Origin of the sequence: Nostoc sp. CALU 1950, from assembly GCF_051172895.1 — a bacterium.
Lineage (GTDB): Bacteria > Cyanobacteriota > Cyanobacteriia > Cyanobacteriales > Nostocaceae > Nostoc > Nostoc edaphicum_A.
Genome location: NZ_JBDNJQ010000043.1, coordinates 1 through 49,872, shown reverse-complemented (window position 1 = coordinate 49,872; position 49,872 = coordinate 1). Strand labels below are relative to the sequence as shown.

Genomic DNA, 49,872 nt, shown 5'->3' with positions numbered 1-49,872 from the left:
GTTGAGCCTTTTAGCCTGAACGTTGAGCCTTTTAGCCTGGACGTTGAGCCTTTTAGCCTGAACGTTGAGCCTTTTAGCCTGAACGTTGAGCCTTTTAGCCTGGACGTTGAGCCTTTTAGCCTGAACGTTGAGCCTTTTAGCCTGAACGTTGAGCCTTTTAACCTGAACGTTGAGCCTTTAACCAATGACAAATGACCAATGACAAATTAAGTAATATTCATAGCTTGCAATACAGGGAAAGGGTTTTTTAGAGGATAGTAAATAACGCTAAGAGTGTCGGGGATTAGTTGTAAGTACTGTGGTGAAGTGTCCAAGACGTGAGTCAGCATATTTTCGATGATGGAGGGACAAGCAACTACTAATCCGGTTGTGGGACGGCTTAAATCTATTTCATTTGATGGCACTACGGCGCGTTTAGATAAAAGGTTTTGCTGCCAGATGGCGGGAAAATCTTGGCGCAGTACTTGAAGTTGCACGGCTGTTGGATGATATTTCAGCAGTTGCTCGGCGTTTTGTTGGGAACTATCCAAATCACTGCTGAGACTAAAATCTATTGGTACTGTCTGAAGACGTTCAGCTAATTGATGAATTAAATGTGGCGCTGTGCCTGTGGCTGGGACTACAAGTAGACGCAGACCTTGTTTGCCGTTTTTCAGCTTGGGGATGACTTCACTGAGATGGGTGGTAATATTCATTGCCTCCAGTTGCCCTTGCTGTTCACCAGGTGTAGGAAAATTCAGGATGCTAATACCGCAGTTTGATTGCTGGAGGACATTGTATTGCTGACATTTCATTGCGATCGCAGTACTAATTAATGCCCGAATTGTGCCACTGTGGCTGACAATTAGAATAGTCTTGCCAACATGGCGCGGTAAAATTTCTTGCCAGAATTGTTGGGCGCGATCGTACAAATCTAGTACCGGGAAGCATTGTTGCACAGATGTGGCAACTGCTACGCCACCTCTTCTTAACTCCCTTGCTGGCTGCGGTTCTGCCATCTGAAACTCATGGGGTCGCTCGTTCCAGCAGCGATAATCTGCTGCAAAGTGTTCTTGTACGTATTTGTATGTCAGCCCTTGCCATTGGGGAATATCGATTTCTTTGAGATGGGAAGATGTGAAGATTCTCTTTTTCTCTTCTACTTCCATCCCCTCAAGAATCTCAACTGTAGTTTCCTGGACACGCCGGAGAGGACTTGTATAAATTGCATCTAATTCCGTTCCTCTCAGAGCAATACCAGTTTGGTAAGCATCGCTGTGTCCCTTCTCAGTCAACACTGAATCATCGCAACTTCCTTGATAACGCTTTTGGGCATTGTAAGTACTCTGACCGTGACGCACTAAAATTACGCGGGTTATGGGGATTGGGCATGGGGCATTGGGCATGGGGCATTGGGCATTGGGAGTATAGGAAGCTTTTTTATAATCTCTCCACACTCCCTTATCCCCCTCATCTCCCTCATCCCCCAGTCTCCACTCCCCACTCCCCAGTCCCCGATCATTTTTCAACTGCATACACATCATCCTCCTGGGAATTTATCGCTGATTTCAATGCATACATTGCGCTGTAATGTCCACCTAAGCGCAGCAATTCTTTGTGTGTACCTTGCTCTAAAATCTTTCCGTCTTCGATGTAGAGAATTAAATCGGCTTGTTCAACGGCTCTAAGATTATGAGAAACTACAAAGGTAGTGCATTTCTGAGTCAAGCGATCGAGTGCTTCATTGACGGCGTGTTCATTTTCGTTGTCTAAGCCAGTGGTCGGCTCATCTAAAATTACAATCGCAGCTTGACGAATGGCAGCACGAGCAATAGAAATTCTCTGCCGTTGTCCTCCCGAAAGTGTCGCTCCTCTTTCACCCAAAATAGTTTCGTAGCCTTCGGGTAGCGCCATGATAAAATCGTGGGCATTTGCCAGACGCCCAGCTTGTTCAATTGCTTGGTCTGAAGCCCCTAAAAAACCGTAGGCGATATTATCTTTGACACTTGCGGCAAATAAAACGCTCTCTTGTAACACCACGCTAATTTGCTGGCGGATAGATTGCACCTTGTATTCGCGCAGGTCGTGACCATCAACTAATATTCGCCCTTCTAATGGGTCATAAAGTCGTAACAACAAACTTACTAAGGTGGATTTTCCGCCACCAGATGCCCCCACCAAGGCGACGCGCTGACCAGGCTGCACTTCAAAGTTGACGTTGTGTAAAATTCTCTTGGTCGGTTCGTAGGCAAAGGTGACATTTTCAAAACGCACACCTCCCAACAAAGGCGGTGCATCCATTGCTCCCCGCGAATCGCGGATTTCGGGTACTGTATCCAGCACATCTAAGATACGCTCGCCGGAAGCGGTAGCTTTAGCGATTTGCCCGGTGTATTTGGCAAGTTGCCGCATCGGTTTAAAAGCAATCCTGAGATAGTTGACAAATACCAGCAAATCCCCTGGTGTGATTGCCTTTGCCAATACTAGCTGCACACCCCGCCATAAAACTAAAGCAGTGGCAATGCCTACTAGCAGTTCCACCATGCGTTCTAAACCGGCTGCCAGTTTTTGCGCCTTGGCACTCTCTTTTAAACTTTGGCGATTATGACCGGAAAAGGTACTCTCCAGCATATTTTGCAGAGAAAGTGCTTGAACAACTTTGATTGCTCCGATGGATTCCGCCGCTGTTGCCGCCATTGCCCCTTCCCGTTGACGTTGCGATCGCACTACTTGCCGAATGCGTTTTGTCAAGCGCGTGGTGAAGAAAATAAATAAGGGAAACACGGCGACGGCAATCAGCGCTAGTTCCCAATGCAGCCAGAACATGACACAAATCATCCCCAATAAGGTGAGGGAATGGGCAATTAGGGGTAATACTGCCATCACCGTCACCTCCCGCAGTCGTTCAATATCGGAGGTAACGCGGGTAATTAAATCGCCAGTTTTGGCTTTGTGGTGAAATGATAAAGATAGATTTTGGAGATGACTGTAAAGGTTAGAACGAATCTCAGTTAATACATTACTAGCTGCCAGTGCCATGCCCACCACACTAAAGTAAGCAGCAGTAGCCCGAAGTAAAGCGATCGCAACTAACCCTAACGTCAAGCCTGTTAATAGGGCAAACGAGCTAAGTCCTGAAAGTAGAGGAATACCCAAAGACTGAGGCTGAAAACCAGCTACAAGGATGTAGTCAAAAATGAACTTTAGCGGCCAGGGTTCCAGCAGATGCAAGAAAATCTCAGCCATCAGTGCCACAAAAGAGACAATCAGTAGCGCCTTTTGTTTGCTCAACTGGGGCGAAAACTGCTGCAAAATCCTTACAATTCCTGGTAACGCAGCCCTTAGACTTTTAGGATCTCTAGCCGCCATTATTACTTGTCTCCCTTTAGGGATTGACGCAAAAGATAAGGATACAAGGAGATGGGGGAATAAGGGGATTCTTCACCATGAATACTTCTTATCCTCTTCTGTTGACTTTGAGTATAGCGATCGCTAATGTAGTGATTTAATTTTCTTTCAAGAGCGATCGCTATTTTCTCCAGCCACAGAGGATTTTGCCCAAAGGTGAGACGACTTAGCAACGGTTTTAAAAATCCCTGATGGCGACGATGCCCCATCCGCTTATAGCGTTTCTTAAAATACTTGTCATTCATTGTCAAATTCCACTTTGCACAAAAGTGTTCTAAACTGGCAATTTCCCAAGCATTACTCCAGCGCAACATAAAGAATGCTAGTTCTGACAATTCAAACTTTAGTCCTGGTACATAAGTAACTACCGAAGTCGGTTCACAGTAAAATGTACCTCCTGCCTCAGCCACTTTTAGACAAAAATCGATGTGTTCTCGCGTACTCAGGAATCCCTCATCTAACAGCCCGATTTGCCCAAAAATCTCGGTGCGAACTAACATACAGTGAAACTCGGCAAACTCACATTGTGTACGATGAAGTTGATCCTGTACCTCAGCAACTTTCCGATTTACAAAGTAATGTTTTTCATGCACCCGTCGCTTGATTGCAGTTTCCTGTATCTCCACAACAATATGAGCTTCACCACCTGCCAAATGTACTGTTTCCCCCAAAGGCTGACCAATGCAAGTAAGGGGACAGACTACAGTTGCGTTTGTTTCTTTGGCGCATTCGAGTAAGGAGTTAAGCCAGCCTGGACTGACAATTACATCGTTGTCAACAAATACTAAATACTCGCTATTAACTTGTTGTAAACCCAAGTTGCGGGCTTGGTTAGGTGAAAGGTAGTGTTCTGTGCGGATTAATTGGAATCCTTTTTCTAGCGCTTGTTCTTGGAGGTAGCGCTGGATATGCCGAGGTGAATTGCCATCTATATAAACTAGGGAGAAAGGTAGTTGAGTGTGTTCGTAAATGCTTTCTAGTGATTCGCGGGTGTAACTGAATCGCTCACGCTGGGAAACAATTATAGTGATTTGTGGTTTATTCATGGTTAAAATCTAGAGTTTCTGCGTACTATACGCTGTGTGCAAATTTCTCTCAAACCTAACCCCCAACCCCTTCCCTACAAAGGAAGGGGAGCAAGAATCAAAGCCTCTCTCCCTGTGGGGCTACGGTGTACACGCATCTTTATACACAATGCAAAACATAGTAAGATCCCCCTAAATCCCCCTTAAAAAGGGGGACTTTGAGAATTTTTTGCCCCCCTTTTTAAGGGGGGTTGGGGGGATCAAAAGGCTGTGGGGGAGAGGAATGAAAGTGGGGTTCTAAAAATAAGTTGCACATCGCGTTAATGCTGTAATTTTTATAAGTGGATGCAACAAAGGCGCGGGTTGATGCAACAAAGGTGCAGGTCATTGTTAGAAAGAGACTACACGAAAGATATTTCGCCTAACAAAGCTGGATCAGATATTCTTAAGACTCGTTCGTAAACATTCATCCAGTTTTGATATTCTACTGATGGGGCAAGCTGTTGAGTTACTTTTGTCTTGGCTTTTGCACCCAACTTTTGCCGTAGTTCTGGTTGAGTTGCCAGATATCGGATTGCAGCAATTAATTCTTCGGTACTGCCGGGGTTGATAAGCAAACCGTCTACACCATCTTCTATGATTTCTGCGATCGCATCTACACGAGTGCCAATTATTGCTCGACTCGCTAGCATCGCTTCTAAAAGGGTATTGGGACAACCCTCATTTAGAGAGGGAATCGCAACAATATCTAAATGGGGGAGATAAGCTAAAGCTTCTTGGCGACTGGTAATTCCAGTGATGCGGAGGCGATGACCAATTTCACTTTGCTGGATTTGTTGCTGCCAATATTCTTGTTCTTTATCAACAAAATCACCTATTAATAAGAGTGTTAAATCTAACTCTTTACCCAACTCGGCACAGGCATCAAGGAGAAATTCAATCCCCTTTTTATCTCGAAACCTCCCCGATGAACCGATAACAATACCTGGTAATTCCTTAACTAAAGATGGAGTGGGGAATTCCTCAAAATCGATAGGTGCGATGGAATTCCAGAAAGCTGATGATTTTAACTTCACACTGGGAGTAATAACACTAGCTCTTTTGAGCAAGTCACGGCTGACAAATGTCACCCAATCAGAATTCTCTAAAATCCATGCTATCTGAGCATGATTCTTAGGATTAAAAATATGTTTGTGCAAGTCGCTACCGCGAACACTATTGATTACCGGAACATCATTTTCTCTGGCTAAAAGTGTCGTTACATAACCTGCTTCATTTAGAAAGAAGGCGTGAAACAAGTCAAAGTTATGCTTTTGATGCAGACATTTGAGTTGAAAGTAAACATCACTAAAAAAATCTTGGATTTCTGTTGTTTGAGTCCGAACGGCTGACTTAATGCGATGTACAAACACACCATCTTGAAGCGTTGATGTGCAACTTGCTCGTCTGCGACTTCCATCAGAAACTAGTCGTTGTTTAGAGCGAAAAACGGCAATATGAACTTCATAGCCGCTATCATTTAGCATCTTGGCAATCCGATGCACTGATTCACCAACTCCGCCAATATCGGGTGGATATTCGAGTGTAGTAATACAAATTTTTGTTTTAACCATGATTTGATTTTTCTGTGAATTTATCAAACAGAATTCATAATTCTGTCTTCTGACTCCTTCTCATGCAACTTTTTGCTTGAATGCTAGAGCTTTTAAGACAGTTGCAGTTTTTTCAACTCCATTAGAATCAAAGCTAATTTTATTAGGTTTTTCTTTCAGGTAATGAATAATATTAATAGCTAAGTAATCTGGTTTCAAATCATTAGGATTGATAAATTTGACGATTCCTAAATTGCTTAACTTTTCGGCTCTAATAGTTTGTTCTCGATCCTGATTGCCTGTAAAGGGAAGAATCATGGCTCGTACACCTGTAGTTAGAACATTCATTGTGGTGTTATAGCCAGACATATTTATCGAAAGGTCTGCTTTTTTCATGTAATTTAGCAAATAAGGAGTATAGCGTCGAATGTGGATATTCTTGCTAAATTTTGCCATTGCTTGCAGTTCCTTAAATTTGGAATCGGGGATGAATGGCCCGGTAAAAACCTGAATATTGTGTGGCAATGATTTCTCTAAGAAAGGGGCTGTGTTCACTACACATTCAAGCAATTCATGACCAAATCTCCCACCGCCTACGCTAACTAAAATCAGAGGTTTATCTGATTTAATAATTTCTCGATCTTCATCAGTAAGCGCAGGATTTGTCGGTGGCTCTTGCACAACATATCCGGTGTAATATACTTGACATTTGAGGTCATGGACTCTAGAAAACGTTTCTTCTAGTGGTACTAATTCTGGGTCGCCGTGAACCAGCAACATATCAAAATATTTGTTGATTAATTTACATACTTTTTCTTCGTGCTTTGCCTGTTTCTCTGGTTTAGCAACTACAATATCTCGCAAACTAGAAACGACTTTAGTTGAGTCTCCATTTGATTTTGCTCTTTCTAATAAGGGAATTAATTCAAAAGAGAAGCGTCTTCTCCCAAAGGGGAATAACTCAACTATTAAAATATCAGGCTGGAATTGGTCAAATATTTCCAAAAGTCGATTTTTTCTGATTTCCTTGACTTCGCTGAGACTAAAAGCATCATCTACTACTTGCAGTTCTGTAAATTCTGCGTCAGTTTTAATTGCCGGTAGGTTGATGACTTCGACACCAGCAGGAATTTCAAATCCTTGAATTATTTCACCGCCATTAATAAAACAAATTTGAAAGTCTTGGGTTAAACCGCGGACAATTTCTCGGCTGCGAACTAGATGCCCCATACCTAAAATATGTTGGCAATAGAACATAATACGTTTCATGATACTTTCACCTCTTTCAACAATTTTGGATTTTACATTTTTGATTTTGAATTGTCAAAGAGTTGCTGGTAATTCCGTTGAGTACTCCATCTGTCGCAATCATTGTTATGAGTTTGTATAAAACAAACAAAGCAAAAGAAAAAGTGAATTAGGACTTGTCTACTTTTTAATTAAACAGTTTTGGCAATCATCATTAATTCTGGTAATTGTTCCGGGGATTTGTAACAAAATGAACTCACGCTCTTTTTTTTTGTGAGTAAGGCAGAAATGTATTGGCTAATTTTGGGCAATCCATCCAGATTAATTGTGGAAAAGGAAATCTGCGGAGTTTGGAGTTGTTGTAACAGCGATCGCAGTAATATATCTGGAGTCAGATCATTTGGATGAATCGCTGCCAAAATCCCCAACTTTGACAAGTGTTCTGCACGGATGCACTGTTCTCGTGATGGCTTAATTCTGGGTACTACTACAGCTGGCTTACCTGCTGAGAGAATCTCGCAAGTTGTGTTGTAGCCTCCCATTGCTACTACGGCATCTGCGGCGGCGATGTAACTCATCAAATCATCGGTAAATTCGCCTATCAGCACTTGGGGATATGCTGCTGCTTTCCGTTGCAGTGCAGCTTGGTGTTCTAAGGGCATTTCTGGGCCACATATAATTAAACTTCGGAATTTATAGGAATCTGGCAACAATACCAAACTCGATAAATATGTGTCAATTAACCTGTAACCATCTTCGCCACCACCTGGCGTAACTAAAATAAATTGTTCTTCTGGACTTAATCGCAACTCGCTGCGGATGAGATTTGGACTTTTACGCCCCAATTCTGTGCGGATGTAACCACAAAACTGTACCTTCTCGGCAACCATTGGCGGTAGTTGATATTCTTGGCGAATGTCGAAAATTTCGGGAGTGCCAACGACAAGCACGCGATCGTAAAATCTATGTATTGCTTCGTTGTTACCGTGCTTTTGCCATTCTGGAATCGTCACATCTGGATGATCCAAAATGTCGCGCAGCAGGAGAATTAGGGAAGTTTCTGTCAACTTTGTTTTTAGATATTCGATAGCCGCTTTTAATTCATTACGGATACCATAAGGCTTTTTGTCTACTAGAAATATATCAGGTTTAAAATTAGCGATCGCAGATAAAATTAACTCTGAGCGGAATTTCACTGTTTCATCAATTTCTGTCCCTAGATACTTGACAGACATTTCACCAGATGTTCCCCGATTTAAGCAGGGTAGTTTAATATAATCGAGTCTTTTCGGGAGACGAAAGCTGTGCAGCATCGGCGAACCAGAAATCACCAGAATAGAAAGTTCTGGAATCGAATCAAGTAAGTGGGTGCATATTGCCAGCATTCTGCGAATATTACCAAGACCGAAGCCATCGTGGGAATATACCATCAGTCTCATGGTTAAATGTCCCTAAGTTATTCAGTGAATGGATGCCGAACTAATTAAGAGCTTCCCAAGCTTACATGAGTCTTTTATGAAACTTCTATGAGAAAATTCTCATCATTCTTTTGTCAAAATTGAAGAATAATTCTGACTTCTGCATACTTCTTCAATTCCGATTGCGTAATGGCAGTATAAGTCAATTCTGGGTGTGGAAATGCGATCGCTCAAATTCCCCAGTTTTTTGTAACAATCGTGTAATAGATTTGACAAAAAAGGTGAGAAAGTTTTAGTTTGGAAGCAGCGTATGTCGTTCATCGACACCACTCGCCCGAACCTTGAAAACCGCATAAATTGGTTGACTGGTGTCGATTGCTTGCACAGCAAAGCTTTCAAGCTGTGAAATGCATTGGTTATTGACAATTATTCGGGAGTTATTGACACTAAAAAAAGTGGTGTCGATTAGGGGGTCTGAAACCCGCTCCTGGTAAGGTTTCCAAAAGTGAACTCTTTACGATCACATCGCCCCGAAAGGGGATGGAAACAAAAAATCAAAAAAAGTCTTTTATAAGACGAGGTTCTACTTTACGATCACATCGCCCCGAAAGGGGATGGAAACGCCTGTGCTGCAGCCGTTGCGCCTTCTGCAGCTTTTTTCTTTACGATCACATCGCCCCGAAAGGGGATGGAAACTTTTAATGGTTAATGACTTCCCTACATTGCCATTCATTCTTTACGATCACATCGCCCCGAAAGGGGATGGAAACGATGGGATGATTTTTAGGTGTGTTTATTTAAGTGGTTGACCTTTACGATCGCATCGCCCCGAAAGGGGATGGAAACTTAAGAATGTTTTTTACATTAGTAACTACTTCGTTATAATTCTTTCCGATCGCATTACCCCGCAAGGGGATAAAAACAAAGACTCACCATGCGATCGCACCAACGTAGCTATCAACCACCTAAAACGGCAGTATATAAGCTAAGGTAAAATTTATGGCTATGGTAATGTAAGATGATTATCTGGATGATGTCTGGTTAATATCCATAACCAAAACAAAATCTAAATTACTAAAGCTGAGATTTGGGAAACTCCGGTGAAATTCCGGGACTGTGCCGCAGCTGTGATGGGATCACCCAAGTCAGAATGCCAACTCTCAGGATGTCCTCAAGACACACTCACCGTCTACTCCCTGCGTTGCACGGGGAAGGAGTTCTAAATTTGCTTTCTGGATTTGCCACTTGTCCTGGCCTGTTTTATCCTACTCCCGCCGCAGATGGTATATTATCTCGCATTAGAATACCAGGTGGAATTATTAGTAGTCAGCAGTGCCGTGCGATCGCAGATATAGCAGAACAACACGGTGGCGGCTATATAGATGTGACTAATCGAGCTAATCTGCAAGTCCGTGAAATCCGCACCGGGATAAATGCTGAGGTTTTGAAGTACCTACAAGATATGGGATTGGGTTCTGGCAATACTGTTGTAGACCAAATCCGCAATATTATGACCAGTCCAACTGCTGGTATTGATCCCCAGGAATTAATCGACACTCGCCCTTTTGTCCAAAGTTGGGATGATTATATTGCTGCACATCCGGCGCTTTCGGGACTGTCGGCAAAATTTAGCGTTTGCTTTGACGGTGGTGGGATAATTCGGGTGTGCGATCGCTTGAATGATATCGCCTTTGCTGCTGTCTTAGTTGACGATCATGTTTACTTTCGCCTCTATCTCAGTGTCGGCGAGAAGGGTCAACCGCCCAGCGATACGGGAATTTTGTTACCACCAGAGGAATGTTTGCCCGTCTTGGCAGCTTTGGCGGATGTCTATCTAGCTCATAGTAATACTACAAGTAAGCGGCGGCTACGTCTGAGAGAGTTACTCAATACTTTGGGTTGTGAAAATTATCTCCAGGAAGTTCAACAGTGTTTACCTTTCCCGCTTTTATGCAGTGAAAAAAGAAAAGACCTAACCCCCCGACCCCCTTCCCTGCAAGGGAAGGGGGAGAAATTCTCCCCTCTCCTACAAGGAGAGGGGTTGGGGGAGAGGTCAGATATGAAATATCAGCATATTGGTATCCATCCCCAACGTCAGCAAGGCTTATTTTACATTGGTGTCGTCTTGCCCCTTGGCCGATTGGAGAGTAGACAGATGCGGGGTTTAGCAGATTTAGCAGCAAAATATGGCAGTGAAACTCTCAGGCTAACCCCTTGGCAAAATTTGCTTCTTACAGATATTCCTCAGCAATGGGTTGGCGATGTCCAAAATGAAATTGCTTTTTTAGGATTAGATTCCTCTGTAACCAACATCAAGAGTGCATTAGTTGCCTGTTCTGGTAAAAAGGGTTGCGCCTCTTCGGCTACAGATACAAAAAGTCATGCGTTGGCTTTAGCGGAGTATCTTAAAACTCGCGTTCCTCTCGATTGTCCAGTTAATATCCACTTCACTGGCTGCGAAAAATCCTGTGCCCAGCATGGCAAGAGTGATATTACTCTCCTCGGCGTCAGCATTGAGGCTGACAATAAAACTGTAGAGGGCTATCACGTTTATGTTGGTGACAGCAAACAGAAATTCGGACGTGAACTATATCAATATGTAACTTTTGCCGAACTACCTGCATTAATAGAGCGGATGCTATATGTATATAAAATTCAACGTTTAAATTCTGATGAGTCCTTTGGGAAATTTGCGAATCGATATGCACTGACACAATTACAGCAATTATTTAACAAAACAGAATTCTTCTTCAATTTAGAGAAGTTGGCAATCTGAGCCTTTCGTTTTTTATACCTCAATCCAAAATCCAAAATTTAAAATCCAAAATTTAATGCCCGACTATATCCGAGATGCCAACGAAATTTACCGTAATTCCTTTGCAATCATCCGGTCAGAAGCGAACCTAGATGTGTTGCCCCCAGATGTAGCAAAAGTTGCTGTACGTCTCATCCATGCCTGTGGAATGACGGATATTGTCACTGACTTGGGATATTCACCAACAGCAGTACAATCCGCAAGGGCAGCACTAGCCGCAGGAGCGCCAATACTGTGCGATTGCCGGATGGTTGCCGATGGCGTTACCAGGCGGCGGTTGTCTGCAAACAATCAAGTTATCTGTACCCTCAACGAGCCAGAAGTGCCAGAACTTGCCCAGCGCATGGGTACTACAAGGTCGGCAGCAGCTCTAGAATTATGGCGATCGCACCTGGAAGGATCAGTAATCGCAATTGGCAATGCGCCCACAGCACTTTTCCGACTATTAGAAATGCTTGATGAAGGAGCGCCGAAACCTGCGATTATCTTGGGCTTTCCAGTGGGGTTTGTCGGTGCAGCAGAATCGAAAGCCGCACTGGCAGCAGATAGCAGGAATGTACCATTTTTAACCTTACACGGTCGGCGCGGTGGAAGTGCGATCGCGGCAGCAGCAGTTAACGCCCTGGCAACGGAGGAAGAATGAATATGCAACCCAAAGGTCGTCTCTATGGAATTGGTGTCGGCCCAGGCGATCCAGAACTATTAACCCTGAAGGCGCTGCGGTTATTACGTGCCGCTCCTGTGGTAGCTTATCAATCAGCCACAGATAAAGAAAGTATTGCCAGAGCGATCGTGGCGCAATATCTTCCTGGCAATCAAATCGAGGTGTTATTTCACCTCCCTCGCGCTTTGGAGCCAGAAAAGGCAAAGTCTATTTATGACAAAGAAATTGAACCAATCGCCAACCATTTAGCAGCAGGTCGAGATGTCGTAGTGCTATGCGAGGGTGATCCATTTTTCTATGGTTCGTTCATGTACCTGTTTACGCGGTTATGTGACCAGTACGAAACAGAAGTTGTCCCCGGAGTTTCTTCACTGATGGCTTGTCCAGTAGCCTTGGGTGTACCTTTTACCTACTACACCGATATCCTCACAGTTTTACCCGCCCCACTACCAGCAGAAGAACTGACTACACATCTGCTAATGACCGATGCAGCGGCAATTATGAAGCTAGGTCGCCACTTTACCAAAGTGCGGGATATCCTGCATAAATTAGGACTTGCATCACGAGCAAGATATATTGAGCGGGCATCAACATCACAGCAACGAATCATACCCCTGGATGAAGTTAATCCAGATGAAGTACCCTATTTTTCAATGATTGTGATTCCTACCAAGAATCGACTATAGTCCTCAATACAGTTTAGATAAGACCAAAACACTTGTAGAGACGGCGATTTACCGCGTCTCGAAAACCCAAAATTTTTGCCCGCCGCCCTTAACCCAAGCGTATTGCTATAGTCCTTTGTTGAACGAAAATCCAAAATAGAATAACCTCCTGGCAGATTGAACCAGGAGAGTTGAAAAAAAAATGGATTCATCTTTACAAACGTTGTAGCAGGCTCAAGCCGTGGGTATCAGTACCACAGGTATTGAAAAGGAAGTATTCATCAGCTAACTTTTGCACTTGTTCTGATTCCACTATGCTGGGTTGCCAGGGGCTAGGGTTATTGTAGGCGTAGAAACTTTCCACGCCATCGATACCCTTATCGGCCGCAGCTGGAATTAAGTCAAAATGCGATCGCTTGTAACGGGCTGGATGAGCCAGAACTGCCAACCCCCCGGCTTCATGAATAGCGGCAATCACGTTACTTGCCTGATATTCTTGGCCTGTAGTAGCCCTTCTTTGGAGATAGGGTTTCATACTAGGGTGTTCTGTCCCGAAAGCGTAAGCCAAAATATGAACTTCTATATCCAAAAGGTTGGCATTGATTTCCACGCCACTCCACAGGTGAGGAGTGCTTGCACCAGGATTATTCCACTTCCAGTCTTCTAACCAAGCCAGTGCAGCTTGATAGCCGATAATACCATGATGATCGGTGATGGCTAACCCTTTTAGGCCAATAGCGATCGCCTGCTCCATCAATCCACTCGGCTGCAACCTCCCATCCGAGTAGACAGTGTGCATGTGAAAGTTGAATAACCTTGGACAACTATGTGCATCAATGTTATGGAATATTTGCTTCAAAAGTTCTGTGGAAGCAGTAGTCCGGGCCAAATTTACAGCCATAACCCCCTCTGAATAAAATATATAAATTCTCAACACACTAAAATGCCACATCTACAGATGAGAAAGATCCAGCACTAAAAATTTAGTGTTGGCTGCTACTTTCTCTGCTTTCTCAGCAAATTTTTCAATATGTTAAGACTACGTTAGCAAATCTTAACCTCAGTGGTCATGGGTGTTTTGGACTACTTTAGTTTTAAGTAGTAATAAATAATGCATCCAAAATTTCATAAATACGCCTATAGCATCTGTGGTAAATGACTTAGATACTAGAGTCTTGGTAGAGTTATGATCTCTAATAAGCCTAAAATGCAATCCTATATTGTGTGTAAAAATATTACTTATAACAGTGATTCCACTGTTTTTATTTGACCAGTAATGACTTTAGCGTAGGCGTAGCCCAACCCAGGCATCGCATGATTCAGGAGGCAGGAGGCAGAAAACTTTAGTTCTGTCTTCTGAATCATGCCTTTCTTTGTAAGTCTACAAAGCTTCGAGAAAACTAGCGATGTCTACGACGGGCTATGCCTACGCTTGGGCTGTATTATACCCCTCGCGCAATCCCAAAAGAATCTCCCTTCAAAGTGACTCCAAGGGGTTCTATTACCACCTCGCGGCTAAGGGACGCCTCAACCCTTCCGGCAATCACAGCCGAAAGTTGATGTTCTGTTGCAAGCATGACAATTTTCTCTGCATCCTGCTCCGACTCTGTATAGAATGCAAATCCTGCACCGTAATTAAACACGGAAAGCATCGTCTCGGCTCCGCCTTCAAGATGACCCTCGACAAACGTAAATATCTCCGGCACTGGGAGCATTGTTTCAATGACATACCGAAGCGGCTTCACCGACCGCATCAGCTTTTGCCAGCCATGACCAGTAATATTTTCCATCGCCGTGGGGCGAATTCCCTCGCCAAGTACTGCTTGTACAAGGGGCGTGTAAAGATACGACGCAGCATTCATCGCTTCCCAGAACTCCTGCCCACTTGGAAGTTTTGTTCTATAGCCATCAGGGAGCGACTCGGCGAGCTTTCGCAGTGGGGTAAAGCCGTTTTCATGGGGGCCCGAACTCTCGACCAGAACAATGGTATTTCCGGCATCCAGACGCGAACTATCAATGGGAGCGACACCAGCCGGCATAACCCCAAAAACCGAGCCGGCGATGTCGAGCCGCCCTGGAATCATCTTAGTTTTTAGTTGAGGAGTTTCCCCAGACAGATAAACACACCCCACTCGTTTGCACCCCTCAACGACTCCATCCAGAAACCCATCAAGGAAAGCGGGGGTAAAGATCGTTTCAGGAGTACTCGACGGCAGATAAAGACCGAGAAGTATAGTCTGCATACCAGAAGTTGCAGCGTCGTTCGTCAGACACGAGATGATCTTGATCCCAATATTCCACCAGAATCGTCGAAGTTCTTCTTCACAGAGGTCATCAGGGCGGGTATCGTCTGCGGTGCCCAGACCTTCGGGGACAAGTGTCATAGAAAGTTCTCTAGCCCCCGCCTCCAGAAACGGAGCGAGGTTGAAGCTGAAAGCGTTAGCGCTTGCTCCCAGACCCGACGCGGGGACAATGCCGTAATTGCTTGCAAAGCCAAGTGTGCGTTTTGCAGCATCGATGAAGCGTCGTTTTGCGGCATCGAGAGTATCGTAATCGACTTGATCGAGAGCTTGAGCCATCAGGTTGCGTTTTAAGTTAGGAGTTAGGAGTTATAAGTTATACCAATTTAATGTGAAGTTGCACATATCTCGATCCCCCTAAATCCCCCTTAAAAAGGGGGACTTTGATAGATGTTTTTCCAGTTCCCCCCTTTTTAAGGGGGGCTAGGGAGGATCTAATTCTATGCAGCTTCATACAAAATTGGTATTAGGAGTTAAAAGTGAGGAGTTAGGAGTTAGGAAAACTCACAACTCACAACTCATAACTCCTCACTTTAAAATACCTCATCTTCAATACCGCGCCACCATTCCCCCAAATTCATCAAGTCTTGGTAAATATCTTCTAATTCTTTGGTGTAAACATCGTTTGTAAGGGTGGCTCGACGCTCTTGCAATTTCTTGAGGCGCAGTTGTACCAATACCCAAGGTTTAGAGATGCTATTCGTTGCTTCGATGTATTGCGCTAGTTCTTTGCTATCCATATTATCCATATATTTTATAAGAAGAATTCAGAACTCAGGAGTCAGAATTCAGTATGAATTCTGTACGAGTGGGTCGAAAAAAATTAGAATATTCTCGCCTTAAAACTCCATCCATAAAGGGATAGAGTATTCTGAATTCTGAATTCTGTATTCTGACTCCTGTTTTATTTTCATGTCACAACGAGGATTGGGGATTAAGTAAGAAAGATTTTCATGTGTTTTTTCATGTGTTTTGATGTACACAGTTCATAATCGCTACTTTTTAAGATAAAGGAGGATAAGGGATAAATTTTCTGCTCCCCCATCTCTCCTATCCTCTCAACGCCCAACCAAAAACAGCCACGATACTGGTACTTTGTCAAGCTAGTTTTCAGGGTTTGTAGCAAGCACTTTAGTGCTTAGAAAATAAGGACTAAAGTCCTTACTACGAACTTGCTTACCCATCAATTTAAACTTGACACACTACTGTCGTGACTGCTGACAAGGGTGTTAACTGATTATTTCTACTTTACATATCTGGCACAAGCCACGTAGCCGTATCGCAGCCAGGTCAAAACTGGCAATTAATTAAGCTTTAGCCAAGTTTTCAGCAGCAAAGTCCCAGTTGACCAAGTTTTCTAAGAAATTCTTGATGAACGCCGGACGGGCATTTCTATAGTCAATGTAGTAGGCGTGTTCCCAAACATCTAAGGTTAGGAGTGCCTTCTTACCATGAGCTAGAGGGTTTTCTGCATTGGGTGTTTTGATCACCTTCAGCGTACCACCATCATCGATGAGCCAAGACCATCCACTGCCAAATTGAGTTGCAGCCGCGTTAGAGAATTCTTCCTTGAATTTATCAAAGCTACCAAAATCTTTATCGATTTTGGCTGCGAGATCACCTGTGGGTGCGCCACCACCTTTTGGTTTCAAGGAATTCCAGAAGAAGGTGTGGTTCCAAACTTGGGCAGCATTGTTGAAGATTCCCGCTTTAGAGGAGTCTTGGAAGGAAGTTTTGATCACCTCTTCCAGAGACTTATCAGCAAGTTCTGTACCTTCAGTGAGCTTGTTGAGGTTGTCTACGTAAGCTTTGTGATGCTTGCCATAATGGTACTCGAAAGTTTCAGCTTTCATGCCATAAGGCTCTAAAGCATTAATGTCGAAGGGTAGTGGGGGCTGTACAAATGCCATGTGTCAAATCCTCTCTTTACCGGTTTCCAGTTAAAAGCTATTGCAGAAGCTTGGGAAATTAACAGCTTTTATTTTTGGTGGTTTTATGTCTTTAATGATGGAACATAAAACTTAACAACGTCATTCTACTACCAAAGTGAATACGAAAACAAAGTACTTCGGTGATAAGTCAAATCGCTAGGAATTCATGACTATAAATAAAAATGGCTAATATTTCATAGAAAAAAGCCAATTTAATTAGCATTTAGCAATTCAAGCTTTCATACTTCCACCTTTAGTAGGATTAATTGCGATGTGAAAAATCAGTCGTAAGCGAGATGAGTTAGTTATTTGAATAAATATAAAATCTATAATACAAATCTTGCATTTACAAGAAACATAGCCAATAGTCAAATTATCGATTTTGTTTTAAAATGCAGTTCTGAGGATGGTAAGTGAATAATCACTCACCCACCACCCTTTGAGACTAAAACACTAACCGCAAATAGCGGTCATTACTACTGAGATAAATGCTGCTGGTAATAATTAACGATTTGTGCTGTGACTTCAAAGGTGTTCAAACCGTCGGTTACAACTTCGATCGCATCGGCTGCTTTTTGCAAAGGAGAAACTTTGCGTGTACTATCTTTCCAGTCACGTTCGGCAATGTCGTGTTCCAGCTGCTCTAAACTCACTTCAGGCTGACCTTGTTTGTGAAAGTCTTGCTGGCGGCGACGGGCGCGTTCACTGACAGAAGCGGTTAAGAAGATTTTCACTTCGGCATCGGGGAAAACGTGAGTACCGATATCCCGACCTTCAGCTACTAAACCACCTCTTTTACCCCAGTTTTGCTGCTGTTTAACCAGTGCTTGACGGACAGCGCTTTGTGCCGCGATCGCAGATACAAGAGAAGTGACTTCAATGGTGCGAATTGCCTGGGTAACATCAGTACCGTCAATCCAAACCCGCACAGAAGATTCTAAATCCTGGTTAGGAGTAAGTTCGATTTTACACTGGTTAGTTAATTCAGCGATCGCACACTCATCATCAATCGCAATCCCCTTTTGCAATACTAACCAAGTGACAGCACGGTACATTGCTCCTGTATCTAAATACACTAAACCCAGGTTTGCTGCCACTTGCCGCGCCACAGTGGATTTCCCAGCCCCAGCTGGGCCATCAATGGCGATAATGGGTTGACGATCGCGCAATATGATATTGTCAATCAAACGTGTAGACCCAAGACGAGCTGCGATCGCCAACATTCCTTCCTCCTCAACTTTTTCTAAAGACATCAACGTAGTCGGTTCAACCAATTCAATATATTCCACTGAGAGCGTGCTGACCATTGCCACTTCTTGCTGTACCACTGCTATCAACTTGTCGCGATTGCGATCGCCCGCAATGAATGCGGCTTCAGCCCGTCGCAAGCCGCGATATAATACCGCTGCTTCCTCTTTTGCCGTTGCAGTCAAATATTGATTACGAGAACTGAAGGCAAGACCCGACCCTTCCCGCACTGTTGGACAAGCAACAATTTCTACTGGCAAATTTAAATCAGCTACTAAGCGTTTAATAATTGCCAATTGCTGACCATCCTTTTGACCAAAGTAGGCACGGTCAGGCTGTACCAAGTTGAAAAGTTTGGTCACAATCGTAGCGACACCTTGAAAGTGACCTTGCCGAGAACGACCACACAAGCCTGTTATCATAGCAGATGGGGGGATAACTTGTGTAACTTTTGATTCTTGTATACTCTTCTGGGGAACTGCCATATCTTCCGGAGTCGGTGCGAAAATGACATCTACCCCAGCTTGTTCGCAAAGTTGTTGGTCTTGCTCTAAAGTGCGGGGGTAGCGTTGAAAATCCTCATTGGGAGCAAATTGCAGAGGATTGACGAAAATACTCACAATCACCGTAGAATTTTCTTGCCGCGCCCGTTGGATTAAGCTTAAATGACCTTGATGTAAATTCCCCATCGTTGGCACCAGACCGACTGCCGTCTGATACCAGCCAGTCATCTCATCTAGTCTCAGATCCTCAGTAACCGCAATCAGCTTGTTTTCTGAGTAGCGTTTAGTTAAATAGCAGCGTAAAGCTGCGACTGTTGTCAGCAGGCGCACAAAAATACCCCTAGTTCTTATCGATCCCTCCCCCGTTAGTTTATATCTGAAACCGAGGGAAGAGATGATTGAACTAGGGGAATTAAGTGATACGGAACTTGAATTGGGCATTGGGCATTGGGCATTGGTAAAATCTATCTCTACTCCCTATTGCCTATTGCCTATTGCCTATTGCCTATTGCCTAATAATTATTTTCCCAAGACTTCAACTTGTACTGGTGCTATGCCACTGCCCATCATTCCCAAAACTCGAGCCGCGCCAGTAGACACGTCAATGATTCGACCCCGAATGAATGGGCCTCGGTCATTAATCCGCAGCACTACAGAACGACCATTACGGGTGTTGGTTACACGGACTTTTGTACCAAAGGGTAAGCTGCGATGAGCGGCAGTCATTCCTTCAGGGTTAAATCTCTGACCGCTAGCAGTGCGATTACCAGCAAAGTCATAGCCATAAAAAGAAGCTATACCTCTCAAAGTGGATCGCACCGAGCCGACGGCAATCTGTTGAGGCTGCTTTGGCATTGATATTAGTTGACGCACTGGCATATTCGCAATCTCTTTTAGGGGAGATGCATTACCTAATAGCCTCCGCAGGCGATTGGTTGCTTGCAATGCATCTTGCGCCAGATTGTTGGTGCTATCTGCTAGTCGCGTACCTTCGTTGATTTCGACCAATTCTTCGCCATTAATTTTGATTACATAGCGATCGCCATTTTGTTGGGCTGGGGCGCTTTTGTTTTGCGCTTGATTGCCAGTAGATTTTTCCCCTGCTTTCCAGCTTACGGTAATCTTACTCCCGTCCACATTTTCCCGATTCAACTGGTTTATCTTAGCTGCTATGACACCAGCTATCTGAACCGGGTCATTGTCGGCGGAACTAATCTGATTACTCACATCTGTGACGTTGCCAGAATTCAGTGCATTTGATGAATTGCTAGCAATAAGGGCGTACTCTTGTACGCCCCTAGTATTTCCAATTTCACCAACTTTTTTCGTTTCAAGATTCGTATTTGATACAGAACTCAAAAAGGTTAGAACAGGTATATCTTTGATAAAAAGGGTTGCCGCCTTACGTCCTTTAATGTCGTGAGGATGAATTTCTGTAATCACAGCGTCCAAGGTTTGTTTCCCTGCTCTGGATTGGTACTCTCCCACCTTAACCACATCAGGGGCGGGTGATTTTTGCGATGCTAGCGCATTTCCCTTGGTGGTTTGAGTGCAACCGACTGAGGGCATTCCCAAAACAGTCAGAAACAGGGTAACAATAGTCCACAAATGTCTTTGATTCATGCGTCCGTTTTTGAAAGCGACTGTAAGAACTTAAAGTTTTATAACTTGTGGGATTTTTCACTAATGAAAGTGATTTCCCTTTTGAAAAACTCGAACTCGTTCCGTTTTCACTTTGTTATTCTTAACTGCAACAGACTAACACGAACCTTTTAGCTTGGGGATCAGGGTTTTAGCGTAACTATCGGCCCCTTTCTCAAATTCCAATTCCAATTTGAAGGGTGAAACCTTTCTCAAATGCGGACTTTGGCTATGTAACGTTTTTTTCGACAAGTCAAAATTTTCTTAAAAAAACTTTACGTTTATTTCACGCTAAAGTGACGATACCCCATTCACATCGGTTCTAAAGGCTCGTAACTCTTCGTGTATTTTATATCACATCTTTTTTGAAGATTTCCTATAAGAACATAATATAACTTTAATTAAATAGCATCGGCATAAATGCTTAAAATCATTTATTTAATGAAATAATTAGATTTAACTATGAATAAGTGGTGATATGAGTTACACCTGAAATAACTATGTAAATTAGTTTGAGTTTAATATCTTGTTTCCAAGTTTTTTCTACTTACATTAATCATCACTTTTATTCTCCATAACTAGACTTAGATTGGCAACAAATATTACTTCTATATCTAGTATTGCTGAGTATAAAAAAAAGGAGGATACTCAACTTAATATTTTTCAGGATTAATGACTCAAAAGTTAAGAAAACTTCGCGATCGCTTGGGCAAAAGATTTTGTGTGTATTAAAAAATACAGGCTATCTTTTTTGTCCTCAGTAATCTGCTCAAGTATGATTTTTGAGAGCAAGCTGTTTTTGACAAAATCTTTGTAACTCTAGGGATGTACAGCTGCACCCCTACTATATATAGTGAGTATTTTGGAAATGCTATCAGCCTAATGACAAATCAAGGAGATTTAGAAATAGAACCATCGCCATTATTAGCTGTTCTCAACGAGTTGCATTCCCAGTACAAGTCACTGCGGGAGGGTGCAGTAGCGAAATACATTCCCGAACTGGCAAAAGCAAACCCGGACTCGTTCAGCATTTGTATTGTGACAGTAGATGGTCAGGTTTACAACGTTGGGGACTACGAGCAACTTTTTACGATTCAGTCAATTTCCAAGGTGTTTGCTTATGGACTGGCCTTAGAAGATCATGGACGGGATTATGTTTTGACTAGAGTTGGCGTGGAACCGACAGGGGATGCATTCAACGCGATTATTTTGGATGAGCAATCGAAGCGACCTTATAATCCAATGGTAAATGCTGGAGCGATCGCAACCACTAGCTTAATTAAAGGTTCCGGCCCCACCGAACGCCTCAACCGAGTGCTAGATATGTTTCGGCGATATATTGGCCGGGACGTATTCGTTGACATTTCAGTTTTTACCTCAGAACGGAGTACAGGCCATCGGAACCGCGCAATGGCGCATCTAATGCTTAACTTTGGCATGATTGACCGGAACATAGAAGAGGCGCTGGATCTTTATTTTCAGCAGTGTGCTGTGATGGTGAATTGTCAAGACTTAGCAGTGATGGCGGCCACCCTTGCTAACAGAGGTATTAATCCCATCACCAAAGAACGGGCGGTAGATAAGCGTTACATCAAAGATATTCTAAGTGTTATGTATACCTGTGGGATGTATAACTTTGCAGGTGAGTGGGCTTACAAAATTGGGTTTCCGGCGAAAAGCGGTGTTACTGGCGGGATTATGGCAGTTGTACCCAATAAGATGGGCATTGGAGTTTTTTCGCCGTTGCTGGATGTGCGTGGTAACAGTGTCCGGGGGGTAAAAGTGTGTGAAGAACTTTCCCAACGGTTAGGTTTACATCTATTTGATTGTTCAGGTGAAGAGTGAATTGGGGATTGGGGATTGGGGATTGGGTTATTTCTCTAGTTGCCTTATCCGCTTGTCTCCAATCCCCAATTCAGCGATCGCCAAGAGTTTACAATTCTTCTGCTTGGGGAAGTGGGAAGATTTCACCAGCCAAGTAAGCTGGAAAATGCTTTTGGAAGTATAACCAGGAAGTCATATCTTCTCCATCTATCAATTCTTTTGGGGCCTGTTTATATAGAGGAATACGGTTATTAATTTCATCTTGCAGCAGTGGGGGTAGTTCTGTTAAACCATTGACTTTACTACCGACAGCACTATAGATCAGTTGACCGGGGCGATCGCCCATTTTCATCCAGGGAAGCCATTGACCAATCCGATCCCAACTCAGTTTGAGTTGAGAAACTGAGGAAAGGGCTGGGTTGAATAAATCTGCGGTTGGCACTGTTAATTTAAACAATTCCGCTGCCTGATAAATTGGATTAGGGCTGTATTCGGCAAATTTGCGCTCGTCTGCTAGGGGATTGGGGTAATAGGGAAATATATCAAAAACAAAGGTTGTGCTGTCACCATCTACTTGTGCGGGGAAATTTCCCTCAAACTTTCCCTGTACTGGATTATTGGCAACGTGAATCACCGGAACTGTCTCGCCTGTCCAAGGATTTTCCCATTTGGATAAGACTTCATCTGTTTTTGGGTTGAGGTAGTAAGTTAGTTCCCTGGAAGTAAAATCCCAGCTACCTTCGGCTGTGGGAATACATCTGCTAACGCTCAATCCCAGCATCTTAAACAGAAGTTGTCTTTTTTCGCCGGGGATAAAGGCATAAATTTTACCTTTCCAAATCAGGAAAGTCGATTCGCTAGGGTCGAGGGAAGAACGAGTTTTAACCCAGTGCTGCGCTTCAAGTTCTTGGATTTGGGCAACCATCTAAAGCATCCTTAGTATTTGGATAACAAAAGAATAAGCTATCAGGATTCAAGTTGCATCTTTAGGATTTAGGGAGTGGGGCGGGGCTTACCCCACCCTAACCCTCTCCTTGCAAAGGGGAGGGAACTGGATTTCTTTTTCCCCCCTTTTTGTAAGGTAGCAACTTTAAAAGAAATCGCCGCGCAGGGATGGAGTTTAAACCCTGGACGTTATGTGGGTGTTGCGGAACGAGTAGTGGATGATTTTGTTTTTGCTGAGAAGTTGGAAGAGTTGAATGAAGAATTGGAAGTTTTGAATCTGGAAGCGAGGGAATTAGAGGAGAGAATTGCTGAGAATGTAGGGAAATTGTTAGAACAAAGTTAATGCATCCCTTCTTTTAGCTGAGGTAATAGTTATGAATATCACTTAAACCAGAAATCGAGCAATTCATTCAAGCGCTTGCTCAAGAATTGGGTGTTGAAGATAAAAGAGCGATCGCCAGCGCTAGCCAGTTACCCTTATACCCAAAATAAAAACCCCCTGGAAGGATAACCAAAGGGTAAACAAATACTGAAGAATATTTAGTTAAAAATAGGGGTTTTATAAAAGTTACAGTTACCCCTACTTAGTCAGATGTGCAAAATAACCCCATCAGGACTCCGGTATCCGGTTAAGTTAACCCTTTGAATATCAGTTTGGCTATCATTTACCCCAGTTTGTTTGTTTTTGATTGTCCTAAAAGGCTGAAAGCCTTAAGGCGGCACCCGGATTTGAACCGGGGGTGGAGGTTTTGCAGACCTTGAATAATAACATTTTTACAAGCCTTCCAAACTTTTTTACAAGTTTTTACCCCACTTTTACCCCACAATGGTGTTTGGCAGACAAATGTATGGGAATAGGATATTTAAAGGATAAGCTATTGCACATCTAGGCATCAGCCAGATTCTAATTTTGCCAATCTCACCGCTATTTGGCGACAACTGATAGAAGAACTGTTGATACTTGTTTACCGATAGTATATGTATTGTTGTAATACAACGTGAGTTCGACAGGTAGAAAGAGGCAAAAAGCTTGCTAGATATCAAGCGCGAGAAACTGCGTAGGTCTAGGCGATCACTAAGATTGATTTAGAATCAGCAAAAAAGTCACAAAAAACACTGAGATTAAAAATAACAAAGGAAAGCTAAGTATTGGCGATGTCTACAATTGTATCTCGGCTTGACATTACACAAATATTCTGTGATGTAGATTAGATGACTTTTGTAAGCAGTGGGAAAACTTATGGCAGCAAATACCACAACTACCGACAACGACAGGAGAACGTCGCAGTAAGTCGCGGATGTGTATATCAGAAGTAATGACAATAGTTATAGCCTTTCATGGCAGTGGTTATCGAACCTTTAAGGAATTTTATACATTACACGTACTACCTAGTTGGCGAGAGGCGTTTCCTAACTTAGTCAGCTATACCAGATTTGTGGAATTGATGTCTTGGAGCTTAATGCTGTTGTGCTGTTTTCTGCATACAAGAACGGGAGAAATTTTAGCTGCCATTGGCACTCCTGCTCAACCTGCTAAAACTCGCGGTAAATCACCAGGTCGCGCCCAAGGGCATCAGCCATCTCCCCGTCCCCCATTATCCCACTGTCAAAAAACACCCATCTAAAAAACCTAAAACCGAAAAATCGCTTAAGAAAGTTGACCTAACTGCTGCTTAGTTTCTACTTCTTTTTCAACAATTCAACTTAACTCAGCCTCTAAAAGAAGTTGAGTAACTTTCTCTTGCCTTCTATTCATTGCTGCTAAATGCCAATTAGTCCAAACTCAAGTCTTTAAATCACCATCCACTATCGTAAACCCCCACTTGGGAAACTTCGCCAGCAACTTTTTAATCATAATTTGCAAAGCCGGATCATCCCAACACTCAAGCAAGTACTCAAACCCAGGATTCTGCCCAGAATTTTCCGCCACTTTGAGTTTTTGCATATGCTCCGGCCGCACTTTAGATCGAGTAACAATAGCCTCTTGCGACCATTTTTCAGTACTGAGGACAGCTGCGGTGGAACTTTCACCTTTATTATTTGCTTTGTCTTCATCACGAGAAACTGAGTTTTCAACCTTCAACTCAGCAGAGGGACGACTCGGTTCTATTTTTTGTTCTGCGATCGCAGAACTTGAAGAAAATTCATTTTCGCCAACAGGCGCGGCGGAACAATCACCTTTATTACGATCTTTAGGCTCAACACCACAATCCTGGTTTTTAGCCAACAAGGAAGCAGATTCACCCTGTACAGCATCCACAAGCGCCAGCGATGTACAGTCAGTTGCCGTGGGCAAGTCTTCCTCTTTCTCTGACACGCCTTCAAACAAATGAGGCGACGCGACCCCCAAGGGAGCGATCGCCGTCTGCTCCTCACGCGAAATTCGTGTAAGCGTGTCAGAGAAACACCTAACAATCTCTTTTGAAGAGATTGTTAGGTGTTCCTGAGCAGTTCGTGAGGGTTCCTGAAACTCTTGCTCTGACTGGGTTTTATCTGAGATAGACGCTATGTATAAACAACGCATTTCTTCAGAGCCAGCATTCATCTCTGTATTTTCAGCATTTGATTCTTGTTTTATAGAATTTGGTTCCTGATTTTCAGCATTAGGTTTCTCCCAGAACTCCTTCATTCTGCTACCGTGCAAATTCCTCACCATCCAGGCGACTGTTTCGCGTCCATCTTGTATCGATTTGTCCGGTTTGAAAATAAATAACCCACTCTCGAAAAGAATTTTCTTTGCAGATATAAAAGTACTGTAACTTAGAGCAGTGGACAAAGGCATCCACCGAGAACCGTAAGGATCTGCCGTCCAACATTCTTGCCATAATTGTGTCACAGAGGGTCTTTGCTGGGAAGCCCACAGCATATCTTCAATTGGGATAATCACATGAAGCCTCTTGTATGGGGATTGCGGTTTACTAGCAGCAGCCTTTTTGGACTTGGGTCTTGTAATAGTTGCAGTCATTCTACAATCTCCTGTTTATGTTGGCGCACGGAATTTTCCCTACAGCAATTGCAGGGTTTCGTTTGATATTTATTTGTCCAAAAAGTTATAAGTACACTGAAAACCTATTGAGGTTGCCAGAACCGCAATTCATCTCGAAAGTACCTCTCAGTCTTCTTTGAGCGCTCTTTCCAACAATCCCAAGCAACTACTACTTCTTCTTCCAGATCCTCTACAACTTCTCCTCTTTCGATATACAAAGTCCGGTAAGGATCGGTATGGGCAACGATAGAACCAAGTCCAATTGTGTCCGGTTGCGAGGATGCATTCTGGAGTGCAGTGATTAAATCAGTCTCCTGGTTGGTCAATTCTGCCCAGTAGCCTGATTTAATCACCTCATATTCTTGGGCCACTGCCCAGTAGTCCTGCCAAGTACATCCGGATTTTGCAAGTACCTGCCGAATATCACTAACCGCCTGGGGTAGTATTTGCAATTGTTCAGCGCGGTAAGCGATCGCTTGCGTTGTTGGCTCACTCCCCAGGATTATTGCAGCAGCTTCGAGCGCTTGGTTGTTATTCATGGCACTGGCGAGATTTTTCAATGCCATGCCCATCAGCCTCAGACATTCCTGGGTATTTTCTTTGGGTGGAACAACAGCTAGCGATCGCAAATCAATAGTTTTTTCTAGTGCAAGCTTCACCTGCTTATTCAACGCTTTGCTTGCCTGCTGCGTCATGGTATTCCCCCACTGCTCTTGAGGGCGTTCCTGTACGGCGTTTTCCAAATCTTGAATGCGCTGCTTGAGTTGTTGATTCTCAACCTCCAACTGCCGTAGCGATTCCATCTCATCCAATCGTTGCTGCAACTGAATATTCTTCTCCTTCTGCTGCTTGTACAGGTTTTGAAGGGATTGGATTTGTTCTTTAGCTTGTTCTTCTGCTCTGGTCGACGCTTCTGTTTGCAAGCTAATCCTCAATTCCTGGGAAAGTCGCTCTAACTCTTGCTGATGCTGTTTTTTAATTTGGGCAATTGCTTCAGTATATTCTGGTGGATAAGTCTGCTCTTTGGGGAATGGGACACTCGCAGCATCTAGCTCCCCATTATTGATCAGCAACCTCTCACCATCAGGGAAAGTGACAATCTGCTGCAAAACGTTTGGAGCGTCTGCTTCAATGGCTCCCGAATCCCCATAACGAGGATACGATTGTGATGAAACAGTGACAAAATTACACAATTGCGTTTGACTTTTTTCCTTTTTAGTAGTGCGTTTAGTTGTTGGTGCGACTTGCTGCACTGCTTTGGCGAAGTCTGCGGCAGTGGGAAAGGGTTTTTCTTGGGCTGCGATCGCAACAGCTTGTTGTAGCTTGTCGGGAGTTTTGACCAGCCGGAGTAGGGGGCGGGTTTGAGAAGGTTTAGTGATTTTATCCCTCAAATCTTCAGGTAAAGTTTCAACCACTCGCTTTGCTGCAAATAAATCTTTGACTTTGCGATATCCCCCGTGTTTGGTCAACTCACTTTCGCAATACTCTTCAAAGCTAATGTATGCACCATTTTTGTAATAACTGTTATCTCGCATCAGCCTCAATTCATCGGATACCTGCCACTCAAATCGGTCTATGGCGGCGAAGGTTTCCTGAATGCTTGTGTTGAGAACAGCGTAATCAAGTCCTGATGTTTCGGAGCGGTCTAGTATCAGCATATCTTTCACCCACTGATGCAAAAGACTTGTTACAAACTGGAAGAACAAAAACAAGAGGGGTTTTGAATTATCAGGTATATGAAATTACTTTTTTAGCTTTCCGCAGTTTTTCTCCCTCCAAACTCATCAAATAACGCTCAATTGCTCTCTGATGAGCATTTGGATTATTTTGATTAGCAAGCCAATTCAAGCAAATCTCAAGATTATATCGAATGACCCTTGAATTGCCATTAGGTCTTATATAATGAATTCCTTCCAGCCAATCACCACGCTGTCGAATCGCTTTCAAAGTGTGAGGGCTGTACCCAAGCCGTTGCGCAAGGACGTGCTTATTGCAAAATATAAAACTCATAAAAGCTCCTTGACCTTTCACGGACATAATGTTTAATCCGAGTAGAAGAAGGGTTCGCAATGTTCTTCTAGCTCTCATAACACCGTTATTTCCTACCGCTAGTAACCAAAAGTTCGATATTTTTTAGGTGTCTTGGGTTTTATCGTAGAAGGTTAATTCTAAAGGAGTCTAGTTTTGTGCAACCTTTTTGTGCAACTGGACTTTTCGTAATGAGGCATATACAGATTAGCAATATTGAAATCACCCACATGGCAACAGTTCTGGTAATATCAATCGATCACCACCCACAATTCATCAAGTGGCATTGTGTAAAGTAATGTTAAATTATCATTGCCGAACAAAAGCTATTGAGTTTGCCAGACAGATTAATAGAATATGTATTAAACCTCTGTCTTAATCTTCAGATATGTGGTTTTAAGACTTTCTTTTTGTGTTTCTCGAAAATGACCAAACTCCTATCCTCTAATAAATAGCCTAACTGGAGGTTGTTGTTGCGAATTTCTCGGTGACAGCGTTTGAGGGTGGCTGTAAATTCTGCTAATTCCCGCCTACGGAACTGGTCATCTTGCTGACCATGGTACATAGCGTAGAAATACAGAGATTCCGCGACAGTACATAACTTATGATGTTGGTTAAACTGCACTTTTGATGGATCATCCAGATACTTGAGGAATTGGAATCCATACTCAATCCATTTGCGCTTACCTTGAGGTTTAATCTTTTCAATGACATCATCGCTGACATACTCAGTGATATTGATTAGACCTGAGCCGCGCATAGCCCGATACATTAAATCCCACTCAACAGCGCACCAAAATTCCTCAAACGAATCAAATTTTTCCTGAAACCGATCAAACTCTGGATAGAAATCTTGATAAAGAATTTCAGCCATTGCCCGACGTGCAAGAGAGGCTTCGGCATAGGAGCGATAGGGCGCTGCTTCGCTGGCAGCACATATGTTCTGTAGCTCTTTTCCGTTCATCAGAAAGGCTTGCCGCCAGTTGTTGGTTAGTTTGGCATATCGGTGCATCGCTTCCAGGAGAATTTTGCCGTTGCCCTGTTCAACTGTCTTAATATTTAAGTATCTCTCTTGAATGACGCGATCTGGCAAATCGTGCAAATAATTCAGTGCACTCAGGGTTGCTGATGATATGGGAGGTTGATTAATCGCTTTTTTCATTTTAAATTTATCCCAAATAACTGATGTCAATTAATGATTAATTACTAAAATTAAAAATTTTAATTTTACTATAATAATGAAAATAATTATACAATATCAAAATTTTAAATTCTCGTTCATAACAACCTTAGTTGACAAAACCCAGTAGATTTGAAAAGAAGTACATTAGGCAGGTAAAATTATAGAACTATAAGCTGTGTTTAAGTATTATTTACCATTATCTTATCCATACGAAGACTTATCTGATATTGAATTACAAACTTTAGTAGAGAGATTTTTTCAACCATCTAAAGCCTTACAGGAACTACCACTAATCGTGATTCCAGAATATCTGCTGTCCCTTTCTGTAGAGATGAAGCAGCAGCATCCATTCATTAAACAGGCAATACAGGAATGGCTTGAGTACGCAAGAAAAGATGATGAGTGTTTACGAATTGAGCGTCGATGGATTCCGCATACTCCTGTTTATATAGCCAATACATCCAAAGGGAAACAATTTTTCAAGATTGCTAAGGCAATTGGTGAGATCCCTGTGACTGCATCCGTTTTGCCTAAAAACCAAAACCAAGGCTATTGGCTAAAAACACTAAATTACTTCTGGCAAGCAAGAGGAGTAGTTTTAGCGCAGCAAATGCTTGGACTGATGGAAGATCCTCTGGAAAAAGGAGGTATTTTTAGTAATCGACTCCCACTCACTAGCCTCAATAACCTTAAACTGATTAGAGAGTTGGACATTGCTTGCTTCCAAGTCTTAGCAAGAGGTCAGCGAATTATCCAAGAATGGGCAGCACAGAATGAAATTACCTATCCGTTCAGTAAGCCTTTAGAACTTTTCGTTGAAATTCTCAAACAGGATTTTCTAGTTACATGGCAACTGGGTCCTTGTAACCGATCTTGGCAATGGATTCCAAAACAAAAACAACGAGACTATCTTGTTACTCGTGCTTACCTACTCAGAGAAGGAATTTGGCAAGAATCCTTGTTCGATAGCGCTTATGACTGTAAGAGAAAGCAAGAATACCTTGAGTATTTGCAAGGTGCAGGCTGGAATGGCTACTGGATATTGGCCATGCGATCGCAAATGCAAAGAACAGGTAAGTACAACAAGCATTTAGAACCCTATTTAGAAGCTTATCTAAATGCTTTCATTGAAAGTAAAGAACTTTTTGTAGATGAATTCGATTGGCGAAGTGGACAACCTTACAAAAAGCGAGTGAACGGGCAGCAGATCACAAATAGCCCTGGGCAGGTTCAAGGGATTATTGATCCTTTGGGATATATTCAGTGGTGCTGGACTTAATTTTTCTTTACAGCTTTAAATTCATTCGTTTTCTCTTCGATTAATTTGTTATCCCTAGTCAAGTCCATTTTGCATAAGGAAAACAAATTTATGTGTTACTCACTTTCCTCTAGACAGTTATCTGTTAGAACGATAATTCACTACTTGTTTTTTAAAGTGAATTATCTAACAACAATTATTCCATCATATAAAAACTTTATTTTTATCAAGATAAATAATATCTTTTCAATAAATTCTAATCTTTATCTTAGGGTTTTGTGCATATCCCATTCAAATAGGATATGCACAAAAAAGCTGGTAGAATTATCTAATAAACCACCTAATTCTACTATTAATACTGAAGAAGACATGGAACGATTAGATATTGGTTATGCTCGTGTCTCTTCCCGTGAACAAGCAGAGGATACAAATGCGTTAGAACAACAAATAGCTAGACTAAAGGATGCAGGAGCAAAGCATATTCTCACTGATATCGAGAAAGGTAAAAAGGATGATCGTACCCAGTATCAAGAATTGATACGACTTGTTGAAGCGGGTAAAATTCGGACGGTCTTTATTACCAGAATTGATCGCATTACTCGCTCTTTACCTACTCTGAGAAAAATTGTTGATGTGCTTCAAAAATATGATGTTAACCTGGTGATTCTTGATCAAAAAATGGATTTGAGTACCCCACAAGGAAAACTCATGCTTAATATGCTAGGGGTACTAGCTGAATGGGAAGTAGATTTACTTTCAGAACGGATTAAGCGAGGTAAAGAACACCAACGAAAACAAGTCTGGGCTAATGGTTCTTGTCCTTTCGGTCTAGTTGTTATTGATCGCCAATATTTTTTGGATCTCACTCCTTTTCTGTGTTTACTGACAGATCGACCTGAAAACTACCGGGATTTTTATAGTAACTCTATGGACGAGGAAGCAATCCAGCATTTGCCGCATCGAACAATAGCTGAAATCGCCAGAGATTGTATTGAGATTTTTCTTGAGGTAAGAGGTATTACTCCTGCGATCAAGAAAATTTTTGAGAAGTATGGTGTTTGTAAAACAAAAGCTAAGTCTAATGGAACAGACAAAGTTCTTCATTGGACTAAACGAGGTTTGTCAGTATGGCTTCAGAATCCAATTTTGGATGGACATACTTGCTATGGTAGGGATGAACGAACTGCTGATGGCAAAAGAAGGCTTAAACCTCGTGAAGAGTGGCAGATAATATACAATACTCATCCTGAACAGCGACTTCTCAGAGATGGAGAAGCTGAAGAAATTCAGCGAATCATTGCAGCAAATACTCAAATGTGCGCTGGGGCATTTGGAACTAAGCACCGTCAAGAAGAATATCGTCCCTATGCTTATCAAATAGGTTTAGTTTACTGTGGTGAGTGTGGTTCTCGGTGTATTCATAAAGGAGTTTACACCGCATCTAAGCAGTATAGGTACTATGCCTGTCGGCATTCTGGGATTGGTTGTAATAATTCCAAAAATGTAAAACAACCTGATATTGAGGAAGCTCTGATTACAGCATTACTGGAGAAATCTCATCATCTTAGTCAGGAGAATAATAAGACAACTGATGTAGTTCCCTTCAAAACTGAGCGTTTGCAAAAGCTAGAAGCACAACTCACTTTTTTAGAGCAGTTTCCTGGATTTAGCCCTGGTGCAGAGGAACTTAAGGCGGAACTACAACGCCAGATTGAAGAGGAAACCAATTTCTTTCAGTCCAAGCACCTTGAAGACAAGACTGTTGAGGAGATTATTCAAGTAGGTAATAACCTGGGAATTTGGCGATCGCTATCTAACAATGAGAAGGTTCAGATATATCGCCGCATAGTACATAGAATTTTCATCCGTGATGGTCGGATAGAATCCATCATTTTTCAAAACACCTCTTCTGTCACAGCGAAAAACCATGATGAATGTGCTTGAACTTCTTCGACTAAAACAGTTAAGGTTTGAAGTTGCTTCCCAACTAGTTTTGCAGGAGTGGCAACCTGAAGACTTGAGTAAAGCTAAATGCCCCAAATGCGATCGCAAAGGTTCTGCAACTTCCTACCAGAGTCAGGGAAACCGCGTTTGCTACTGTATTCGGTGCAACTACTACTTCAAAGAAATTCCTCCTGCTCGCACTTGCCAATGTACTATTCCTGGTCAGGATAAAGGGTGTCATGGCTGTCCCAACTTTGAGCGATTTATGGAACATATTAGCAAGCAACTTTTAGAACTTGAGCATTTGAATGTTGCACAGCTACAGGGTTTCTTACCTCACAAGGACTAACTATAAAAGAACTGATGGGAGTTGGCAATACAAACAGCGATCGCACTTTGCAGTTATCTTCTAAGATTTCTTCATTCTGCGTAGGCGCTAGCCCGTCGTAGACATCACACACAACATACACAAAATAATTTAAAAACTAAAAAAATGACTCCCTGCTAGGAGTCATCAATTGTTGACTTGCACGAAGTAATAGTGCCTATTGCACCACAATAGGTCTATTCAAAATGCTCATGACTTCACCAGGATTAGGACTAGGTAGTAAAGGACTCCAATCCCCAACATCTGCATAGCCAATAACCTGCAAGTAGTGGATTGTGCTAGTTACAGCTTTAGAAGAACCAATCAACAGATGTTTGAGTGGTTCTTTACCTTGCACAGTCTGAAACTCGCTTGGACTATTGACTGCTGCATTTGATTCTTCGACGCTGGATAAAAAGCTTTGAGTAATCATAATTCACCTAACAGAGGTGGGAATAAGCTATGACACACAATAAAGCTCATGTTGTCATGGTGACAACAATATAATGCACTGATGACAACTAATCATTACAGTTCGTGTCTTGTTTGCGCCGTCGTTTTCTTGCCCATATCTCTCTGAGGTGGGCAGGTTCATTTTCAAATTGAATCCACAGAGCATGAATTTCCGCTAGTCGACGTTTGTCAGATTCTGAGGGTTCTCGACGATGCTCACCTTGGGAAAACCAATGCGCTACCGTGCTTTTAGAACGACCACACAATTCGGCAAGTTCTTCGTAGTTGACAGCCCAATGCTTTAGGAACTCTTCAGGCTCCATTTTGATAGCAACCTTAGCTTTGTAAACCTCAAACAGTTCCCAGTGTCTGCGAGTGGGTGTTTTGGCTGCAATCATAGCGACAACTTTAATAATGCACGGGTGACAATATATAGAGCTATCATACCGGGAATAAGCGATCGCAAAATCCATTCCCTAAAAACTGGACGATGTATTGAAATTGTTGTAAAAACTAGCGATATCCCCTGAAAATGCTTGCTATTTAGTTGCTAATACAGAAACTGCGATCGCACGCAGATCATATTCTGGTATTTCTCCTTAGTGCGATCACACATCGCACACAACATAATTCTGCCTAAAATCAAAAAATATAAAAGAAGAATTGACGAATTGGTATGGTAAGTATGGGTTTATAAGAGAAGGTTACGTGCTAGTAAAAAAACCTCAATTATCAAATCAGTAATTTTTATTTAACCATCCTTATTGCTTTGCCAATCTTCAAATGCGGCGATTATAAAAGTAGCTACTGGATGATTGAGCAATTGTGATATAGCTTGTGTACTACCTGTTTTTAACGCACTAATGATTTTTCGATGTAGTTCAGAATTGTTTTCTATGCGCCTGATAGCTTCGGACGCTGCTGTCATTTTTTCAGTAGTAGTGTTAGTGGGGTAGGATTTGTCCAATTGTTCGAGTAATTATTGAATTTCTGCGGCAGCTTCAGCTAAATTTTTATCTATATTATTGTTTACAATATCTCCTGTGTAGTCGCGATCGCTCTCTGGCATTTCTCCTTGGTGCGATCGCACACAACATATTCTGCATTAAATCAAAAAAGGCGATCGCCCATTTTGTGTCCGAGGTGTCATCATCTCGCAGTTTCTGCTCAATTTGGTAGCTCACCGAGTGGTAGGTAACACACAAACTATCCTATGATGAGTAGATTTGCTAATCTGATGTCTGACTATGCCTGCTAACACTACTGACCTAGAAAAACGCCTATGGGAAATGGCAAACCCACCTTTTAATGTGGATAAGGTGGATAAAGAAAAAATCAAGGGAGATCCGCGTGTTACCAAATTTGGAATGCCCAAGGCAGATAATGGTAATTACCAGTGGATTCATTTTTTCTGGAGTGCATTAAATGCTAGAGGTAGAGCAGGATTTGTCATGGCGAATTCTGCCAGTGATGCGCGAGGTACAGAATTAGAGATTCGGCAGAAACTTATCCAATCCCATGCAGTGGATGTGATGATTGCTGTTGGTTCTAATTTTTTCGACACTGTTACTTTACCCTGTACCTTGTGGTTTTTGGATAAGGGGAAAGCAGATACTATCCGCAGAGATAAGGTATTATTTCTGGATGCTAGGCACATTTATCGTCAAATTGACCGCGCACATAGAGAGTTTAGTGCAGAACAGATTGAATTTTTGGCGAATATTGTCAGGTTGTACAGAGGTGAAGCAGTAGAGACTACCGATGGTAGCCAAGCATTGCTGGTGGAGAAATTCCCCCAAGGACAATATATTGATGTACCTGGACTTTGTAAGGTAGGAACTTTAGAAGAAATCGCCGCGCAGGGATGGAGTTTAAACCCAGGACGTTATGTAGGTGTTGCGGAACGAGTAGTGGATGATTTTGTTTTTGCTGAGAAGTTGGAAGAGTTGAATGAAGAATTGGAAGTTTTGAATCTGGAAGCGAGGGAATTAGAGGAGAGAATTGCAGAGAATGTGGCGAAATTGTTAGAACAAAGTTAATGCATCCATTCTTTTAGCTGAGGTAATAGTTATGAATATCACACTTAAACCAGAAATCGAGCAATTTATTCAAGCGCAACTTGCTACAGGTAGATATGCAAATGCTGAGGAAGTGATTAGTAAAGCATTGAAATTGCTGGAAGAATCGGATAAGGAGTATCAGGAATGGGTAGAAGAAACTCGGCAAAAAGTTGATGTTGCAATTGCAGAACTTGAGCGTGGTGAAGGTTTAGATGGTGAAACTGTAGTGATGCAAATACTTGACAGATTCCAAAAAGCGCGTGAGGGTCAAGAATGAGTAATTACATTATCTCACCATCTGCAAGTCGAGATTTAAACGAAATTGCTGATTATTTTCTCCCAAGAAATCTGGAAGCAGGAGAAAAACTATTTAGAGAATTTAATAAAAAGTGCCAAAATTTAGCCAACTTCCCCAGCATGGGACGTAGTTATGCTCATATTAAACCCTCATTGCGTGGTTTACCCCTATGTATTGGCCCGTTATCCTGGACAATTACCCTTATGCGTCCCAATTCCAATGCCTCTTGGGCTTCTTTTTCCATCATTTCGATATAAGACTTGCGGTTAACACCCCCAATCACCAAACCATAAACAAAGCTGATTATTGGTTGGAGAAATCCGATAATACTTAATCTGCGACCACGACGTTTTGTCTGCTCTAAGCGTTTTTGCTCACCTTTAAAGTAATAGGTATAACCCGGTTCGCTCCATACACAAAACCCTGATTCATCCAAATATTTTAGGTCTATGTCTCCCGCAGCAGCAGATAATTCCAATATATCTAGGTCTGCTTGCTTGGAAGCTCGTGCTATCGGGTCTTGGTTCCCTTTGTGACTCTTCCTTGCTCGCTTCCAATTGATCCCCTTTTTTTTAGTACCCGTCTTAATCTATCGGGACTCAGTTGCACGTTGCGCTCTGTATTTAACTTCTCTGATAATTGGGAACTATTGTATGTGCGTGGCTCAATTCTTAAGCATTCTTCCAAAAATACGATATCCTCTTCTTTCCATTTGGCTTTTAATCCACGACCAGGTAATTCCCAAAGACCCTCTAAACCCTGCTTTCTCCATTTGTGCAAAACATCTCTAACTGTTTGCTTATCCCAATCAAAGTGGGCTGCTATTTTTTCTACATACCAGCCATGTGCATTTAGCCTGACTACTTCTGCTCTATCTTTAACCTTCTGTGGTACCTCAAGATTTCTTAGATTTAACAGAGTTCGATCTTGCTCACCAGTTAAAAATACCCTTAAACGAGCGCCCATGTAGTAATTACCTTATATAAATACATTCTCCGTATTTACTTATCTTTACATAGTTTGGTTTTCTTATGCCCATCTACTTAAGTTCGCCCGTTGCTGTTGTGATCATGTTGTCACCTCCTGCTCTTAAGGGAGTGCTTTGGAAAACATGCTACAACGGAAGGAACCTCCGCAACGCAGTGTCTCCCAAAGACTGCACTTCTCTTTGCACGCGACTGGCTCCCCAATACCCAGTCTCCTCAATAATCGAAGCCTTCGCCAGGACCAGGGCCGACACCAGCTGGCGCTTTCGCCTGCTTGTCAGGTTTTTCTACCACAACACCCTCAGTGGTCAGCACCATACCACCAATAGATGCAGCATTCTGCAAAGCACTACGAGTCACCTTCGCTGGATCGACAATGCCCGCCTCGAACATATTCACAAATTTATTAGCAACGGCATCGTATCCCTCATCAAATGGCAGTTCACGGACGCGCTCCACAATCACCGCACCATTAGCACCAGCATTATCAGCAATGCGACGTAGTGGAGCATAAAGGGCGCGAGCCACAATCATAGTGCCCGTCAACTCTTCATCCTTCATTTGGCTCTTTGCCCATTCCTCAAGCTGGGGAGCAATGTGTGCTATTGTTGTACCGCCACCGGGCACAATTCCTTCTTAAACTGCGGCTTTGGTGGCATTAATTGCATCTTCTAGACGTAGCTTGCGGTCTTTGAGTTCAGTTTCGGTGGCAGCACCGACCTTAATCACCGCGACACCACCTGCCAGTTTCGCCAGCCGTTGTTGCAGTTTTTCCTTATCGTAGGAGGATTCAACTTCTTGGATTTGGCGACGAATTTGTTCGATGCGAGCTTTGACAGCTTCTTCGTTGCCTTCTGCCACGATGGTTGTGTCGTCTTTGGTAACGATCGCTCGCCGGGCTTTACCAAGCATTTCTAACCTAACATTTTCTAGCTTCAAGCCCGTATCTTCGCTAATCACCTGACCACCTGTGAGCGCCGCGATGTCTTCCAGCATGGCTTTACGTTGAGCGCCAAAGCCGGGAGCCTTCACCGCCGCGACTCGCAGCACACCGCGCAAATGGTTGACAACTAAAGTTGCCAAGGCTTCTTTTTCAATGTCATCCGCAATGATTAGTAGGGGTTTGCCCGTGCGAGCAATTTGCTCCAGAATCGGCACCAAATCTTGAACCATTGTAATCTTGCGATCGGTGATTAAAATGTGGGGTTCTTCCAGCACTGCCTCCATTCGCTCTGGATCAGTCACAAAGTAAGGCGAAACGTACCCTCTATCAAAGCGCATTCCTTCAGTGACTTCCAGTTCGGTCGTTGTGGATCTGCCTTCTTCCAGAGAGATCACACCTTCTTTGCCCACTCTTTCCATCGCCTCAGCCACAATCCGACCCACTTCGGGGTCATTACCCGCTGAAATGGTTGCAACCTGCTCAATGTCCCTAGAATCTTTAATTGGACGGGCGTGTTCTTTAATTTTTTCGATGACGAATTCCGTAGCTTTATCAATCCCCCGTTTCACCGTCAGGGGATCGGCACCAGCCGTAACGTTGCGTAGCCCTTCTTTAAGCATCGCGTGAGCCAGCACAATTGCAGTGGTGGTTCCGTCACCCGCGACATCGTTTGTCTTGGAGGCTGCTTGACGTAGCAAGGAAATCCCGGTATTCTCAGCGGGATCTTCTAGTTCAATTTCTTTGGCAATAGTTACTCCATCATTGACGATTTGAGGAGCGCCAAATTTTTTCTCCAAAACTATATTCCGCCCTTTGGGACCGAGGGTGACAGCGACGGCTTCGGTCAGAGCGTCAAAGCCTTTTTCCAATGTCCAACGGGCCGTGTCCTTGTACAGAATTGTCTTTACCATAGAAATGTTGTCCTTATGAATAACTAATTAGGATGTTTTCAGTAGTGCTGAATAGAGACGCAATAAATCGCGTCTGTACAAGAGTTAGGAGTTAGGAGTTTTATCTCCCCCTGCTCCCCCTGCTCCCCCTGCTTCCCCTGCTCCCCCTGCTTCCCCTGCTCCCCCTGCTTCCCCTGCTCCCCCTGCCTCCCCTGCTCTCTTTTCCCCAATACTCAGTCCCTTTGAAAGCTGCTTACTCCACGATCGCCAGGACATCTTTTTCAGACAACAACACGTATTCTTCGCTACCGAGTTTAATGTCGGTTCCGGCATATCTGGAATAGAGAACTCGCTCGCCAATTTTCACTTCCATTGGCTGACGAGATCCATCCTCATTACGCTTCCCCGGGCCGACTTGCACCACTTCTCCAATCTGTGGCTTTTCTTTGGCGGTGTCGGGCAATAAAATTCCCCCAGCAGTTTTTTCTTCCGCTTGCGCGACCTTAATAAAGATGCGTAGGCGTAGCCCGTCGCAGACATCACCCAATGGTTTTACTGTCGAAATACTCAGCGATACGGCTGCCATAGGCTATTCTCCTGTTGAGAAGGCAGGAGGCTGTAGGTAGGCTGTTGACTTTGTGCATTTTTCGGGAATTTTTGGGAAAATTATTCGTGTTATTTTTTGTTTGACCTAAACTGTCTGTTTCAGGCAGTTTAGATCAAAAACAGGCGACACATTTTTTGCATGAAGTCTTACGGGCTAAAGGGTACAGAGTCAACAGCCTAGGCTGTAGGTACATTAGTGAGTGGGCTTTAAACCCACAACTAAAGTTTTTGTCATCTTTCTTCTGTACCCCGCAGTATGTCTCCTACCTTTTTTGTCAAAAATATTGATTGGTACTGCTCAGTACTTATTACCTTAACCAAAAAATCTAAGGACTTTCTGAGGAAATCATGGAAGTTGCAAAACAGTTGTATGGCAAAAACCGGGCGTGCAAGAATTTCTGTTGAGGTTCAGCTTAATTGAGTACGATGGTGGGATGTACTGATAGTTGCAGATATCGGCTGAGTTGCAAAGCACTGCAAATGTGATTGGTTGTGAGATTTAGCTCACAGGCTAAAGGGTGCGGCTACTATTAACCGAACTGTATTGAAATAAAACCTCATTGGAGCGGACTGAAGAGAGCCGTCAGTACTAAGTTCAAGGTTATTAGCATCTGCTCAATTCAACCGTTAAACACTGAGGTTGTTTAATGTTCTCAAAGAGGATTTAAATCATGTCGGTAATCAGTATTTCTAAGTTCGAGCGCTTCTTCCGCACTGTGGCAGGTCTAGACGTGGACAAGAACGACCTTAAGCGTTACAGCGACTTCGTCAATCATAAAACCTACGATCTTCTCCTTCGTGGCCAGGCTACGGCGAAGGCAAACGGGCGCGACATCATCGAACCTTTTGATGTACCTATTACAAAGGGACTGGAGGAGAGAATTCACAACTTCAAGGAGATCAACGAGGAGATTGAGCTAAAGCCCATACTGGATTACATGACGACGCGGCCACTGCTCGACCTGGACTACAGTAAAGAGACCGAGGCACGGCTTCCAGACATCGTGGGTGGACTTAGTGTGGCACTTGCCCGCACCTTCAAGATCATCGATCCTGATCTCAAGAACCCCCAGACGATGCAGTGGGAGCGCGCCTTCAGCATTTTTGACTTGCTGCTGTAGACTCAGTAAATAGATGGAACGGCATCGAAAAATGGGCGGGGGCTACTTCCGCTTTTTTGTCAAATACCAAGATTAACAATGGTTAAGCGCCTAAATATGCCTTCTTGGGGACGGACTGCGATCGCCATTGAAGGCAAGCGTTAAGCTGTTTTAGGACTTACGCACGCTCTATGAATTCTCGGCGTTCTTCTCTTCGAGACGCGAAGCGCGATGGCGGTATGCCTCCGGCACGCTACGCGAACGATAAATTAAGCTTTGTGGCGATTTTTGCGTAAGTCCTGTGTTTGATTCCTGGTGGGGACGGTAGTTTAAGTTTGTTGACAAAATTTTGAGGAATAGCGCACATCCTAACTTGTTGCTGCTGATTTTTTTCCATTCCCGTTGCTGTCCACACTGGCAACAAATGACGGTTGCTGTGAACTGGAAGTTGACGACTCGCCTCGCAGTCCCTTGCGGCGCTGGTTCTTAGGAACTCCTCCCGCCATGCCGTACTCTACACTGCTTTGCCATATCGAGTCGCAACTCCCATCAGCATGTGCTCTGCCACATCTGCCAACTCTCGCTCTGTTTCTAGCATTTCACGGTAGTAGGACTAGCCCTTTCAAGGTGGTGAGATTTAGAACGAGAATTGGTTATTTCAACCTTCAAGAAGCCCAAAATCTGAGCGAAGGATTCAAGATGGTAGCACTGAAACAACGTATCTTCGTTGGCCACCTTGAAAGGGCTAGTCCTAATATATTTGACCCGATTAAGTACTTTGCTGCCCCAGAAAATCAAGACTTAGGAGTAGTCAAAGCCCTGCCAAAGCCAGTCTCCAAGCTTGATTTATCGCCTTTTCCTGCACCCTCTTGACAAATGTGCAATTACCTTAACCTCTCACTGATGCCCCTGCCTTCTCTAGTTGATCCCACTGTTGTGCAACGCCAAATTTTTCACCTTCTCTGTCGTTTAACTGCATAACCGTAAGGCACAGGCCAATTAGGTTCTTCATCCAAGCTACAACGGGCATAAATCGACCAGTATGGATTGCGGAGTAATTCTCGACCGATGAGAACCAAATCTGCACACCCACGAGTAATTATTTGGTCGGCATACTCAGCCTCATTTATCAGCCCCACAGCTCCTGTCATGATCCCAGCCTCTTCTCGGATTTTGGCAGCAAAAGGGACTTGATAGCCTTTCTCCACAGGAATTCTGGCATGGGGTACTAAACCTCCTGTTGAAACATCGATCAAATCAACGCCTAGAGTCTTTAGTTCACGGGACAATATGATTGATTGCTGGAGATCCCAACCTCCTTCTACCCAATCGGTAGCGGAGATGCGTACAAAAAGCGGCATCCCGTTGGGCAAAACATCTCGTACTCGCCTTACTACCTCCAGTAATAAACGCATTCGGTTCTCCAACGAACCGCCGTAACGATCTGTTCGGCGATTACTGAGTGGTGAAAGAAAAGAATGCAATAAGTATCCATGTGCTGCGTGGATTTCAATCATTTGAAAACCTACTTGCAGGGCACGCTGCGCTGCTGCAACGAACGCGAAGATCGCTTCTTGAATACCACGCTCATCGAGGGATATCGGTACAGGAGCGTTCTCTTGAAAAGGAATTGGGCTAGGTGCGACAGGCTGCCAACCTCCTTGTTCAGGTGTCAGTGGCGTACCGCCCAACCAAGGAACATTGCAACTTGCCTTCCTTCCAGCATGGGCTAATTGAATCCCTGTAACAGATCCCTGTTGGCGAAGGAAGCGCACAATGCGAGTTAGTGGCTCGATTTGCTCGTCGTCCCAAAGCCCAAGGTCGCCAAGTGTAATCCGTCCTTGGGGTGTTACGGCTGTCGCTTCAACCATAATCAGACCAGTTCCTCCCACAGCCCGACTCCCTAAGTGGACGAAGTGCCAATCGTTAGCAAATCCATTCTCTGCTGAGTATTGACACATTGGTGACATCGCCACGCGACTTGGCAAGGTGATATCTCGAATTATTAGTGGAGTAAACAAATCCACTTCGGGTATTTCCGAGTCGTGCAGACTCCTTGATTGACAGCCTTGATAACCTGAGGTTTTTAATTCGGTCTGGGCTGGAGATGATGACAAAGTTGTTATGTTCTGTGTAGTCATGATTTGACTTTTCGGTGCTTTATGAACTCACACTTAACGTTTGACTTTTAACTTTTTTTGGCAGACTGATAGGTGGAAACTGGTATTTATGAATCTTGATGATCGTGTTCTCAAAGGAGTCTCTGCTGATTTGCGATCGCCTACGGTGGGGCGTAGCCCATCGCATCTTTGTGAGCATATTCTCCCAAAATTCCCGCTTGTTGTGAATCAAGCTCACTGAACGCAGCAAAGCGACCATATAAGATTAAAACATCACCGGGACGGACATAGGTAGAACCTTGCGGTGCGCCAATGTATGACCCAGCCTACATTAGAGTGGCATGTTGGCTCCCACCCAGTTCCATAACATAGACATTGTTTGCTGAACTTGAACACTAACGCTAGTTGGTAAATCTAAGGAAAATCTGAGGAGATGCTGGGAGGCAGAAGGTAGGAGTTAGTCCAGGGGAAACGCATCTTATTTCCTAATAAAAACTAAAGAAGATTCAAAAATGACATAGATAATTGTCAGTAGACCGAAAAGTTTGGCGATGCCTGCGGCGGGCGTAGCCATCGCTAAAAAATAGTAGTTTATGATACCGTTTTTTCAGGAATGTACAACAGCCGATTTCGAGAAAACAAATATAAGTCGAACTTATAATAAAAGTGGTAAAACGACCAAAATCAGCCAGACGGTAAATAAATTTCGCAGGCTAGTCCATAGTTACGGTCTGTGGCTTGGCGTAAAAATTCAAGCATCTGTTTGAGGGTAAATAGATGAGAAAAAACTTGTCTGGTACTTCTTTTTAAACGGCTGACATAAAGCCAAATTTGATTATGCAGATGCAAAGAGCCGTTAAAAATCAGGTTGTATAAATTATAGCTATTGAAGCAGCTTAATAGTTACTTGAGACAGATGGTTATTTATTAAACAATTCAATAATATGACTTCAAAACAAATTTGATGTTATCCATGACTACAACCGTTACTCAAATGAAATGTGCTTGTCCATCTTGCCTATGCGTTGTTTCTGTGACTGATGCTGTCATCAAAGATGGTAAAGCTTACTGTGGAGAAGAATGTGCCAATAATCATCCCAATGGGCAAGGCTGTGGTCACACAGGCTGTGATTGTCAATCCAATTCGCAATTACCAATTCACAATTCGCAGTTACAATCAGTGGTAGCTTGAACTCACGACCTAGAAGCACCACTGAATTTTTGATTCAGTGGATAATTTTAATGCACTCACGCTCTTTCTGGGGTTCAAAAAGCGTGACAAGACATAGTGAACCGGACGCTCACCTAATGATTAAGTACACAATCATGAAGCAGAGCATCTTTTACTACTGATAGGTCAGTAGAAATGAAAACCGATAAATTTTATCAGGTCACTGTCGGGTTAGTTACAGCTTACAGTGGGGCAAAGTCTGAGTAAACTTCAGTGGGGAGACAACGCAAGATAATCATCAGTAAGTCAGCTTTAACTTGAGGCGTGGAGAAATCCACAATTCGCCGGAACTTGCTCATAGTAAGGACTGTAGCCACCTCAGCTATGTGATTTAAGGCATCTTCAGGCGATGATTCGGCTTCGTCAATCAGCGTCGGGAAGTATTCACGGGCAAACCACCTTTCCTCGTCGCTCAAGTCTGTGAGATTTTTATTACTACCGCTATGAAGACTATCTAATACTCACCGTTCGCGTAATCGAGAATGAATTTGATGAAATAGGGGATATGTGAAGAAGCAAGCTTTCCGAAAACAGGCACTCGCCAAGCCTTGTCCCAGCAAAAAACTTGTTGTGAAGTAACTTTAGGTGGTAAGAGTGAAAAATGGCACACATACCCCAACGAATAATTTCAGAACGAATCGATGATGTTGTTCTGCTGCTAGAGGTGATGAAAAAAATGGGACTGCCGGAAATTTAGTTCGGCGAAGGCTTCTATAATTGCGATTTGAGACATGGGAGAGATGCATTAATGAGTAAACTTGAAAACCAATACCAACTCTTCGAGTACAGTATAGGAAGATATCACGTCTCATTAGGATTATGCCAACCGCCGTCGGGGGGAATCATGCTATCCGCCAAAGGAGGCCCCCAGCTATGGGGTGCGTATTCGTAAACAGGGGTTGCTTGATCTAGGATAGGAGCGACAATTTGCCACTGTGCTTCCACCTCATCTTGGCGAGCAAACAACATGGAGTCGCCTTTCATGGCATCTTCAAAAAGCCGCTCGTAGGGATTCATCTCATTGCCATGCTCGACTTGAGCGACTAGTCCGACTTCGCTACCCACCATTCCGTCGCCTGGGGTTTTAGAGCGAATGCCGATCGCAGTCAGCACATTTGGACTAAGACGAAAGTAGAAATAATTTGCTAATCCAAAGGCACGCTCGCCAAAAACATCCTGCGGCGGACGCTTGAGCCTGACCACAACTTCAGTAGTTGTACTCGGTAAACATTTGCCTGCACGAATGTAAATCGGAACGCTAGCCCAGCGCCAAGTATCAATGTTGAGCTTAACCGCCGCGAAGGTTTCGACCTTGGAATCAGGAGCTACACCAGGTTCTTGGCGATAGCCCTTGTACTGCCCGCGCACTACATTTGAGGGTTCGATTGGATCTATGGATTTGAGCAATCGCGCTCTTTCATCTCGGATGGCTTCATGCTGCTCGTTGATGGGTGAGTCCATCATTAAACACGCCGTCACCTGAAGTAGATGATTTTGCACCACATCCCGAATAGCGCCTGTCTCTTCATAAAACTGTCCCCGTCCATCGATGCCAAATTTTTCAGCCATCGTGATTTGGATGCTGGCAATACTGACGCGATGCCAAATCGGTTCGAGTAATGAATTGGCGAAGCGAGTGTAGAGAAGGTTTTGGACTGGTTCTTTTCCCAAGTAATGGTCAATCCGAAAAATATGACTTTCGGGAAAGATAGAGTGCAAAATGCAGTTCAGTATTCTAGCCGATTCTAGATCGCGTCCAAAGGGTTTTTCTACCATAACGCGACCATTCTTTACACAACTTGATTGACCTAACCCTTCGACAACCGTCGCAAACAAACTGGCAGGAATGGCTAAGTAATACAGAGGAGCTTCAGCTATTTGGAGTACCTGGCATAATTTATCATAGGTGGCGCGATCGCTATAATCACCAAAAATATAGTAAAGTAATGAACACAGTTTCTGGAAAGCTGCCTCATCAACGCCTACCTGTTCCTCCAGGCTCTTACGCACATAAGATCGTAATTGTTCGATGCTCCAATCTCGCCTACCCACTCCAATAATCGGGATGTCAAAATGACCGCGCTGAATCATCGCCTGTAAGGCAGGAAAGATTTTTTTGTAACCTAAATCACTTGTGATCCCAAAAAATACCAGGGCATCGGAGAGTAAAGCTGCCATGATTAACCTCCATATCGACGCGGAGAGGGGAAGCAGGGGGCAGGGGGGCAGGGGAGCAGGGGAGCAGGGGAGCAGAGGGGAAGAAAGCTGATTAAAATCCCCGCGTCCCCGCGTCCCCGTGTCATTTTTCGAGATGCCCACCAAACTCGTAGCGCAACGCAGAGATGAGTTTATTTGCAAAGTCTGATTGACCGCGAGAGCTAAATCGTGTGTAGAGGGCTGTACTAAGGACGGGAACAGGAACTCCTTCTTCAATGGCTGCCATTAGTGTCCATCGACCTTCTCCAGAGTCAGATACGCGCCCCTCGAAGTTGGCTAAGTCGGGGTCTTTGAGAAGGGCGATCGCGATTAAATCAAGTAACCAAGAACTAATCACGCTCCCCCTGCGCCACACCTCTGCTATATCTGCGAGATTAAAGTCGTATTGGTAGAATTCCGGATTTCGCAAGGGAGCCGTTTCTGCATCGACTTGATGCAACTGTTTGCCAATATTGGCATGGTGAAGAATGTTCAACCCTTCGGCATAAGCTGCCATGATGCCGTATTCAATGCCGTTGTGAACCATTTTGACAAAGTGCCCTGCACCGTGAGAGCCACAATGCAAATAGCCCTGTTCAGCTGTTCCCCCCATTAACTCACGACCAGGGGTGTGCGGTGCAGCTGATACACCAGGAGCCAGCGCTGCAAAGATGGGGTTAAGATATTTCACCACCGCCAATGCGCCACCAATCATGAGACAGTAGCCGCGTTCTGCCCCCCAAATGCCACCGCTAGTTCCACAATCAATGTATTCAATTCCTTTGACTTTTAATTGATCTGCACGACGAATGTCATCAATGTAGTGAGAATTGCCACCATCAATGATAATGTCGTCAGCGTCTAGAAACGGCATGAGAGTGTGTAGGGTAGCATCTACTGTCGCTGCGGGTAGCATCAGCCAGACGGCGCGGGGTGGCGTGAGTGCTTCGATGAGTTCAACGAATGATGTTACACCACGGGCGATCGCTCCTTCCTGAACCAGCACCTCTGCTTTTTGTGGCTGACGAGTGTAGCCAATGACGCTATGTCCAGCCTGGGTTAGACGGTGTGCCATGTTAGCTCCCATTCGTCCTAGTCCTATCATTCCCAGTTCCATAACATGCCCTGTATTCAAGTGAGAAAAATTGGGAGTATCCATCCCGCAATAGCGCCAGTAGCGCAGACGGCTGTTAGAATCAGGAAAACCTCAGTTCGGCTAAACTCTATTAGCAACAAATGTTCGACAGACTGGTCTAATGCCACATCCAGAGTAAAAATGCCAATCCAGGATAGAGCGATCGCTATTGCCCAGCCCAATAATCCGCTTGATATCGATGCTCCAGTTAGAATCCATGCAAAACCGAATGTGAGAGATAACAATCCCGCCCAGACGGGAAAACCAGTGAGTATGCAGGCACGGACTGCGGCAATTGCCAAAATGAACATCGGTATTGCAATCGTCGAGAAATGGCGATCGAGCCAGAGAGTCCATCCCAATCCTCCATATCCCAGCATTAGCACCGTCAGCCAAACTAGACTATAGAGAAAATGTTTCCAATAAAATTCTTTTGATTCTGGTCGGTTATGGTCTTGTTCAAATGTAGTTACAATTTTGTTAACCATAGGTCTTATACCTCTCTACAAAGACGAATCAGTTAACCAAGCCTGAATCTAGGATTTGTCCAATTTTTCCCATTTCCTTATCTTCTTAACGAATCTGCCCTAACGTTAGTTGGCAAATCTAAGGAAAATCTGAGCAGATACTGATACTAAATTGCGTTTAGAAACACTTATCTCTGCTTTCACAAAAGCATTGGTCTTTAAACGTCCTCATTTTTTGCTTAGATTATCTCGCTACAATTCCCACGTTGATCTAGTAATTAGCTCATGCTGCAAGAGGAACCCTAGGGAGTGAGATCATGACTAAACCGATTCAAATTCTGTTACAGACAACAATTCCCACCAATGAAGATGATTGGTATATTGGGCGATTTTCTTTGCTAAAGGACTATTTAGCTTCGTTGAAAAGTGACATTGGGGAACCCCTGTACCAGGTAACAGCAAGGGATCGAGAAAATACTGCTGAAAAAAACGATCCAGTTTTAAGTACGCTGGATAATTCAGATTTTGATGAACTGTGGCTGTTTGCTGTGGATGTAGGGGATGGCATAACTCCAAAAGAGTGTCAGAGCATCAGTGCCTTCCGTCAGCGCGGCGGCGGTTTATTGGTCAGCCGTGACCATCAGGATGTAGGTTGTTCGGTTTGCAATCTTGGTGGTGTCGGCGCAGCCCATTACTTTCACAGTAAGAATCCCGATCCCGATCCCTCGCACCACTACCCTGATGACATCTACACTAAGTATATTTCCTGGCCCAACTTCCATTCTGGGTTAAATGGTGACTACGAGAAAATTACTCTCATAGAACCTATTCATGACTTACTCAAGAATCCTACATCACCTTCTGAGGAGATTGAATTCTTTCCGGCTCATCCCCATGAAGGAGCCGTAGGTGTGCCTGCAAACGAGAAGAATGCACGAGTAATTGCCTTGGGTACAAGCTCAGTCTCCGGTCGGGACTTCAACTTAGTAGTTGCTTTTGAAAGTACGCAGGATGAACAAGGAAATATTTTAGGACGTGCGATCGCTGAATCAAGCTTCCACCATTTCGCCGACTACAATTGGGATGTTGATATGGGCGCACCTAGCTTTGTAACCGAACCCCCTGGAGATGGGATGAAGCAAAACCCACAAGCCCTTGAACATATTAAAGCCTATGTGCGAAACTTAGCCCTCTGGCTGGCTCCTACCTCAAGTTAAAGGAAAGTCTCCCATCCTTAAAGACTATGAGAACCTATCCCACTATTCTCAAAATCCCTACTTCTGTTCGTAAAATGTGCTTGAAAACCTTGATTTTTCGTTTTAAGTTCTCAATTCACTTAAGCTTTGCAGCACAAATATTATTAGTGGGATAGGTTCGAGTAAACAGCCTTTATCATACCTTTTTCGATATGTCTTAATTACGAATTACGTTAGCGTAGCGGTAGCAAGTCCGCAAGCGTCATTACGAATTATAAATTAGTATAACTTCCTGCCTGAGGTCATTCTGCAATCCATCCGGTGGTATTGTCTCTATGCCTTCAGTTATCGAGAACTGGAAGAGATGATGCGAGAGACAATAATAGGCTTGGCTCTAGTTACGATTGGTGTAGTCATCTCTTGCCGGGGCTTGAAAACTATCTCTGACGATGCGTGGCGCGTTTTAGTAGTAGTCATCGGGCTGATCTGCATCATTTTGGGAGTTGCTATCAGTCATTGGATTGTCAAACTGTTGCTCTTCATACTTTTGCTGATGCTAAATGTTGATCCAAACGAAAGTTGATCAACATTTAGCATCAGCACAGCGCCTCGCTTTTCGGCTTCAGGTGGAAGGTGGAAGATGGAGTAATCGAACCCCTACAGTTGCCTATACCCTGGTTTTCAAGACCAGTTGCCGACCATTTAGCGGCATCTTCCATTTAACTTTGTCTGGTGAGAGGTTAAGGTAATGGCACATTTGTCAAGAGGGTGCAGCAAAAGGAGACAAATCTAGCGATTGAGGCTGGCTTTCGCAGCGTTTTACCTGTCCCTTTCCTTATCCCGAACTCAGGTTATGTTAATAATACATCTTTAAAAGTCCGTTGGGAGTACGGTGTCCTCCAACAATTCACAATCATACCATGAGCATTCAATATTCAATATTTAGATGCGTTCGCGCTGTTCTGCTTTTTGGGAGACGCTACGCGAACGCTGCGCTAACAGCAGTTACGCTCGTTCGCTTTTAGCGTCTCCCCTTCTCCCAAAGGGAGAGGCTAACGCCAAGGGAGAAGGCTCGCTAGCGTTGTGCTAACATCATTTCTGCTTCTGAAAACGCAACTGTTTTGTAAATTAGCTAAGTGTTTTTATATACAAATATTGTAACTACCAATTACTACTTTTGAAGTATCAATTTATTGAACAACTAAGACTATTGAAAGAG

At 43.5% G+C, this 49,872-nt stretch carries 45 protein-coding genes, 1 tRNA gene, 6 pseudogenes, 1 CRISPR repeat array and 1 riboswitch; of the genes and pseudogenes, 19 read left to right on the top strand and 33 right to left on the bottom strand.

Annotated features, from left to right (window positions below; translation table 11 throughout):
* A pseudogene (locus tag ABF638_RS14295) lies at positions 1-195 on the top strand (hypothetical protein); the annotation flags it as partial.
* Between the two features lie 11 nt (positions 196-206).
* Here the strand turns inward: ABF638_RS14295 and ABF638_RS14290 are convergent.
* The 6 genes from ABF638_RS14290 to ABF638_RS14265 all read right to left on the bottom strand — a co-directional run bounded on the left by ABF638_RS14290 (position 207) and on the right by ABF638_RS14265 (position 8,691).
* On the bottom strand, positions 207-1,514 hold the full coding sequence (locus ABF638_RS14290; protein WP_435023315.1) for a histidine phosphatase family protein: 1,308 nt from the start codon (positions 1,512-1,514) through the stop codon (positions 207-209).
* Complete coding sequence (locus tag ABF638_RS14285; RefSeq protein WP_435023314.1) at positions 1,498-3,348, bottom strand: ABC transporter ATP-binding protein; 1,851 nt, start codon at positions 3,346-3,348, stop codon at positions 1,498-1,500. Before ABF638_RS14285 ends, ABF638_RS14290 begins: the two co-directional genes overlap by 17 nt.
* A 2-nt stretch (positions 3,349-3,350) precedes the next feature.
* Entirely contained in the window at positions 3,351-4,433 is a 1,083-nt protein-coding gene (locus ABF638_RS14280; RefSeq protein ID WP_435023313.1) for a glycosyltransferase family 2 protein, read from the bottom strand.
* 380 nt (positions 4,434-4,813) lie between these two features.
* Positions 4,814-6,025: a glycosyltransferase gene (locus tag ABF638_RS14275; protein WP_435023312.1), complete on the bottom strand. Its 1,212-nt coding sequence runs from the start codon at positions 6,023-6,025 to the stop codon at positions 4,814-4,816.
* A 60-nt stretch (positions 6,026-6,085) separates the two neighbouring features.
* Positions 6,086-7,273 (bottom strand): glycosyltransferase family protein, encoded by a 1,188-nt coding sequence (locus ABF638_RS14270; protein WP_435023311.1) that lies wholly within the window; start codon positions 7,271-7,273, stop codon positions 6,086-6,088.
* 170 nt (positions 7,274-7,443) lie between these two features.
* Positions 7,444-8,691 carry a glycosyltransferase family protein gene (locus tag ABF638_RS14265; RefSeq protein ID WP_435023310.1) on the bottom strand — a complete coding sequence of 416 codons (1,248 nt, stop codon included), beginning with the start codon at positions 8,689-8,691 and terminating at the stop codon, positions 7,444-7,446.
* A 491-nt stretch (positions 8,692-9,182) separates the two neighbouring features.
* A CRISPR array of direct repeats spans positions 9,183-9,593; the repeat unit is 36 nt; unit sequence CTTTACGATCACATCGCCCCGAAAGGGGATGGAAAC.
* Positions 9,594-9,750: 157 nt separating this feature from the next.
* Positions 9,751-9,834, top strand: a riboswitch (adenosylcobalamin-variant (AdoCbl-variant) riboswitch).
* 1 nt (position 9,835) lies between these two features.
* Here ABF638_RS14265 and cobG point away from each other — a divergent pair.
* From cobG to ABF638_RS14250, 3 genes are read left to right on the top strand one after another with little or no spacing between them, the layout of a single operon-like run.
* Positions 9,836-11,446, top strand: coding sequence for a precorrin-3B synthase (cobG, locus tag ABF638_RS14260; protein ID WP_435023309.1), 1,611 nt, complete (start codon positions 9,836-9,838; stop codon positions 11,444-11,446).
* Positions 11,447-11,501: 55 nt separating this feature from the next.
* A complete protein-coding gene (locus tag ABF638_RS14255; protein ID WP_435023308.1) occupies positions 11,502-12,128 on the top strand; it encodes a precorrin-8X methylmutase in 627 nt (208 codons plus the stop codon).
* Between the two features lie 2 nt (positions 12,129-12,130).
* Positions 12,131-12,835, top strand: a complete 705-nt coding sequence (locus ABF638_RS14250; protein WP_435023316.1) for a precorrin-2 C(20)-methyltransferase — start codon at positions 12,131-12,133, stop codon at positions 12,833-12,835.
* Between the two features lie 193 nt (positions 12,836-13,028).
* Here the strand turns inward: ABF638_RS14250 and ABF638_RS14245 are convergent, their stop codons facing one another.
* From ABF638_RS14245 to ABF638_RS14220, 6 genes are all read right to left on the bottom strand, one after another.
* Complete coding sequence (locus ABF638_RS14245; RefSeq protein WP_435023307.1) at positions 13,029-13,715, bottom strand: PHP domain-containing protein; 687 nt, start codon at positions 13,713-13,715, stop codon at positions 13,029-13,031.
* Positions 13,716-14,256: 541 nt separating this feature from the next.
* Positions 14,257-15,393 (bottom strand): AIR synthase related protein, encoded by a 1,137-nt coding sequence (locus ABF638_RS14240; RefSeq protein ID WP_435023306.1) that lies wholly within the window; start codon positions 15,391-15,393, stop codon positions 14,257-14,259.
* Between the two features lie 254 nt (positions 15,394-15,647).
* Entirely contained in the window at positions 15,648-15,854 is a 207-nt protein-coding gene (locus ABF638_RS14235) for a hypothetical protein (RefSeq protein ID WP_069070599.1), read from the bottom strand.
* A gap of 567 nt (positions 15,855-16,421) precedes the next feature.
* Positions 16,422-17,024, bottom strand: a complete 603-nt coding sequence (locus tag ABF638_RS14230) for a superoxide dismutase (protein WP_420761297.1) — start codon at positions 17,022-17,024, stop codon at positions 16,422-16,424.
* A 497-nt stretch (positions 17,025-17,521) separates the two neighbouring features.
* The gene (locus ABF638_RS14225) at positions 17,522-19,126 is read right to left on the bottom strand and encodes a bifunctional pantoate--beta-alanine ligase/(d)CMP kinase (protein WP_435023305.1); all 1,605 of its coding nucleotides are present in this window, start codon (positions 19,124-19,126) and stop codon (positions 17,522-17,524) included.
* Between the two features lie 189 nt (positions 19,127-19,315).
* A complete protein-coding gene (locus ABF638_RS14220; protein WP_435023304.1) occupies positions 19,316-20,419 on the bottom strand; it encodes a septal ring lytic transglycosylase RlpA family protein in 1,104 nt (367 codons plus the stop codon).
* Positions 20,420-21,319: 900 nt separating this feature from the next.
* On the opposite strand from ABF638_RS14220, the gene glsA reads away from it, so the two are divergent.
* Complete coding sequence (glsA, locus tag ABF638_RS14215; RefSeq protein ID WP_435023303.1) at positions 21,320-22,282, top strand: glutaminase A; 963 nt, start codon at positions 21,320-21,322, stop codon at positions 22,280-22,282.
* An 88-nt stretch (positions 22,283-22,370) separates the two neighbouring features.
* On the opposite strand, the gene ABF638_RS14210 is transcribed toward glsA, so the two are convergent.
* Positions 22,371-23,186, bottom strand: a complete 816-nt coding sequence (locus ABF638_RS14210; protein ID WP_435023302.1) for a DUF1838 domain-containing protein — start codon at positions 23,184-23,186, stop codon at positions 22,371-22,373.
* 75 nt (positions 23,187-23,261) lie between these two features.
* Here ABF638_RS14210 and ABF638_RS14205 point away from each other — a divergent pair, with 75 nt between their 5' ends.
* Both ABF638_RS14205 and ABF638_RS14200 read left to right on the top strand, forming a co-directional pair.
* Entirely contained in the window at positions 23,262-23,549 is a 288-nt protein-coding gene (locus ABF638_RS14205; RefSeq protein WP_435023301.1) for a hypothetical protein, read from the top strand.
* An 812-nt stretch (positions 23,550-24,361) separates the two neighbouring features.
* Positions 24,362-24,708 (top strand): annotated as a pseudogene (locus tag ABF638_RS14200) (IS982 family transposase); the annotation flags it as partial.
* A 281-nt stretch (positions 24,709-24,989) separates the two neighbouring features.
* Here ABF638_RS14200 and ABF638_RS14195 read toward each other — a convergent pair.
* The 4 genes from ABF638_RS14195 to ABF638_RS14180 form a co-directional block, all read right to left on the bottom strand.
* Positions 24,990-26,171 carry a hypothetical protein gene (locus ABF638_RS14195; RefSeq protein WP_435023300.1) on the bottom strand — a complete coding sequence of 394 codons (1,182 nt, stop codon included), beginning with the start codon at positions 26,169-26,171 and terminating at the stop codon, positions 24,990-24,992.
* Positions 26,172-26,275: 104 nt separating this feature from the next.
* On the bottom strand, positions 26,276-27,850 hold the full coding sequence (locus ABF638_RS14190) for a hypothetical protein (protein WP_435023299.1): 1,575 nt from the start codon (positions 27,848-27,850) through the stop codon (positions 26,276-26,278).
* A 70-nt stretch (positions 27,851-27,920) separates the two neighbouring features.
* Positions 27,921-28,229, bottom strand: a complete 309-nt coding sequence (locus tag ABF638_RS14185) for a hypothetical protein (protein WP_435023298.1) — start codon at positions 28,227-28,229, stop codon at positions 27,921-27,923.
* A 373-nt stretch (positions 28,230-28,602) separates the two neighbouring features.
* The gene (locus tag ABF638_RS14180; RefSeq protein ID WP_435023297.1) at positions 28,603-29,382 is read right to left on the bottom strand and encodes a hypothetical protein; all 780 of its coding nucleotides are present in this window, start codon (positions 29,380-29,382) and stop codon (positions 28,603-28,605) included.
* A gap of 196 nt (positions 29,383-29,578) precedes the next feature.
* Between ABF638_RS14180 and ABF638_RS14175 the strand changes: the two genes are divergently transcribed.
* The 3 genes from ABF638_RS14175 to ABF638_RS14165 all read left to right on the top strand — a co-directional run bounded on the left by ABF638_RS14175 (position 29,579) and on the right by ABF638_RS14165 (position 32,954).
* On the top strand, positions 29,579-30,682 hold the full coding sequence (locus ABF638_RS14175) for a hypothetical protein (RefSeq protein ID WP_435023296.1): 1,104 nt from the start codon (positions 29,579-29,581) through the stop codon (positions 30,680-30,682).
* 348 nt (positions 30,683-31,030) lie between these two features.
* Positions 31,031-32,605 (top strand): fdxN element excision recombinase XisF, encoded by a 1,575-nt coding sequence (gene xisF / locus ABF638_RS14170; RefSeq protein WP_435023295.1) that lies wholly within the window; start codon positions 31,031-31,033, stop codon positions 32,603-32,605.
* Positions 32,589-32,954, top strand: a complete 366-nt coding sequence (locus ABF638_RS14165; protein ID WP_435023294.1) for a hypothetical protein — start codon at positions 32,589-32,591, stop codon at positions 32,952-32,954. Before xisF ends, ABF638_RS14165 begins: the two co-directional genes overlap by 17 nt.
* Positions 32,955-33,150: 196 nt before the next feature.
* Here the strand turns inward: ABF638_RS14165 and ABF638_RS14160 are convergent, their stop codons facing one another.
* The 4 genes from ABF638_RS14160 to ABF638_RS14145 all read right to left on the bottom strand — a co-directional run bounded on the left by ABF638_RS14160 (position 33,151) and on the right by ABF638_RS14145 (position 34,609).
* The gene (locus ABF638_RS14160; protein ID WP_335182996.1) at positions 33,151-33,405 is read right to left on the bottom strand and encodes a hypothetical protein; all 255 of its coding nucleotides are present in this window, start codon (positions 33,403-33,405) and stop codon (positions 33,151-33,153) included.
* Positions 33,406-33,493: 88 nt separating this feature from the next.
* Positions 33,494-33,823, bottom strand: coding sequence for a hypothetical protein (locus tag ABF638_RS14155; RefSeq protein ID WP_435023293.1), 330 nt, complete (start codon positions 33,821-33,823; stop codon positions 33,494-33,496).
* Positions 33,824-34,176: 353 nt separating this feature from the next.
* A complete protein-coding gene (locus ABF638_RS14150) occupies positions 34,177-34,353 on the bottom strand; it encodes a hypothetical protein (protein ID WP_435023292.1) in 177 nt (58 codons plus the stop codon).
* A gap of 94 nt (positions 34,354-34,447) precedes the next feature.
* Positions 34,448-34,609: a hypothetical protein gene (locus ABF638_RS14145; RefSeq protein WP_435023291.1), complete on the bottom strand. Its 162-nt coding sequence runs from the start codon at positions 34,607-34,609 to the stop codon at positions 34,448-34,450.
* Positions 34,610-34,672: 63 nt separating this feature from the next.
* Here ABF638_RS14145 and ABF638_RS14140 point away from each other — a divergent pair, with 63 nt between their 5' ends.
* Genes ABF638_RS14140 through ABF638_RS14130 form a run of 3 tightly spaced genes read left to right on the top strand, consistent with a single transcriptional unit; the run spans position 34,673 to position 36,040 of the window.
* Positions 34,673-35,464, top strand: a complete 792-nt coding sequence (locus tag ABF638_RS14140; protein ID WP_435023290.1) for an N-6 DNA methylase — start codon at positions 34,673-34,675, stop codon at positions 35,462-35,464.
* A 31-nt stretch (positions 35,465-35,495) separates the two neighbouring features.
* Positions 35,496-35,762 (top strand): type II toxin-antitoxin system ParD family antitoxin, encoded by a 267-nt coding sequence (locus tag ABF638_RS14135; RefSeq protein WP_251958411.1) that lies wholly within the window; start codon positions 35,496-35,498, stop codon positions 35,760-35,762.
* Positions 35,759-36,040 (top strand): type II toxin-antitoxin system RelE/ParE family toxin, encoded by a 282-nt coding sequence (locus tag ABF638_RS14130; protein ID WP_435023289.1) that lies wholly within the window; start codon positions 35,759-35,761, stop codon positions 36,038-36,040. Before ABF638_RS14135 ends, ABF638_RS14130 begins: the two co-directional genes overlap by 4 nt.
* On the opposite strand, the pseudogene ABF638_RS14125 reads toward ABF638_RS14130, so the two are convergent.
* The 5 genes and pseudogenes from ABF638_RS14125 to groES all read right to left on the bottom strand — a co-directional run.
* Positions 35,953-36,518, bottom strand: a pseudogene (locus tag ABF638_RS14125) (transposase); the annotation flags it as partial. The gene ABF638_RS14130 and the pseudogene ABF638_RS14125 sit on opposite strands and share 88 nt — an antisense overlap.
* Positions 36,519-36,749 (bottom strand): annotated as a pseudogene (locus ABF638_RS14120) (helix-turn-helix domain-containing protein); the annotation flags it as partial.
* A gap of 236 nt (positions 36,750-36,985) precedes the next feature.
* Positions 36,986-38,623 (bottom strand): annotated as a pseudogene (gene groL / locus ABF638_RS14115) (chaperonin GroEL).
* A gap of 84 nt (positions 38,624-38,707) precedes the next feature.
* Positions 38,708-38,878 (bottom strand): hypothetical protein, encoded by a 171-nt coding sequence (locus ABF638_RS14110; protein WP_435023288.1) that lies wholly within the window; start codon positions 38,876-38,878, stop codon positions 38,708-38,710.
* A complete protein-coding gene (gene groES, locus ABF638_RS14105; RefSeq protein WP_435023287.1) occupies positions 38,856-39,188 on the bottom strand; it encodes a co-chaperone GroES in 333 nt (110 codons plus the stop codon). Before groES ends, ABF638_RS14110 begins: the two co-directional genes overlap by 23 nt.
* Before the next feature lie 691 nt (positions 39,189-39,879).
* Between groES and ABF638_RS14100 the strand changes: the two genes are divergently transcribed.
* Positions 39,880-40,329, top strand: coding sequence for a DUF1931 family protein (locus ABF638_RS14100; RefSeq protein WP_016863622.1), 450 nt, complete (start codon positions 39,880-39,882; stop codon positions 40,327-40,329).
* A 347-nt stretch (positions 40,330-40,676) separates the two neighbouring features.
* Here ABF638_RS14100 and ABF638_RS14095 read toward each other — a convergent pair.
* Positions 40,677-40,915, bottom strand: a pseudogene (locus ABF638_RS14095) (hypothetical protein); the annotation flags it as partial.
* Positions 40,916-41,007: 92 nt separating this feature from the next.
* Between ABF638_RS14095 and ABF638_RS14090 the strand changes: the two are divergent.
* A complete protein-coding gene (locus ABF638_RS14090; RefSeq protein ID WP_435023286.1) occupies positions 41,008-41,181 on the top strand; it encodes a hypothetical protein in 174 nt (57 codons plus the stop codon).
* 80 nt (positions 41,182-41,261) lie between these two features.
* Here ABF638_RS14090 and ABF638_RS14085 read toward each other — a convergent pair whose 3' ends face one another.
* The gene (locus ABF638_RS14085; protein WP_435023285.1) at positions 41,262-42,449 is read right to left on the bottom strand and encodes an NADH:flavin oxidoreductase/NADH oxidase; all 1,188 of its coding nucleotides are present in this window, start codon (positions 42,447-42,449) and stop codon (positions 41,262-41,264) included.
* Between the two features lie 88 nt (positions 42,450-42,537).
* On the opposite strand from ABF638_RS14085, the gene ABF638_RS14080 reads away from it, so the two are divergent.
* Both ABF638_RS14080 and ABF638_RS14075 read left to right on the top strand, forming a co-directional pair.
* Positions 42,538-42,669 (top strand): hypothetical protein, encoded by a 132-nt coding sequence (locus ABF638_RS14080; RefSeq protein WP_435023284.1) that lies wholly within the window; start codon positions 42,538-42,540, stop codon positions 42,667-42,669.
* 732 nt (positions 42,670-43,401) lie between these two features.
* Positions 43,402-43,620 (top strand): metallothionein, encoded by a 219-nt coding sequence (locus ABF638_RS14075; RefSeq protein ID WP_435023283.1) that lies wholly within the window; start codon positions 43,402-43,404, stop codon positions 43,618-43,620.
* A gap of 221 nt (positions 43,621-43,841) precedes the next feature.
* On the opposite strand, the gene ABF638_RS14070 is transcribed toward ABF638_RS14075, so the two are convergent.
* From ABF638_RS14070 to ABF638_RS14055, 4 genes are all read right to left on the bottom strand, one after another.
* Complete coding sequence (locus ABF638_RS14070) at positions 43,842-44,075, bottom strand: hypothetical protein (RefSeq protein ID WP_179075989.1); 234 nt, start codon at positions 44,073-44,075, stop codon at positions 43,842-43,844.
* A 385-nt stretch (positions 44,076-44,460) separates the two neighbouring features.
* Positions 44,461-45,837, bottom strand: coding sequence for a glucose-6-phosphate dehydrogenase (gene zwf / locus ABF638_RS14065; RefSeq protein ID WP_435023282.1), 1,377 nt, complete (start codon positions 45,835-45,837; stop codon positions 44,461-44,463).
* Between the two features lie 121 nt (positions 45,838-45,958).
* The gene (gene gnd / locus ABF638_RS14060; RefSeq protein ID WP_435023281.1) at positions 45,959-46,972 is read right to left on the bottom strand and encodes a phosphogluconate dehydrogenase (NAD(+)-dependent, decarboxylating); all 1,014 of its coding nucleotides are present in this window, start codon (positions 46,970-46,972) and stop codon (positions 45,959-45,961) included.
* A gap of 14 nt (positions 46,973-46,986) precedes the next feature.
* Complete coding sequence (locus ABF638_RS14055; RefSeq protein ID WP_435023280.1) at positions 46,987-47,478, bottom strand: hypothetical protein; 492 nt, start codon at positions 47,476-47,478, stop codon at positions 46,987-46,989.
* Positions 47,479-47,774: 296 nt separating this feature from the next.
* On the opposite strand from ABF638_RS14055, the gene ABF638_RS14050 reads away from it, so the two are divergent.
* Together ABF638_RS14050 and ABF638_RS14045 are read left to right on the top strand one after the other, a co-directional pair.
* Positions 47,775-48,674, top strand: coding sequence for a hypothetical protein (locus ABF638_RS14050; protein WP_435023279.1), 900 nt, complete (start codon positions 47,775-47,777; stop codon positions 48,672-48,674).
* A gap of 343 nt (positions 48,675-49,017) precedes the next feature.
* Positions 49,018-49,236 (top strand): hypothetical protein, encoded by a 219-nt coding sequence (locus ABF638_RS14045; RefSeq protein WP_435023278.1) that lies wholly within the window; start codon positions 49,018-49,020, stop codon positions 49,234-49,236.
* A 51-nt stretch (positions 49,237-49,287) separates the two neighbouring features.
* On the opposite strand, the gene ABF638_RS14040 is transcribed toward ABF638_RS14045, so the two are convergent.
* Positions 49,288-49,370 (bottom strand) — tRNA-Ser (locus tag ABF638_RS14040).
* Positions 49,371-49,872: the final 502 nt, after the last annotated feature.

What these genes read in the sequence shown, in the direction of transcription:
- ABF638_RS14190 (WP_435023299.1), bottom strand. Translation starts at nt 27,850, where the DNA reads ATGCTGATACTAGACCGCTCCGAAACATCAGGACTTGATTACGCTGTT.
- ABF638_RS14185 (WP_435023298.1), bottom strand. Translation starts at nt 28,229, where the DNA reads ATGTCCGTGAAAGGTCAAGGAGCTTTTATGAGTTTTATATTTTGCAAT.
- ABF638_RS14130 (WP_435023289.1), top strand. Translation starts at nt 35,759, where the DNA reads ATGAGTAATTACATTATCTCACCATCTGCAAGTCGAGATTTAAACGAA.
- ABF638_RS14250 (WP_435023316.1), top strand. Translation starts at nt 12,131, where the DNA reads ATGCAACCCAAAGGTCGTCTCTATGGAATTGGTGTCGGCCCAGGCGAT.
- ABF638_RS14275 (WP_435023312.1), bottom strand. Translation starts at nt 6,025, where the DNA reads ATGGTTAAAACAAAAATTTGTATTACTACACTCGAATATCCACCCGAT.
- ABF638_RS14235 (WP_069070599.1), bottom strand. Translation starts at nt 15,854, where the DNA reads ATGGATAGCAAAGAACTAGCGCAATACATCGAAGCAACGAATAGCATC.
- xisF (WP_435023295.1), top strand. Translation starts at nt 31,031, where the DNA reads ATGGAACGATTAGATATTGGTTATGCTCGTGTCTCTTCCCGTGAACAA.
- ABF638_RS14285 (WP_435023314.1), bottom strand. Translation starts at nt 3,348, where the DNA reads ATGGCGGCTAGAGATCCTAAAAGTCTAAGGGCTGCGTTACCAGGAATT.
- ABF638_RS14135 (WP_251958411.1), top strand. Translation starts at nt 35,496, where the DNA reads ATGAATATCACACTTAAACCAGAAATCGAGCAATTTATTCAAGCGCAA.
- groES (WP_435023287.1), bottom strand. Translation starts at nt 39,188, where the DNA reads ATGGCAGCCGTATCGCTGAGTATTTCGACAGTAAAACCATTGGGTGAT.
- ABF638_RS14100 (WP_016863622.1), top strand. Translation starts at nt 39,880, where the DNA reads ATGTCGGTAATCAGTATTTCTAAGTTCGAGCGCTTCTTCCGCACTGTG.
- ABF638_RS14165 (WP_435023294.1), top strand. Translation starts at nt 32,589, where the DNA reads ATGATGAATGTGCTTGAACTTCTTCGACTAAAACAGTTAAGGTTTGAA.
- ABF638_RS14085 (WP_435023285.1), bottom strand. Translation starts at nt 42,449, where the DNA reads ATGACTACACAGAACATAACAACTTTGTCATCATCTCCAGCCCAGACC.
- ABF638_RS14270 (WP_435023311.1), bottom strand. Translation starts at nt 7,273, where the DNA reads ATGAAACGTATTATGTTCTATTGCCAACATATTTTAGGTATGGGGCAT.
- gnd (WP_435023281.1), bottom strand. Translation starts at nt 46,972, where the DNA reads ATGGAACTGGGAATGATAGGACTAGGACGAATGGGAGCTAACATGGCA.
- ABF638_RS14050 (WP_435023279.1), top strand. Translation starts at nt 47,775, where the DNA reads ATGACTAAACCGATTCAAATTCTGTTACAGACAACAATTCCCACCAAT.
- glsA (WP_435023303.1), top strand. Translation starts at nt 21,320, where the DNA reads ATGACAAATCAAGGAGATTTAGAAATAGAACCATCGCCATTATTAGCT.
- ABF638_RS14220 (WP_435023304.1), bottom strand. Translation starts at nt 20,419, where the DNA reads ATGAATCAAAGACATTTGTGGACTATTGTTACCCTGTTTCTGACTGTT.
- ABF638_RS14160 (WP_335182996.1), bottom strand. Translation starts at nt 33,405, where the DNA reads ATGATTACTCAAAGCTTTTTATCCAGCGTCGAAGAATCAAATGCAGCA.
- ABF638_RS14210 (WP_435023302.1), bottom strand. Translation starts at nt 23,186, where the DNA reads ATGGTTGCCCAAATCCAAGAACTTGAAGCGCAGCACTGGGTTAAAACT.
- ABF638_RS14055 (WP_435023280.1), bottom strand. Translation starts at nt 47,478, where the DNA reads ATGGTTAACAAAATTGTAACTACATTTGAACAAGACCATAACCGACCA.
- ABF638_RS14240 (WP_435023306.1), bottom strand. Translation starts at nt 15,393, where the DNA reads ATGGCTCAAGCTCTCGATCAAGTCGATTACGATACTCTCGATGCCGCA.
- ABF638_RS14230 (WP_420761297.1), bottom strand. Translation starts at nt 17,024, where the DNA reads ATGGCATTTGTACAGCCCCCACTACCCTTCGACATTAATGCTTTAGAG.
- ABF638_RS14080 (WP_435023284.1), top strand. Translation starts at nt 42,538, where the DNA reads ATGAATCTTGATGATCGTGTTCTCAAAGGAGTCTCTGCTGATTTGCGA.
- ABF638_RS14150 (WP_435023292.1), bottom strand. Translation starts at nt 34,353, where the DNA reads ATGACAGCAGCGTCCGAAGCTATCAGGCGCATAGAAAACAATTCTGAA.
- ABF638_RS14290 (WP_435023315.1), bottom strand. Translation starts at nt 1,514, where the DNA reads ATGCAGTTGAAAAATGATCGGGGACTGGGGAGTGGGGAGTGGAGACTG.
- cobG (WP_435023309.1), top strand. Translation starts at nt 9,836, where the DNA reads ATGTCCTCAAGACACACTCACCGTCTACTCCCTGCGTTGCACGGGGAA.
- ABF638_RS14140 (WP_435023290.1), top strand. Translation starts at nt 34,673, where the DNA reads ATGCCTGCTAACACTACTGACCTAGAAAAACGCCTATGGGAAATGGCA.
- ABF638_RS14195 (WP_435023300.1), bottom strand. Translation starts at nt 26,171, where the DNA reads ATGACTGCAACTATTACAAGACCCAAGTCCAAAAAGGCTGCTGCTAGT.
- zwf (WP_435023282.1), bottom strand. Translation starts at nt 45,837, where the DNA reads ATGGCAGCTTTACTCTCCGATGCCCTGGTATTTTTTGGGATCACAAGT.
- ABF638_RS14280 (WP_435023313.1), bottom strand. Translation starts at nt 4,433, where the DNA reads ATGAATAAACCACAAATCACTATAATTGTTTCCCAGCGTGAGCGATTC.
- ABF638_RS14155 (WP_435023293.1), bottom strand. Translation starts at nt 33,823, where the DNA reads ATGATTGCAGCCAAAACACCCACTCGCAGACACTGGGAACTGTTTGAG.
- ABF638_RS14075 (WP_435023283.1), top strand. Translation starts at nt 43,402, where the DNA reads ATGACTACAACCGTTACTCAAATGAAATGTGCTTGTCCATCTTGCCTA.
- ABF638_RS14090 (WP_435023286.1), top strand. Translation starts at nt 41,008, where the DNA reads ATGGTAGCACTGAAACAACGTATCTTCGTTGGCCACCTTGAAAGGGCT.
- ABF638_RS14045 (WP_435023278.1), top strand. Translation starts at nt 49,018, where the DNA reads ATGATGCGAGAGACAATAATAGGCTTGGCTCTAGTTACGATTGGTGTA.
- ABF638_RS14245 (WP_435023307.1), bottom strand. Translation starts at nt 13,715, where the DNA reads ATGGCTGTAAATTTGGCCCGGACTACTGCTTCCACAGAACTTTTGAAG.
- ABF638_RS14255 (WP_435023308.1), top strand. Translation starts at nt 11,502, where the DNA reads ATGCCCGACTATATCCGAGATGCCAACGAAATTTACCGTAATTCCTTT.
- ABF638_RS14110 (WP_435023288.1), bottom strand. Translation starts at nt 38,878, where the DNA reads ATGTCCTGGCGATCGTGGAGTAAGCAGCTTTCAAAGGGACTGAGTATT.
- ABF638_RS14180 (WP_435023297.1), bottom strand. Translation starts at nt 29,382, where the DNA reads ATGAAAAAAGCGATTAATCAACCTCCCATATCATCAGCAACCCTGAGT.
- ABF638_RS14265 (WP_435023310.1), bottom strand. Translation starts at nt 8,691, where the DNA reads ATGAGACTGATGGTATATTCCCACGATGGCTTCGGTCTTGGTAATATT.